Below are 57,671 nucleotides of genomic sequence, written 5' to 3' on the forward strand. Positions count from 1 at the left end.
TTCAGCACGTAAATACAAAGACGGCAGAGACATACCGTCAGCCAATGGGACATCGCGTTTGTCGCCGCATTTACACTTTGGTGAAGTGTCTCCAAATCAAGTTTGGTACGCGATAAAAGACAAGTTTGGAAATAGTGAAGACAAAAGCATTGAAACCTACTTGAGTGAGTTAGGTTGGCGCGAGTTCAGCTATTATTTGCTGTTCCATTTTCCTACTTTGCCTAATAAGAACTTCAACGAAAAGTTCGATAAGTTTCCTTGGCGCACAGATGCGAAAGCGCTCAAAGCGTGGCAAAAGGGAAATACAGGCATTCCTATCGTAGACGCTGGCATGCGCGAACTGTGGCAAACGGGCTACATGCATAATCGAGTTCGCATGATTGTGGGCTCGTTTTTAGTGAAAAATCTATTACTCAGTTGGCATGAAGGCGAGCGATGGTTTTGGGATACATTGTTGGATGCCGACCTTGCGAGTAACAGTGCCAGTTGGCAATGGGTTGCGGGTTCTGGCGCTGATGCTGCGCCTTACTTCAGGATATTTAACCCAATACTACAAGGCGAAAAATTTGATAAAAAGGGCAACTATGTGCGTAAGTATTGCCCTGAATTGAAAAAGCTGTCAGACAAGTATATCCATAAGCCATGGGAAGCCCCTTCGGCGATATTGAAAGATGCAGGTATAGAACTTGGTAAGGAATACCCAAAACCTATTGTTGATTTAAAAGCATCGCGTCAACGCGCGCTAGACGCATTCCAAACATTAAAAGAGTAGGGTATGGCAGCACTCATTTTAGTTTTAGGCGATCAGCTTACCGAGACGTTGCCAGCGATTGCTAACGCAGTAAAAAGCAAAGACACAATTTTGATGGCGGAAGTACGTGAAGAAGCCACCTACGTTAAGCACCATAAGAAGAAGATAGCGTTTTTGTTTAGCGCAATGCGTCATTTTGCCAAAGCGTTGCGAGAAGACAATTTTAACGTTAACTATGTTCATTATAGCGACAAAAACAATCAGGGCGATTTGCTCGCTCAGGTTAAGCATGAACTTAACGGAAATGATTTTGACGAAGTAAAGGTGACTATGCCCGGAGAGTACCGCTTACTCAAAAGCATGGAGCAATGGGAAAACGTGCTTGGCATACCCGTTAGTATATGTGATGACAATCGCTTTTTATCGTCCCCACAAGAATTTACGGACTGGGCTGAAGGCAAGAAACAACTTCGAATGGAGTTTTTTTACCGTGAGATGCGTCGCAAACACAACGTGCTCATGGAAGGAAAAAATCCCATTGGCGGTAAGTGGAATTACGATGCCCAGAATCGCGAAGCAATGCCTGAAACCCAGAGAGTACCGAAGCATTCTACGTTTGAGATTGATGACATTACTTCGAAAGTTATCGAGCTCGTAAAAAGCGAGTTTAACGATCATTTTGGCGATATCAATCACTTCCACTTTGCGGTAACTCGAAAAGACGCACTCAGCGTATTGAATACTTTTATAGAAGAAAGATTACCTAACTTTGGTCAGTATCAAGACGCCATGGTGGAAGGCAAGCCTTGGCTTTACCATTCACATATCGCGTTTTATTTGAACTGCGGTTTATTGACGCCAAAAGAAGCCATTCATGCAGCCGAGCAAGCTTACCATGCAGGGCAAGTTCCACTGAATTCTGCTGAAGGGTTCATTCGCCAGATTCTGGGCTGGCGGGAGTATGTCAGAGGGTTCTACTGGCACTTTATGCCAAATCTAAAAACTGATAACTACTTCAATAACAGCCGCGCATTGCCCTCGTTCTTTTGGGACGCCCAGACGAATATGAACTGCATGCGCCAGTGTATTAAAGAAACGCAGCAGAACGCTTATGCCCACCACATACAAAGATTGATGGTTATTGGTAATTTTAGTCTTTTAACTGAACTTAGCCCTGAGGAAGTGCAGGCATGGTATCTGTTAGTGTATGCCGACGCATATGAATGGGTTGAACTTCCTAATGTTGCGGGCATGATTTTGTACAGCGATGGAGGTAACCTAGCAAGTAAGCCGTACGTCGCAAGCGGAAGCTACATCAACAAGATGAGCAATTACTGCAAAAATTGCGGATACCAAGTTTCTAAAAAGACCGGACCAAAAGCGTGCCCGTTTAACTACTTATACTGGCACTTTATTGACAAACACAAGGAAAAATTGAGCAACAATCACCGCATGGCCATGATCTATAAAACCTACGGGCGAATGAAAGAAGAAAATATCGAAACTATGAAGCAAGATGCCTCAACATTCCTGACTAAGCTAACGAAAAATGAAGAAGTCTGATTTACCCACCAAAATTTGTCCGGTTTGTCAGAGACCATTTACTTGGCGCAAAAAATGGGAAAAGAACTGGGAAAATGTACGTTATTGCTCAAAACGTTGCGCTTCATCAAAAAAGTCAAAACATCAAGAGCCTTGCTAACACAAAGCGAAAGCGCAGGTAATGAATTCATACCGTGAAAAATATTAACCCTTACCAAGACGACAAAGTAACAATGCATTAACAAGTGTGACAAATGTAACCTTAATTGATTGCGCCACATAACAAACTTAGGATTGCGTTATATTGATTTAGAGAAGTAGTAATGTCACTTTCTACAAAAGATGCAATCTTACACAACCCATTGCTCGGCACTTTTTTTAAGCAAGCTTTCTTATCGCTCATAGGGCTTGTTGCTTTAACGACTGCAAGTCTAGTCGATGGCATCTTTATAGGACAATATGTCGGTGCATCTGGGTTAGCCGCAGTTTCATTACTATTACCCTACATCACCTTTCTGGTCGCTCTCTCGTTAATGCTAGCCATTGGGGGAAGCGTATCGATTGGTACTTTTATGGGGAAGGGCGACACAAAATCTGCCAGTGCGCTATTTACACAAATAATCGTTGTTGCTGTAACGCTTAATATTATGTTGGCAGTGGTAAGCTTCGTTGCAGAGCCTTTTCTATTCTGGCTTCTTCACATTCCGTCCGATGTCGTACCGTTGACTAGAGAGTATTTGTCAGTAATCCGATGGGTCTTCATTTTTCAATTTTCTACGATGGTGTTTTACTATCTTGTCCGTGCAGACGGTTACACCAAGCTTGCAACTATTGCATTAGCATTGGGTGCAGTGACAAATATTTTACTCGACGCATTATTAGTGGCGTACTTGGAATACGGTATTAAAGGCGCAGCTTACGCAACGGCTGCTGCTCAAATTGTGCAGCTCTCTGTACTACTTCTTTATTTTGGTGACAAAAATCGTGCAATAACCTTTTCGACGTTTAATAAGCCATGGCGTCGTGTATTCAGAGCCGTGAAAAATGGATTATCTGAGTTTACTAATGAAATTTCTGTGGGTGTTCTTTTTCTTGTAATTAACACTCTGCTCGTTATCAATTCTGGCAGCATTGGCGTTGCGGCATACAGTGTAGTTAACTACTTTATCTTTTTAAGCATTATGCTTAGTTTCGGTATAGCAGATGCGCTTCACCTGCTCGTCAGCTACAACCGCGGAGCGAGCCACACGTCACGTGTCAATGCTTTCCTGCTTATAGCGCTAACTACAGCATTCATAGCAGGGCTAATATTGACGGTTTGTTTACTGTGGTTTAATCATGTTTTTGTGGCGCTTTTTATCGAGCCTTCCCAACAACAAGCTACTAAATACGCGCACACCATCATTTTATATGTTTGGCCACTGTTTCTTGTAAATGGCTGTAACGTACTGCTCAGTGTATTTCTGACTGCAATTGAAAAACCATTACATTCCGCTGTCATAGCGTTAGGTAGAAGCATTTTATTCCCTGTTAGTTTCCTAGTATTGCTATTTCACTTCACGCCATCACCCCTGGCTAATGAAGGTAACGACATCAACATTTCCTTCCTCGTTGCGCTGCCTGCGGCTGAATGGGTGACCTTTTTACTCGCAGTGGTTTTGGTTTATAAACATTACTACCTAAAAAATACCCACATGTAACAAATGTAAAATTTATTGCTAATGAGAACTATTCTCACTAGATTGGCGCGGTAATTTGCTCATCTTAAAAGGGTCTGTACATGACTTCAGTAGCTAAGAAACAAGCTAATATCGCGTCGTTTCAAGCGTTTTTTAATGCTTATATTAAAGAAATCGATTCCGGTGTTTGGCACACAAAAGAAGACTGGGTAATTCGAACAGGAATACAGTTACAACCAAACGACAACTATGCCGTAGAGCTATATTTAACCTCTACTAATACTCGACTTTCAATATCAGCATCCTACCGCTCTACAGTAGGTCGTCATGCATTCACAGCAGTTTTCAAGCAACTCCCCAATAGTTTTCAATGGGAAGAAGTATCATTAATGAACGCTATTTTGTTGCTTATTGACGAAATATACAGTGGTAGCAAAGAGAGCCATGAGCTAAATGATGCAGTCGACGAGCAGAGTTTAGAGCTTTACGCCAGAACAATCGAAAGCCATCAGATTATGGCGCTTTACTTAGAAAACCGTGCTGGCGATCCCGATCTCGCAAGTAATAAGTTTATTGATTCTGAACAAGCTATACTTTTTGGTCATTGGTTACACCCCACGCCAAAGTCAAGACAGGGCATGCACCGATGGCAGCATGAACTTTTTACCCCGGAGCTAAAAGGCCAATTTAGACTGCATTATTTTGCTGCCAAGCAGGATATCACTCTTTCTAATAGTGCTGAGTCAATTTCAGCCTTTGAGATACTAGAAAATATTGTTTTAAGCGATGGCAAAGATTCTACAAAAACACTTATCGAAAAACTTCGAAAAGACAGTTTAAAGCTGCTGGCTCTGCATCCGCTTCAAGCGGATTGGTTGTGCGCTAAGCCTCACATTCAAGATCTGCTCAACAAAGGTGAGTTGATTCAATTGGGCGAATTAGGGCCTCTATTTACACCTACGTCTTCCGTCAGAACGTTGTATAACGCCGAGCTTAATTACATGGTTAAGCTATCGATACCAGTAAAAGTAACGAATTCGTTGCGAAAGAACATGCACCATGAGTTAGAGGCCGGAGTAACACTTTGTCGACTGCTTCAACGATGCGGCTTTTCAAGGCTTTATCCTAAATTCAAGTTCATCGACGACCCGGCTTATATTTCATTGAACGCTGGCGCCTCAAAAGAAAGTGGGTTTGAGTTGATACTCAGAAAAAATCCATTTAACTCAAAAAATGAAATCACAGGGCTTGGCGGAACGCAATCTATAGCCGCCTTGGTACAAGAGCCACTTGCACCAGGAACTTACTCGCGACTTGCCAAAATAATCCAAATGTTAGCCCAGAAAGAAGGCGAGGAATGTGCTGATGTCGCGCTAACTTGGTTTGATAATTACCTAGACTGTGCAATTGAGCCAGCAATCAGACTTATTGACCAGTGTGGTATAGCGTTAGAGGCGCACCAGCAAAATTCGCTTCTGGATTTAAGCGAAGGTTACCCAACTGCTTACTATTATCGTGATAACCAAGGGTTTTATTTATCAAAAGAAAGACAGCAAATTCTTGAGACTATGGAACCGCGACTCGCTCAGTGCGATGACCTGTTCTACGGTGAACAAATGATAATTAATCGCTTCACATACTACTTATTCTTTAATCAATTATTCGCTGTCATCAATCGCCTAGGTGCCGATCAACTTGTTCAAGAAGGTACGCTACTTCAAAAAGTGTACACCAGGCTAAATTCCATTCTTCCCACTTTAGGTTCGTTGGGCACAGCATTCGTCGCATCGGTATTGGGGCGAGAAAAACTGCCTTTCAAGGCCAATCTTCTGACTCGCGTTGAAGACGTGGATGAGTTAGAAGCCGAAGACGAGCTAGCTGTTTATGTCTGGGTAACCAACCCGTTTAAAAGCGTTGCGGTTCGAAGTGACACGCCATCGCTCGTTTGTAAACAAGCGAGTGAATTAGAAGAGGTGATTGCTGATGCTTGCTAGTTGCACTTTAGACACTACCGAAGAGCATCTCAGCGTGCCTACAGGAACAAGGGGAAAAGTATCGTGTAAAAACGAGAAACGCGTTGTCCGACAATTAATTGAAGCGCTTATCTTCGAAGGCTTAATTGATTTCTGTTTTGAAGATGGACTTTTCACATTTCAAGTGGGCGACAATTTTGTAACAGCTAATGGTAAACAGACGCTTTTCAGTCGGGTTCGTCTAGATGCCAATTCTATTAAGATAAACGGTGACCCTCTTACGTTATCTGACGCAGCGAAGATTATCCATACGCTTCCTTGCAGCAAAGAAAGACAAAATAAGCTAGTCGAAGAGTTAAAACATACACTGTTACTTTGCCGCTGGAATCAACAAAACCTGCTACAACTCTCAAGTAGACGAGCACTGAGCTATATTCGCTTAGAATCTGCTCTGATTGAGGGCCACCCGTACCATCCATGCTTTAAATCAAGAAGTGGCTTTAGCATTGAAGACCACGAAAAATATGGGCCTGAAGCCAGCAATACGTTTAAGCTTCATTGGCTTGCAGTAAAGCGTGAATACTTGTCCGTAAATTTCAACGGTGAAGTAGAGCAAAGTTTTTGGAAAAGAGAGCTAGGCCAATCTACTTATAAAAATCTGTCTGACAGCTTACGTAAACACGGCGGGGATAACCTACGTTACTGTTTTTTACCGGTTCATCCGTGGCAATATGACAAGCTAAAGCCTTCTCTTGAAAAACCGTTATCAAACGGTGACGTTTATTCTCTAGGCTTAGCTGGAGACGATTATCAAGCCAGTATTTCATTAAGAACCTTGCTCAATACAAGTAACGTTAACAAAGCGAGCGTCAAACTGCCGCTCAATATCGTCAACACGTCCTCTTTGCGTACTATTGAACCGCATTCAGTTTGTACTGCGCCACATATTTCAAAATGGTTGACTAACCTAATAGCCGAAGATGAGTGGTTACAAAGCCGTGATGCGCTAACTATACAAAGTGAATACGCGGGCATTTCGCTGAAGCAATCAGCGGATAGTGGAGAAAATGTCAGTTGGGCTGATGATTTATCCCCAAGCCTTAGTGTTATCTTTCGCGATGCCAGTGTGCTGAACGAACCGAATTATCAAACTGTACCATTCGCCGTACTTGCAAGTACTGAAGTTGACGGAAAGCCTTTCGTGGCGCACTGGATTGAGAAACATGGAGTAGAAAAATGGCTAGAAGCGCTTTTTAACACGGTTGTTCTTCCCGTCTGGCATTTATTGATTCATCACGGTATAGCCATTGAGGCACATGCTCAGAATACGTCCGTTGTACTGAAAGATGGATTACCTGTGAAAGTCATTCTGCGGGACTTTCACGAAAGTTTAGAGTTCGTGCCTGACTTTCTTGCGAACAAAAGTAACGTACCAGAATTCGATAAGATTAATCCAGAGTATGTTAACGCACCTGCCAATCTTTATTACTGGATGGAAGACGTCGAAGCCTTGCGAGAGCTATTTGTCGATACCGTGTTCGTCTATAACCTAACCGAGCTGTCGTTTCTTTTCTCTGAGCAGAACTATTGTGATGAGAACACTTTTTGGTCAAAGGTATGTAGTGTCTTACGTTCCTACAACGATAGTGGTGTGACGCCACATAGCCGAATTAACCGTCTCAATATATTTGAAACACAGGTTATTACTGAGTCGCTTTTGAAGAAAAAACTCTACGCAAGCAATGCGCATGAAGAGTTCCACCATACCATTACAAACCCTTTAGTAAAATTTGCCAAAGATACCTGCGGAGAATCGTATGCTTAGTATTGACGATAATGTCCTCTCAGCCCAAGACATCAGCTCGAAATTTAAAATATTTTCAAATGCACCCTATCTGAGCTCAAAAAAGGGTAGTGTGGCTGTGTGCATAGAAAGCGTCAGCGACTGGATTTCACTGTGTTTTTACGCGAAGGAAGCGGGCCTTACCGTGATGCCAATTCATGCCAGTACGCCAGAAAAACTAGCGACAAAATACGCAGAAAATGCCGGTTGCTATGCCCTTATTTATCAAACTCTAGACAATGTAATTATATTCCCTAAAAACGAAAAGCCTGATAATACTCCAGGATTAATTCAAATGAGTACTGGAACCACTGGTGCACCAAAGAGCATAAAACGGTCTTGGCGTAGTATCGATCAAGAGGTGTCTGCTTATGTTGCACATTTCAGTGCACCCAATTCAATGACTCCGGTGATTGCTTGTCCTGTTACTCATTCATACGGGCTCATATGCGGTATATTCGTTGGCCTTGCCAGAGGCAAGCATCCCAGAGTCTTTACCAGTATAAATCCTAAACATTTGCTAAAAGCATTGCTCAAACTTGAGCAACCATTGCTGTATTCGTCACCGTTAATGATAGATACCGTATGTATGCTATGGCCCAAGACAAGCAAACTTCACGCGGTAATGACCTCTGGCACACTCATGTCTGGACCTGTCTTTGAGCGAGCCAAATCAAAAGTGGAACATTTTTATCAACAGTATGGATGTTCTGAGGCCGGGTGCGTTGCAATAAGTAAAACCTTTGAAAGCACAAATGTAATAGGCGAAGTCCTTCCTCACCTTAGCGTTAAAGCAGGCAGCAGCCAAAGCGCTCCCAGTGAAATAGTTATCAAAATTAAACAACCGCTTGATGGACAATCGGCCGAAATTTATACCAATGATCTCGGTTATTTTGAAGACAAAGATGGTGTGCACCAACTGTGCTTCGTTGCGCGCCAAGACGATACCATTATTGTATCGGGGCTTAATGTGTACCCCAAAGACGTGGAAGACGTTGTGCTTAGTCACCCTGACATTGACGATGCCGTTTTATTTAAAGTACAGGACAGAAGTACAGGCTATCGAGCTTATCTTCAATTTTGCGCGCCACATCGTTATTCGAATGAAGATAAGGCCGCGTTGCGAAGTTGGTGCCATAAGCAACTAGCCACATATCAGGTGCCGTTCGATTTCATACAGGTTGATGCGATCAAGCGCTTACCCAATGGCAAAGTAAATCGCAACGAAATTGCAAAGAATTTCCAGTTAGAAGCAGAAACAACAGCAGCTACAGCCTAGAGTGCGTTATGAATTCAGAGTCCTTAATAAACACAATTGAACACGTGCTGGCACATGACATGGAATGCAAGCACATGCAAAAATTTTCTCCACGAGCTCGTTTAAACGAAGATCTCTATATTGATTCAGTGTTGCTTATGCAGTTGCTTATCCATTTAGAGTTGAATCACGATATTGAAATACCAGAAAGTGCAATATCTCAGGAGGATGTTAATACTGTCGAGAACCTTGCTCACTTCATTTTATCTTATCAGCAAACCAACAACATTGAGGTAAGTGATAGTGTAGATGAAGTGCCTTTCGAAGACATTAAAGTCCACTGTTTTGTAAGCTGTTTGTGTGAATGTATAAAAGCATCGCCCAAAGTCGATCATCGTCCTTTTTATTTTGGTGTGTGGGACGCGGAGGTAGTCGTCAATAAAGACCACATGCTTGCCTATCACGACGAATCTATTAGCCACGACTTTTTTATTCAATGGTATAAGGAAATTTATGGCGTAGAGGTTACCTCTTGGTATAACAATGAACAGACGAAAGCTCAGAACATTGCCAATTTGGAAAGGTTGCTCAATGACGCAACGCCTTCCCAGAACATCATGGTAATGCTAGATATGTACTTATTACCTGAGCGAGAAAATAAGTTTAACCAGAATCCTTTCCCTCACTATGTAATGCTAAAGAAGACGGAAGATACGGAACGGTGGCTTATGATGGACCCAGACTTCAGGTGGGAAGGAGAGGTTAAGCGTAAGGATGTTCTCAACGCTATTTCATCACCACATGTTGCGGGGGGCTACGTATTTGATAGTAATCATATAACGCATTCTTCTCTGCAAGCTATTTCCAGTTATTTCGATGCTACATTTTTCCCTGAACACAACGTGTTAACGGATGCAATCCGGAAAGTCATTGTAGCTCATCAACAAAAACCTGCTGATAGAGCATTGCTGGGTAATGCCCTTAAGCAAATCCCCGTTCTTGCAATTAGGAAATACGCCTATGAACATGGCTTTGCTTATTTCTGGAGAGATATTGGATTTCCAGAAGTAACATTCGAGCTTTGGTGTGATGAAATAGAAAAGCTGGTTTCTACATACAAAGCAATACAATACCGAGCGATCAAGCTCTCTGAATTAGCTAAAGAGAATCAAGACACATTACCGTTGTTTGATGAACTTTTCACATTACTCAATGAGCAAGATACCACGGAAAGAAAAATTAAATGTAAGCTTCAAACTGTGTACCAAGACTGGCTAGTTTTTCACAACCTTCAAGATAAAAAAGCTAACAATACCGTGGGCGTAGAAAACTTGGAGGCCGCCGTATGAATCTTTCAGTATGCACTATCACTTTTAGGCACCAACTTATCTCAATCGCTGAAATTGCAAAATGGTCCGTGGCAAATGGTTTTCAGGGGATCGAATTATGGGGTGCACATGCTACGAATTTAGAAGACCAACCCGAATATGGGAAAGAGTGGCTCTCAAGCTACGCGTTGAAAACATCCATGCTAAGCGATTATCTGCCACTTTTTGAAGGGAACGACGCTTTGTATTTTAAGGTTCATCGCCTTTGTCGTTTGGCTAAACACTGGGGGGCAACCAAGATTCGCACATTTGCTGGCAACGAAGGCAGCGCAGCCATACCTGAAGACCGAAAAAACCTGCTTTTCGAGCGGTTACAACTTGTCTGTGATTGGCTTAGCGACTATGGGCTTAACTTAGTTATCGAAACACACCCTAACACTTACGCTGACTCGGTGGGTTCTACCATTGAATTGTTTGAAAAAGTTAACAAAGACAATTTGCAACTAAATTACGATGTGTTGCATGTATGGGAATCTGGCGCTGACATTATTTCCTCTTGTGAACAACTCGCTCCATATATAAATCATTTTCACTTTAAAAACATAAGTAGCAGTAAACACTTAAGTGTGTTTGCTCCAGACAATGTGTATGCCGCAGCAGGCTCGCGAGAAGGCATGGTTCCCATTTTCGACGGTGCGGTAGATTATCAAGGGTTTATTGAATATCTGTACTCGAAACCATCTCTGCGAAATATTGACTCTTCACTCGAGTGGTTTGGGAACAATTGCAAGAATATCCTCAGTCAGGACAGATATAAATTACAGAAAATGAGCCAGGCCGCGACTACCGCTCAAGCCATTTAAGTATAACTGCAGAAATATATACAAAAGGACTTGTCGATATGTTTTCGATTTCAAATGTTCTCGCTTTACAAGCCATTTTCTGGGGATGTACAGCGCTTTATTTTTCGTCGGATCACCAAAGAACGTTCGCTCAATCAATGCCAAAGGGCTTAGGCAGCACGCTTTTTGTTGCCACTATCGTGCTGGCGGCCTTTCTTCTAGGAATGCAATACAACGCTTGGGCAATGATCTTTTCCACGATTACCATGATTATTTTTAATTTAGCACTAGTGACGTTTACGGGTGCACACGAAAATCGTCCCTCAAGGCTACTTGCATATGGAACAGGCGTTAACGTTGTTTTAGCGCTCATAGGAGGGGTTTATGTGGCGTAAAACCTATCTGTCCTTTCTAATTGGATTACTACTTAGCACAAGCATCATTTTGAATCTTAACCACTTTTTACCATTCGATGTAGATGTCAAATTGCTGGTGGGTTACATACTTGGATTTTTGATTTGGGCGGGGTTAATGAGTTACTTTTTCTGTTTCGAAAAGACTAAAAAGCCAGCGCTTCAATGCCTTTCCGTTTTGATTTTTTCACTTGTGCTTAATGTACTAATTAAATTAGGAGTAGTTGCATGAAAGCCAGCGTGATTCGTTCAGCCTTGGAAGGTCACGGATGGATAGGGCTATTTATTTCCATTCCTCTATTCATCGTTTTTTGGGCAGGCTCTCTTACTTTGTTTTACCCGGAAATCAAAGCATGGTCTGTTCTACCTCATACAGAATATCGTTCAGTCTCGGACCAGCTGCCACTTAACAACATATTGGACACAGTGTTTTCAGAATATGATGTGAATACGCAACAAAGAATGTTTGTAGTCCTTCCAACTGAAACAATGCCTCTATACGAGCTTCATCTTCCAGTAAATGAAACCCCGTCGGCTAAAAATGCACTGACTTCAATTTATGTTGATCCGGTTAATGGAGAAACGGTAGCGTCTATAGACAGTTTTCACTTAGCTGATTTTCTCTATGGCCTCCATATTGACCTGAATTTGCCACTGGGTGACCACATTGTCGGTATTGTGACCCTGTTTTTTACCGTTGTCATTTTCACTGGGCTAGTCGTTCAGTTCAAAAAGCTGATCACGCACTTTTTCTACTATCGAGGTGGCAGCACTACTCTTCGATATCAACTTACAGACATGCATAACGTAGTAGGGGTCATGAGCTTACCCTATACATTCATGTACGCGCTTACCGGTCTAATGTTTAATTTAGGTTTGATTTCTCAGATTGTGACACTCTTGTTTATCTACGATGGAGACAGGACTGCGCTACTAAACGATACAGGGTTTCCAAGAGTAACCGAATCTTACACTGGCATTGAAAGAGAAATGCCAGACCTGAATACCCTTATAACTTCGTGGGAAGAGAAAGAGAATGCAAAAGCTTCCTCCCTCAGGCTTACAAACTATGGTGATGAAAACGCGCTAATTCGTATTATTGGGCAACATAGATCGAACTTTTCGCAACGGATAGATATGACCTACCGTGTGCGTGAAAATGAATTTTCAGCAGATTTAAATCCCGCTGAAAGAAATGCCTTCGCCGATGGGACACGTTTTCTGTACGCACTGCATTTTGGGCACTTCGCAGGCGTCGATATAAGAATTGTTTTTTTCATACTCGGGCTGGGTGTATGCGGCTTAATTGTTGTTGGCAATATGTTGTGGCTTACTAAGTTTCAAAATAATCGCAGTATTTCTAGTCGCTTTAAACACAGCATATTTGCACTTACATTAGGTGGATGTGCTGGCATCGTGCCGGCGACAGCGTTTGCGTTTTTACTCGAGAGAGTGCTTGGTACAGATTTAAACAACAGGTCGTTTATTGTTGAAACTGCTTTCTTTGCGGTCTATGCCATATCGATCATAGGTGCGTTTTTCACTAAGCATGTACATTTAGCGATAAGCCGAACAGCACTGGCAAGCGGTCTCATTCTTGCACTTTTATCCCTTATTGAGGCACTTGGCCATAACCAAGCAATAATCCAATTTCTAAATAATGGCTACACCGGGCCTTTTTCAATTTCCTTCGTCTCTTTTGCTTTTGCCTGCCTGTTATTTTGGTTGGGTATAAAGTTTTCTGAGAAAGATGAAAAGAGCAAAGAATAGCAACATCAAACATTTAAAAGACAAAATAAAAACAAGTGAAAACTATGAAACTATTTTATGTACCTAGTCACTTTGGCACGCCAAGTATTAACAGGCAGAAAACTTTTGACGTAGCAAAAGGTGTTGCTGTTTTACTCATGGTTATGATCCATGTATTAGACTTTTATGGCTTACCTGAAGTGCGGTTTAGTGCATTTGGAGCCACGGTAAAATTCGCATTGGGTTGGCCAGCAGCATCAATGTTCGTCTTTATCATGGGGATTTTTGTTGGCCTATCTCCATCATCGACACTGAAAGCGGATATCAAACGAGCAATATCGCTGTTTGTGTTAGGTTACGCACTGAATTTTGTTCGCGGAACCATTCCCATGTGGCTTTCGATTAAAATTGGGCTCGTCACGTACCAAGATGTTGCTCCACACACTCCGCTGAGTGAATTTTTAATTGGTGATGTCTTTCAATTCGCAGGTATAGCGCTACTCCTTTGTACAGGATTGAAACATGCAACCAATAAAATCTCTATTTGGATCGGCGCGGCTATTGCCATTGCGTTTTTATCACACAGCGTCTGGGATAGGTACACGTCGTTACCTATACTCAATGAGTTTTTGAAGCTTTTTGTAGGAAACGAAGAAGCGGGAGTTATGTTTCCTATTTTTCCATGGGCGGCATACCCAATTGCTGGTATGGCATTTGGTCGCTTCTTAAAGCAACAAAATAAAGGCACGTTAAACTTTGTTTGGTGCCTTATATTAGGCGTAGTTTGTGTAATCCTCGGTACAGGGCTCACGCTCACTAACCCTGAATATCACATTGTAACAAACCTAAGAAGCGGTCCTGGTATTGTTCTTTTAATGACAGGTATCGTGATGCTTTTTATTTACACCACTCACATACTCATTGAACGCTTTGAGCAAAACTATGTGGTTACGCTATTCGCTTTCTGGGGTAAAAACGTCACTGCACTATATGTTTTACAATGGATATTAATTGGATGGGGGCTAATGCTCGTTGGGCTGCAACAGCTTACAATGACATTTACTTTGGTAGCCATGATAGTTGTTTTAACGGCCTGTCACTATCTAGTATTACCTTGGCATGAATATAAGTCTAAGAGTAGTAAAGCGTCAAAGCCTCATGTTTCTGCCGTTCCTTTGAAGCCTTGAATATAACGTTTGTATAACGCTACCTTTTCGGTAGCGTTATATCAATTTGTAAACCTCCAATGCCTGCTGAGTCAGCTATCAAGTGGTTAAACGCTTTAATTTTTCCTCCAACAGCAGTAATTTGCCGCTGCGCTAGCGCCAGTCCTAAACCAAACCCTCCCCGTTTTTGTCCAACAACATGAAGGCCATGGGACTTATCTACTCTAAAAAAAGGCTTAAAAATATCGCTAAGCATGCTTTCTGGAACACCATTTCCAAAGTCCAGGACGGAAAGCATATAGACATCTTCATTTTGCTTTAGCGTTACAACAACACCGCTATTCTCTGGCGTATATTTAAGGGCATTCCGGATAATGTTCTCTATCGCTTGGCCGAGGGCTTGTTGACTACTCTTATCTATTACCGCGTTGTTAGGTAATTCTACATTTAGTCTTGTTTCGGAATACTCAAAAGCTGCATCGTCGCAAATAACCTGAATCAATTCAGCAAGATCAAAAGTCTCGGTGTTAAGTACAGGCGATTCATTGTTAAGCCAAGCAAGTGTCAACGTATCTTCGACTAATGCCCGCATATTGTTGGATTCATAGCGAAGCCGAGTTAACGTATCACTGTCATTGATACCATTTTCAATAGTATCGATGGCCATATCCATACGCGTTAGCGGAGTTCTTAATTCATGAGACAGATCGGATAAAAGTTCTCTCTGGTTGTAAATTAATTTTCCAATTCGTGTGGCCATACCGTCAAATGTTACGGATAAGTTGAAGAGCTCATCGCTTCTATTGCTAAATGATTTACTAACGCGCACATCAAACTGCCCTTGACTGAAAGCTTTCGTGGCATGCTCTAACTTTCTTAATGGCACCATTACGTGCCTGTAAAGCACTAAACTCACTACACACAGAACGACAAAAGGCAGTGCGACCTTGAGCAAAATATCCACAAAGGTGAGATAAACACCCGGTCTCATTCGCTGGGGTAATTGGATTAATAGATGTGATTTCTCATCTAAGAAAGGAACCTCCATGATAGGGTTATATTCAAAGTAGAGGTGAATTTTCCATTCCACGCTGCGGCCTATCCTAAATTCATCAATGTACTTTTGAGGAATGACGCTTCCCGCAATAGGTTGAATGTTTGACTTTACTACTGCTGCCCATGTTTTTTCTTTATCTTGAAATTCATGAAGCCAGTTCGATAAACCCAATTCACCTTCTTTTCGGTAAATTAAATCAGCCTCTTTGCCATATTCGACGAGTTCACGCTGATGCTCTACTGATAGGTGACTCATTGTTGTTTCTGTATGTGCTGACAACCAATCAATAACCCAAATAAGAATAACCGTCCCTAAAGCTATAGTGACCAAAAGCTTTCTCAATAACACTTTTTTCATGAGAATAAGTAGCCTTTGCCGTGCTGGGTTGCTAGACGAGTAGGGGACATTCCAGCTTCGATAAGTTTCTTTCGCACTCGGGACATGTGCATATCTAAGCTTCGGTCGTACCGGCTGAAACTTCTTTCCAGAACAGTTTGATAAAGTAATGGTTTGCTTAAAACCTCATTCTGATTTTCAAGCAGAACCCACAGAAGCTTAAACTGAGTCGACGTTAAATCTAGTGCTTTGCCAGCAAAATTGGCCTTCAGGTTTCTTCGGTCAAGTGTTATTTCGTCAACGACGATCGAGTTTCTCGTTACTTCATTTGATTTTACATTTAGAGAGCGACGCAATAATGCTTCAATACGAAGCATCATTTCCACAAAACTAAACGGCTTTGGCATGTAGTCATCTGCACCGTTACTATAGCCTTTTATACGCTCTTGTTCGGCACCACATGCAGTAACCATGATGACAGGAGTTTGTTTCCGTTTGCGAAGTTGGCTTAACAGCGAGAAACCATTTAGGTTAGGAAGCAATACATCTAAAAGAATAAGGTCGAACCTTTCACGAAGTGCAGTCACCAGACCTTGATTGCCGTCGTGGCATTGATGTACGTCGAAGCCTCGGTCTTTTAACAAGGCAGCGATTTGTTTATTAAGAGTAATATCATCTTCAATGATAAGAATTTTTGTAGCGTCCATATTGATAACCTTAAAACTGTTTTAACCAATTTTAATGATATTGATTATCATTATCAATGAGGTTTTATGCTAAGGCGGATCCTGCTAATTGAGTTGGGACAAATCAGAAAACACCTAACTGCCGTATTAAGTGAAATAAAGTTAATAAAAAGAGAACAATGTGGAAGCACCGATTACCGTAGATAGACTGCGTTTCCTTTTATACAGTGTAAAAGAAAAGCTTTGGGTAAAACCTCTTGGCTTTTGTTTGCTCTCAATCTTTGCTGTATTCGTCGCGAAAGTAGCAGACGGGACTTCATTGGCTGAGCATATTCCTGAAATAAAACCCGAATCAGTTGAAACACTGCTTTCAATTATGGCATCTAGCATGATGGTGATCGCCACGTTTTCTGCAGGTACCATGGTTAATGCTTATGCTTCGGCCAGTCAGTCGTCAACGCCGCGTTCTCTAAGCCTTATAATATCCGATGATGTATCACAAAATGCTCTGTCAGTTTTCATAGGCGCATTTATCTATAGTGCTGTAGCGCTTACTGCAATGACTCAAGCTTTTTTCGATGAAGCCGGGCTTTTCATTTTATTTTGTCTAACCTGTCTGGCTTTTTCGATAGTTATTTTAACTTTTATCCGGTGGGTAGACAGCGTTGCACGATTAGGGCGCGTGGGGTCAACGTTATTAAAAGTGGAGCACGCCACGACACGCGCAATTAAAAATAGAATAGATATGCCGTGCTTAGGCGCAGTACCGCAAGAGCAAAAAAAAGAGCAGGGGACGCATGCCATTTATACTAAACAAGTGGGCTATATTCAGCTTATAGACATTGCCAAGCTGCAACACTGGGCTGATAAAAACGACGGTTTTATCAATGTTGCCATGTTACCCGGTGAGTTTGTTTCACCAGAGCGTGCCATAGCATATTCAAATAAAAAGGTAGTATCAGATGAAATTGTTGACGCATTTACTATAGGTGAAGCCAGATCCTTTGAGGCTGATCCTCGCTTTGGCTTTATCGTACTAGCCGAAATTGCATCTCGTGCATTATCCCCATCGGTTAATGACCATGGTACTGCAATAAATACCATTAGCAGCATTACACGCCTTATGTTGTTGTGGCACAAGCCCAAATCCGAAACTGAAACCGAAAACTCACAAAACGATAGCGCTCAGCATGAGGAGTTTAAATATGACCGCATTTCATTGCCTGCGTTAAATGTGAATGATCTATTTGACGATGCTTACACCAGCATTGCCCGTGATGGTGCTGCTAATATTGAAGTTGCTATCCGAATACAAAAGTCACTAAAAACAATTAAAGCGTGCTTTAAAGATGGAGGTACAAGCATAGAAAGAGATTTTGTTGAGGCGGCGTCTAAGTTAGCAAAGCAAAGTTACGAACGTGCAAAGTTGGCATTGGATTACGAAGACGATATTAAGCGAATTGAGCGCGTTCATAATGATAACTAAACGTGTAAGTTATTACTGCCAAAATCACTGCTAAAAATGCTTAAAGTAAACAGCTAGCCAGTCTATATAATCTCTACATACCACAAACCATGTAATCTACGTAAATGATCGATCGAGTGTCTTTTTGTAGTTAATCAGATTTAATCAGATTTAATCTGATTAACTACAACTCAGATAAGCACAGCAACATTCTAAATAGCTAAAAATCCACATTTAATAAATTAAAGCCTAGTATAAAAATACAAAGACTGCGTCTTTCTGCTTGTTAGTTGTACCCATAATTAATTAAAAAACTAACGTGACGCTACGTGAATTAAAATCCATTTTGCGAGGTGTAGTGCTACAGATTTCACGTAGCGCACGATTTATAAATCCCATGTCTAAATCCAAAGTTCATAGCAACTTTCAATAAAAACCACTGACACAAGTGAAGCAAGTGCGGTAAGGACGAAGCACAAAAGCAGCTGCCGCGCATAAAAGTCTGTAAGTAATCACAGCCAACAAAACATCCGAATAGAGTGACATCAACGCTCTAATCTTCCACACACTAAATTACGCATAATGTATATTATGTTAAATAGAATATCAAAATTGATGGTGAATGAGCCAGATGGAGCTTTGCAAGGTGCTTTACGCTATCCTTCTCGTAATATTTAGGTATTCGTAAGGTTTAATGACAACTAGCACAGATAAATAATAGACTTAATCATGTTCCTAAAAACATTTATCAAGCTTTAGTCTTCTTTACTTTAAATAATGAATGCACAGCTTGTGATATTAATTACTAGCTCAAATAACCAAAGGCTTAACGCTGATGAATTAAATAAAGGATCCTAATTATTTCTAAGATAAGACGACTAGCTGTAAGGTTAAGATTTTTCTAACATTTAGCGTTACATGTAATAATTACGGCCCGTAAAACTCATTTATTGATTGCTCTTTATTTTAAATACCATCAATTATCTATACTTCTTATTAAATTAAACATCGTGCATGGAGACCGTTCGTTGTTTTAAAGTTGGGTGGCGTGGATAGCAAGTAGAATTAATAATTATCGACGCGATGTTTATTGAATTCATATCTGCGTAGACGTCGTTTGTTCGGCTACGTACCGTATCGACGTCTTATTATCGTCGTACTGTAGTCGATATTAGATAGGCGCTCTATGAAAAGCGTATAAAAAGCAAAGGTAATAACTTCTAGGTTATCGCCTATTCCGCTTTTGTAACGTTTATTTTTAACTCGTTTGGTTTTGAAAAATGTGCGATTAGCCAGCAAACATGTTGGAAGTAAATCATGTGAAGTACTTCTTTAATAAATAAGCTCTTAAGGTGTTTTTTCATCACTTTTCAGATTATTTTTTTAGGCGTCGCTACGTGAAATCTGAGCGCGCATTCGGGGTGTTACCTTGCAGATTTCACGTAGCGCACGATTTGAATTGCACAAAAAACGTACTCTTTCAGCAGGCCACAAGCCTTACCTAGCGATATGGTTTGGAATAATTACGAGATAGGCCAACAATTGACGGCATTGAAACACCCAAACTGTTTATATATACAGTGATGTGATAGAGTAGCACTGTACTTGAGATTATAATAGTAAAGCGGTTTGTGGAGTGATGAATGGATTAGTGCGTAACTTCACGCATGATAATTACAGTTATCATGCGTGAATATTGTTATATATCAATAGCTTATCAATTTCTGTTAAAACTAGCATAATAGTTACAATAATGTCTTCACCAGGTTGCTCAATGCCCTCAAAAACTAATAGCTCATACTTGCTCACAACTCAATTAGTTAGCAGCAACAGTGATAGCAGCTCACAGCCACAAGACTCAAGTAGCGCGACGGTTCCAGCTTTTGGTGTCGAGTACTCTCGTGGTAAGCAGCACACGTCAGGTTCTGACGACCTAACAACAAGTCAATGTTCATCTTCTGATAAAAACGTTGAAAGCTATTATCAAGATATTTTTACCAAGCTTCCATACAACACACAACGGGCGTACATTAGTGACTACAATGAGTTCGCAATTTTTTGTAAGCAAGCTGGATTAAGTGGCTTTAAGAACAACTTCGAACACAATGAGGTCTGCATTAAACAATATGTCGAAGCGTTGTGCCGTTCTCCCCTAGCCTATAGAACCATCAAGCGTCGGTTATCTGCCCTTAGTAAATTTTTAGGCGTGGCTAAATTGCCAAACCCTATTATTAGATCAGCGTATCTAAGAGACTTCATCCGTTTATCGCTTATAGAGAATAGAAAGTTTCGCTTGTCTCACAAACAAGCGGTACCGCTTACCATAGATATGCTTGAACAAATAAACAATGCAATTATTCCTGATTCTCTATTAGAGCTCCGCGACCTTGCAATCATTAACCTGATGTTTGATGCATTGCTTCGCGCTGATGAATTAGTTCGAGTTTGCATCGAGGATATATCTGCGCGTAATAACACCCTGTTGGTTGTTTCTTCGAAAAGCGACCAGTCTGGCCAAGGTCAATATCGCTATATTTCTTCCAGCACTATATCAATGGTTCAAGAGTATATTAACGAAGCTAATCTTGATCCAAAGACTAAAGCAACCCGCCTTTCTTCAGATTTACGCGGCCTGCACAAAGGCGTTTTGTTTAGACGACTAACAAATCATAAAACAGCACTTTTGCCATTTGATGAGAACATTCCCAGCCATAAGGCAAATGTACTTAACTATTCGAGCGTCTATCGGATTTGGCAACGTATTGCTCAACGCGCAGGTATTAGCGAAAACATTACCCCTCATAGCGGTCGTGTTGGTGGTGCAGTTTCTCTAGCCGAAGATGGCGCATCTTTACCCGAGCTTCAACTGGCTGGAGGTTGGCAATCACCGGAAATGCCTGGGCATTATACAAAACAGGCTAACGTAAAGCGTGGTGGAATGGCAAAATTGTCGGCAAAACGAAAAAGATAAAGCTCATTAAATACAGTAACTTAATTAATGCATGGTTACGCATAACCAGCGACATCAGTAACAATGTCTAACTCACCTACTCTCTACATCCTTTTACCAATCTGAAACTGTATTACTCGCGTATCAAAAGGTAAATTTGCCCTAAACCTATATTAATGAATAGGTTTTCTAAGTTGGCAAACATTCAAGTAAAAGGAGTGATATATGAGTAGCGGTATTGATACAAAGCATGGAAAATTACTCGCGGAAATGGTGGTTCCCTCGTCGTCATGGAATGTCCAACCCGAGAAGCAAGACCCATTCAAGTCACAAGAAGCAGCACTAGATTATTTAAACTCAAACAATGAGCCGTTATATCTCCACGTGCCATTAGCTCAATCTGATGATTACGTGAGAATCTGCGTAACTTCACGAGGCGATGATGTTGTTTTTACGATAAAAGATATCAATAACGGTGGTGAAACTTCATTGCATTATTCGCACATTAAAAACTTAGATAGCACAATTAGAACCTTAGTTTCAGAATGTTGTGACCAGAAAATCAAAGCCCTATAAGTTAGGGCTTTCTTTCCGCCTATAAATCGCAAATTGCACTACCAAAGAATGCTAATCCACGTAAAGCCGGCCATCATTAGGCTGATGAACACTGCTGCCGAGCCGATATCTTTAGCACGCCCTATTAATAAATGGATGTCTGTACTGACATGGTCACAGAGTTTCTCAATAGCCGTGTTGAGTAGCTCAGTGATAAGCACTATCAGTAAAGATATCACCAGCAATATACGTTCTACATGCGTAACGTCGATGAAAAACGCTACAGGTGTCATTATCAATATTGCGAAAATTTCTTGTCTGACCGCAGCTTCACTTAAAAAGGCTGCTCGAAGCCCCTTAAGTGAATAGTAAGTGGCATAGAGTACGCGTAATATACCTGTCCGTTTCGTTATCATGATAAGTAATTTTAAGATTAGTTACAGCCTTTCAAAACGTAACTGACCTTCATTACATCTACATGACGGCGAAGGTATTTATCATGGATATTTAAAGCATTTTCGACGCTAATCGCCGCATTAATTTATACTTTCACAGCTAGCACGTCTGTTTTAACACCATGTAGTACTGCATTGGCCGTTGACCCAAGTAACAAACGAAGACCGCTCTGGCCATGGGTGCCGACAACAATGAGATCTGCATTAATCTTTTCGGCCATATGGTGAATCTCATCAGCAGGAGAACCTATCTCTACATTGATGTGGCTGTAAGGTATATCATGTTTTGCGGCAACGTCTTTTAATTGCCTTAATGCCTGCTCTCTTACTTCCTCTGAAAAATCCCGTTCTAAAAATAGTCCGTAAGGCTCTACATTGGTTTGTGGATAAGCAACATACAGGAGGTGAATTTTGTGACTATTGCCCGCTATTGCAATGGCTTTCTCCACCACTAATTCGTAGTCAGAATAAATATCTATAGGTACTAAAATTGTCTCGTAACCTTGCATTGTGGCTGTCCTCAATTTTTGTTAGGTAGCAGTGCTTTTCTACCATACCGTTAACTAATTCCATTAAATAGTAGTGCTATACAAATAATTATTCTTTGAGCTAGGTCAATGATTAGTCTGCAGCCTCATTCATAATCAGTGTATACACATTAGTTCTAGCGAACGTTACGCATCTTTACCGTAAAAGAAAGAGGGAAATGAGTATGAAAACGGCAATAGTTGTTATAGCAACGCTTCTCCTTTTCGCCTGTGACCAGGGCGCGCAGTCACCTCGCGGCTTTAGCTTGCCCGAAGGCAATATGGAAAAAGGCTATTTGGTATTTAAAAAGTATCAGTGCCAAGACTGTCACAGAATTGCAGGAGAAAAAGAGTCCGACAATGCGCAATACCTAGTCGCGAAGCCTATTCCGTTGGGAGGCAGCAGTGGAAGAATTAAAACTTATGCAGAGTTGGTGACAAGTATTATTAACCCATCACACAAACTAACTCCTCGACAGCCTGCCAGTTTCACCAGCGAAGACGGTGTGTCATTAATGCGAGTTGTAAACGACGAGCTAACGGTTTCTGAACTAATAGATTTAGTGGCGTATCTTCAGCCTAAATATAAAGTAACACCCTACAGGACTAGTGATTACCGCCTCTATCAACTGCGTATTCCAAGCGAGCAATCTAAAGATTAACTCGCAGTTTTAGGCATTAAAAATCGTTAAGCGTGACTCCACAATTGGTATTTGATTAGGAGTCATGGCTTAGTTTTTTTAAGATACCGCTTTCGTTTCTTTCTCTATTTCTGCCAATAAACTACAAGGCATAAAGCTTTCAGAATTTGCTTCCTTTAAGTGTAATTTAAATCTATCGGGAACGTCGTCAGTTAAGAAACTTCCTGTTTTAACTAACGGGAAAATTTCGTCGTAACGCGCAATATTACACTGATCTACTCGCCTAAATATATGGGTACGATTTAGTTCGCTAGTTCTCACATGTCCAGTAGAAGACAAGATATCCATCAGCGCATGAATAGTTTTTTTGTGAAAGCGGTACACGCGCTCGTACTTGTCTTCAACGTTTAAGCCCTTGGCAAGCTTAGGGTCTTGCGTTGCTACACCGGTCGGACATTTATTCGTATTGCACGACAGCGACTGAACACATCCAAGTGCCAACATCATTCCTCGCGCACTGTTACATAGATCGGCGCCCAAACTTAGATTTTTCGCTAACTGAAAAGCGGTAATGATTTTTCCAGAAGCAATAATTTTAATTTTGTCGCGAATACCAAAACCAGTGAGACAATCGTCAACAAACGCCAACGCTTCACGCAGAGGAAATCCTATAGAGTTCGTGTACTCAAGCGGTGCGGCGCCGGTACCTCCTTCGCCCCCGTCTACCGTTATAAAATCTGGCGTTACGTCCTTCTCAACCATGGCTTTGCACATGGCAATGAACTCACTTTTTCTACCCAGCGCCAGCTTAATACCCACTGGTTTATAGCCACTTAACTTGCGTAACTGACTAATAAAATCAACCATTCCTAAAGGCGTTGCAAACGCTTTATGTCTAGGGGGAGAATCAACTTGAGTTCCAGGCTCAACACCTCTTATTTTAGCTATTTCAGGGGTATTTTTATACGCTGGTAAAATACCACCATGTCCAGGCTTAGCGCCCTGGCTTAGCTTTATTTCTATCATTTTCACATTGTCGAGTTTGGCTTTTTCTTCAAAAAGAACAGGATCGAAACCGCCATCTTTACTTCTACAACCAAAGTATCCCGTACCAATTTGCCAAACGATATCGCCACCGTTTTCGAGGTGATATGGGGTTAAACCACCCTCACCTGTGTTATGGTAAAACCCGCCTTTTGCAGCACCTTTATTTAGCGCCAAAATGGCATTTTTTGACAAGCTTCCAAAGCTCATTGCGCTTATGTTAAGTATGCTTGCACGATACGGCTTTTTGCAATGAGGGCCACCTACCGTCACTCGGGGATCTTCATCCATGTCTTCCACTTCGCGAGCAGATAAAGAATGGCCAATCCACTCATAGCCATCTTTATACGTATCTAGCTGAGTACCGAAGGGAACAGTTTCTCTACTGTTTTTCGCACGTTGATAAACAATCGAACGAAACATGCGAGAAATAGGTGCTCCGCCAGTATCGGTTTCTATGATGTATTGCTGGATGTAGGGCCTTAGTCCCTCGACAGTCCATCGTACCCTGCCAATTAATGGAAAGTTCTTTAAAATGGCATGTTTTGTTTGGAAGGCATCATATAGACCAAAAATGAGTAGCGTGACTGATAAAAGTAAAAACCACCACACGGGCGCCCACAATACGCCAATCACCACATTGAAAGCGACCAGCAGGGTTAGCACAGTTAGAATTGTTAAACGCATTCAAAGTCCTTCTTTATTTTTGGTCATATCAAAACAAAATAATATGCCTACAACCCTGTTCAATACACCTGAAATCGGGAACTAGATTTACTTTAGCGGTAAATGACTGATTTAGGAGTTAAATATACTGAGCCGGCTTTTAGCTCAATTGGGTTACGCGTTACCAAAATATGCAATTACAATGCTTTTTTAGCTGCGAAAACAAGCCATTGCATGCTAGTCTAAAACCTTTCAATTAGCGAGTTGAGAGAGCGATTTGTAGCTATCACTGGTTAATAGATGATGTGACCTATACAAAGGTAACGGATTTTACGTTCAACATTTTCTGAAAGGTAATTCATGGAGTATGCATTTCTTCTTTTCGCATTTGTTTGCGGCTTAACGGTTAAACTTATTGGCATTCCTCCTTTAGTTGGCTACTTGGTAGCTGGCTTTTTATTAAATTTTGCAGGCTACACGCTCACTGAAGATTTAACCCAAATAGCCAACTTGGGCATCACCATTATGCTCTTTACCATCGGTCTGAAACTTAACATCCGCGATTTGAGTCGTCGAGAAGTTTGGGCGGGAAGCGTTTCACATACCTTAGTATGGGTGGGCGTTATTACCTGTTGCGTCTATGCGATAGGTGCGGTTGCTGCAAATTTCGTTGATGGGCTTACATGGAAAAGCGCTGCGCTTATCGCTTTTGCCCTTAGTTTCAGTAGCACAGTGTGCGTGGTTAAAGTATTAGAAGAAAGTGGCGAAAGTAAAACCCGTCACGGCCGCCTTGCCATTGGCATTTTGGTCATGCAAGACGTTTTTGCTGTTATCTTCCTTGTTGCAGCAACTGGAAAGCTCCCCTCTGTGTGGGCGCTTGCGTTGTTGGCCTTATTCCCAGCAATGCCAATCATAAACAAAATGATTAATAAGTCGGGCCACGGTGAACTGCTTCCACTTACTGGCTTTATCCTCGCCTTAGGTGGCTATCACTTGTTTGAGCTGGTTAACATTAAAGGCGATCTTGGGGCACTAATCTTTGGAATCATGTTAGCCCAACATGAAAAGGCTTCGGAGCTAGCGAAGTCGCTGCTTAGTTTTAAGGATCTCTTCTTAATCGGCTTCTTCCTTACTATCGGTCTTACCGCCCTTCCCGATCTTAGTATGATTGTCCTAGCTATCGTGTTCTGCTTATTTATACCGTTAAAAGCAGCACTCTTTTTCGGCTTATTTACGTCACTTCGCCTTCGCGGTCGCACGGCTTACTTGAGCAGCTTGGTGCTTTCAAATTACAGTGAATTTGGCCTTATTGTTGGCGCACTAGCCGTTTCATTAGGTTTATTGGCAAACTCTTGGTTAGTGGTGATTGCTTTAGCCGTATCTATTTCATTCGTTATCACCAGCGTGCTCTATCGCAATTCTCATTCTCAATATCACAATCATAAACACACCATTAAACGTTTTGAGAAAAACGAGCGCTTAAAAGAAGACATTTATCCTACTCTCCACAACGCGGAGTTTTTAGTGTTGGGGATGGGACGAGTTGGTCGCGGTGCCTTCAATGCGTTATCTAAATTAAGTGATGTGAGCGTATGGGGAATGGACGCCGACCGAGTAAAAGTAAAAGAGTTATCAGACGAAGGCTTAAACGTAATATGCGGCGACGGTGAAGACGTCGATTTGTGGGATAATTTAGATATCAAACAGATTCAGCTTGTTTTGCTTGCTCTGCCTTCTATCCAGGACTCAATAAACATCACACGTCAGCTTAAAAACGCGGGCTATGTTGGAAAAGTTGCAGCCATTGCACGATATGAGGATGAAGTATCACATCTATTAGAAAACGGTGTAGATAAAGTCTTCAACTTCTTTACCGAAGCAGGGCTTGGTTTTGCTGAAGAAAGTCTTGCTTATGCGCATGCACAACAGTAATGCTGTTCTAAATGCGAACAATGGATGAATTGAGAAACGTTATCGTTTGTAAACAACTGTTTTACAAAGACTTTTTTTGACATGCAGTCAAATTTAGACTAAACTTCACGCAAATACGTTAATAGGGTTTACACAATGCAAGGTGATAAACAAGTTGTTGCAAAATTGAACGAAGTACTGACAAGTGAACTTACTTCGATAAATCAATACTTTCTGCACGCTCGTATGTTCAAAAACTGGGGTTTTTCTGAACTTAACGAAAAGAATTATAAAAAGTCTATCAAGGACATGAAGCAAGCGGACGATCTTATCGAGCGCATTTTATTCCTTGAGGGCCTTCCTAATCTTCAAGCGTTAGGCAAGCTTTATATCGGTGAAGATACCGTTGAAATGCTGTCATGTGATGCGCGTTTTCAAAAAGAACAGCTTCCACTACTTCGTGAAGCTATCGCGCTGTGTGAAGAAAAGCAGGATTATGTTTCTCGTGATTTGCTTGAAGACCTTCTTGAATACGAAGAAGAGCACCTAGACTGGATTGAAACGCAAGAATACCAAATTGATGCTATGGGTATAGAGAACTACCTACAAGCGCAAGTAATGGGAGATGACTAATGAAAGGTAACCAAGCAATCATCAATGGCTTAAACGAACTACTCTCTTATGAGTTAGCCGCCATGGATCAGTATTTCATTCACTCTCAGATGTATCTTGATTGGGGTTTGAATAAGCTTTACGAACGCATCGATCATGAATTTGATGACGAGCGTGGACATGCAACTAAGCTAATAGAACGCATGCTGTTTTTAGAAGGTACGCCTGACATGACGAAGCGCACAGGCTTCAAAGTGGGTAAAGATGTACCTGAGATGCTAGAAAGCGATTTACGTGTTGAATATGAAGTTGATGCAAAGTTACGTGAAGTTATTGCGCTTTGTGAAACCGAGAAAGACTATGTTACTCGTGACATGCTAATTGTACTACTAGACGATACAGAGATGGATCACGCACACTGGCTAGAGCAGCAGCTTGGCCTTATTAAGCGACTAGGTATTCAAAACTACCTTCAGTCTCAAATGTAAGAAATAGCGTTCACGCTACAATTTACAGGTAATTAATAAAAGGCCGCTCTTAAATAAAGAGCGGCCTTTTTTGCTTGTTTACTCCCCTTTCTTTAGGGAGAGTCTTATTGCTTTTAATACAGTTACTGCTGTGTAACAAAATACAAATAGCTGGGGCTTTCTTTATCTTTAATATTTAGACGTAGCTGCCATTTCATAACTGGCTCACTACAGCTACCTAACATAAACCAACCTGACCACTTTCCTTGACCATCGTTATCTAACAGCACGGGAATTTTGCCCATATACATGTTTACCCCTTCAATCCATGCGCTCTCTATTTCCTCTCCTTCAGGAACTAAGAGCTTAACCGTTACTGACTCTTCGGCTTCAGGCATGGCTGAAAAAGTGGCAATTGCTAACCTGTCATCAATTAAGAATTCGCAAGTTTCATTGACAAAGTTGCAGCTGTTTCCTATTCCATTAACTACGCTAGTGTCTTTTAACACCGATGACTGGAATTTATGTGCAAGGTATACACACACGGCTACAACAATAATAGCCACTAATGGAAGCTGGGAATGTAAAATTTTTGATCGTTTATTGTTATCGTTATTTAGCATTTCTTAAATTTTGTGTATTTCTTCATTGACGGAGATCAAGCTTAGGTAGTTTATGGTATCTTTTTGTAATTAAAAACCTTATCATCCGCGTACCAACTGGCTTGGAGACAATAATTATTACTCTTTCCGAGCTCGGTGTGAAGCGTTATTCCTTAGCTGATACACGTCTCGACCGTACTATTCCGGCAGTTGGAGACCATAGTTCATTTGAAGTGGAAGATTCATTAAAATGAGTGAAATAAGCCAAGCACAACCTGACTACAATTATAAAGTAGTTAGGCAATTTACCATCATGACCATAGTCTGGGGTATCATTGGTATGGGCCTAGGGGTATTTATTGCCGCGCAGTTATTTGCACCTATGCTTAACTTTGACACACCATGGCTAACATTCTCACGTTTGCGTCCGTTGCACACTAACGCCGTTATTTTTGCCTTCGGCGGCTGTGCGCTATTTGCAACGTCGTACTACATCGTTCAGCGTACCTGCCAGGTAAGACTGTTCAGTGACAAACTTGCCGCATTTACCTTTTGGGGTTGGCAAGCCGTTATCGTTTTAGCTGTTATCACCCTGCCTATGGGTTTAACCAGCTCAAAAGAATACGCTGAACTAGAATGGCCAATTGATATCCTTTTGGCACTGGTTTGGGTCGCTTATATCATTAACTTCTTCGGAACCCTAGTAATCCGTAAAGTTTCGCACATTTATGTTGCAAACTGGTTCTTAGGCGCGTTCATGTTAACTGTTGCAATTCTTCATATTGGTAACAGCATGGCTATTCCGGTATCTTTCACTAAATCGTATTCACTGTATGCAGGCGCAGTAGACGCTATGATGCAGTGGTGGTACGGCCATAACGCGGTAGGCTTTTTCCTGACTGCGGGCTTCCTTGGTATGATGTACTACTTCGTACCTAAGCAAGCTGGTCGCCCGGTTTATTCATACAGACTTTCAATTGTTCACTTCTGGGCACTTATCTCGCTGTATATCTGGGCTGGTCCTCACCACCTTCACTACACTGCCCTACCAGACTGGACTCAGTCACTAGGTATGGTGATGTCTATTATCCTATTCGTTCCATCTTGGGGTGGTATGATTAACGGTATTATGACGCTATCTGGCGCGTGGCATAAACTTCGCACCGACCCAGTATTGCGTTTCCTTATTGTTTCATTGTCTTTCTACGGTATGTCTACCTTCGAAGGCCCAATGATGGCAATCAAGACCGTTAATGCACTGTCTCACTACACTGACTGGACAATTGGTCACGTACACTCTGGTGCTCTAGGTTGGGTTGCAATGGTTTCAATTGGTTCAATTTACCACTTAATTCCAGTGCTATTCGGTCAGCGCGCTATGTATAGCACCAAGCTAGTTAACGTACACTTCTGGTTCGCAACTATCGGTGTTGTTCTATACATCGTAGCAATGTGGATGTCTGGTGTACTACAGGGTCTAATGTGGCGTGCAGTAAATGCTGACGGTACGTTAACCTATAGCTTTGTTGAGTCATTAGAAGCGTCTAAGCCTTTCTATGTGGTTCGTTTCATTGGTGGTTGTTTCGTGGTAGCAGGTATGCTTGTTATGGCATACAACACATGGAAAACCGTTCGTGCACCTAAAGGCAGTATCGCTGCAGACCCAGCGACTCAGCCGGCGTAGTAAAGGAGACGAATAATGAAAAACGCACATGAGTTAATTGAAAAGAACGTCGGTCTGTTAACGGTATTAATCCTTATCGCTATCAGCTTCGGTGCCATGGTTCAAATAACGCCGTTGATGTTTCAACAGCAAACCATGGAACCGGTAACAGGCTTACGTCCATATACCGCGCTTGAGCTTGAAGGCCGTGATATCTACATCCGTGAAGGTTGTGTAGGTTGTCACAGCCAGATGATCCGTCCATTCCGCGCTGAAACAGAGCGTTATGGTCACTACAGCGTTGCTGGCGAATCAGTATGGGAGCACCCTTTCCTTTGGGGTTCTAAGCGTACTGGTCCTGACCTAGCACGTGTTGGTGGTCGTTACAGCGACGAATGGCACCGAGTTCACCTGCTTAATCCTCGTAACGTGGTACCAGAGTCGAATATGCCAGGTTTCCCTTGGCTTGCGGAAAACACGCTTAATGGCGAGTTAACAGCTGAAAAAATGGAAGTATTCCGTGGATTTGGCGTTCCGTATACCGACGAAGATATCGCGGGTGCGAAAGCGGCAGTACAGGGCAAAACGGAAATGCAGGCCCTTATTGCTTATCTACAATCTCTTGGCACACATTTGAAATAATATGGACCAAGGAATTGTAGGCAGCATTTTTACTGTCATCGTCTTTGTAAGCTTCATCGGTGTTGTATGGTGGGCGTTCAGCAGCCGCAACAAGAAAAAATTCGATGAAGCTGCAAACCTAGTGTTTGCAGACGAAGAAAAAGAAAAATCAAAAGAAGATTAGCAGGAGTCTCGAACTCATGAGTATGTTTTGGACAATTTGGATTTCAGTGATAACCCTAGGGTTAATCATTGGTTGCTACTTCCTTCTTCGCTGGTGCCTTTCTAACAAGACTGGCGTAGCTGAAGGTGAGTCAATGGGTCACGAATTTGATGGTATTGAGGAGTTGAACAACCAACTTCCTCGCTGGTGGACAATTATGTTCTACATGACCATCGTTTGGGGCTTTTTATACCTAGCGCTTTATCCTGGCCTAGGTGCGTATGAAGGTATTTTGGGTTGGAAGAGTTCTAACCAAAATATTCAATCGCTAGAAGAGTCAGCTCAGGCGCGTATTGAGGCTAAAGAGCAAGGCTACCTAGTAGAATATGATCGTGAACTAGATTTTGCTGCCGAGAAGTTCGATCCGATCTTCGAAGCGTATGCACAAGTTCCTGTTGAAGAACTGGCTAAAGACCCAGAAGCAAATAAAGTAGGTCAGCGTTTGTTCCTACAAAATTGCTCTCAGTGTCACGGTTCTGATGCACGTGGTCAAAATGGCGGCTTCCCTAACCTAACGGACAACGACTGGTTGTACGGTGGTTCAGGTGCGAAAATCGTTGAAACTCTTACGCTTGGTCGTAAAGCAGCTATGCCAGCATGGCTAGATGCTATGGGTGAAGACGGTATCGAAGAAGTGGTTAACTACGTACTTAGTTTAAGCGGTCGCGATGTGGACCCTCAGCTTGCAGAAGCAGGTAAAGCTCGTTTCGCAGCGTGTGCGGCTTGTCACGGTATGGACGGTAAAGGTAACCAAGCACTTGGTGCACCAAACCTTACTGACAATATCTGGCTATACGGCGGCAGCCACAGAGCGGTAACAGAAACGCTTACTTACGGTCGTAACGGTGTAATGCCTTCATTCAAGAAAACCTTGGGTGATGACAAAATTCACGTTGTTGCAGCGTATGTATACAGCCTTTCAAATGATTAATGATTTAAATCATTAAATATCTTAAAAAGCCTCGTTACTACGGGGCTTTTTTTATGAGAAAATACAGCGGTATAGAGAGTGCCATGCGAACATTTTTTGTACACTTTTAATATGTCTCGCCAACACTATATTTATCATTATTTACCGGCTTTACGTGTAGTTGGGGAAGTAAAAATAAATATGTTGTTAGTGAAGTAAATACGAGAAAAGATTTCGATGAATAGACCCTGGTATAAAGAGTTCTGGCCCTGGTTTTTAATTGCCGTTCCTATCATTACCCTCATCATGGGTGGCGTGTTATTAAACCTTGCTATTTCTACCGAAGATAGCTTGGTGGTAGACGACTACTACAAAGAAGGAAAAGCAATTAATGCCCGTCTGGACAAGGAAGCCATAGCCCGCCGCATGAATATCACCACTGATTTAACCATTGAAGATGGAAGCATAGCGCTGCAATTTCATTCGGGGATTCCTCAAGAAGGTAACGCGGTTAAATTAAGTTTCTATCACGTAACGCTAGAAGAGCGCGATGTTAGCGTTTTATTGAGTCGCGACGCTAACGGTATTTATCGCGGCTTTATTGAAGAAAACCTTGACGGTAAATGGCGCATATCGCTGACGCCGATTGATGATAGCTGGAAAATTCAAAACACGGTCTATCTGCCCCACACTGGCAAAATGAAATTCAATCCATAATGACAAAGCACGACTGTTACCATTGCGGCTTGCCTATAGCGAGTCCAGACAATGGGAAATTTACTACTGTCATTTTAGGGCAACAACGAGACATGTGTTGCCCTGGCTGCTTAGCGGTAGCTGAAGCGATCGTTAACAACGGCCTTGAAGACTATTACCAGTTTAGAACCGAACCGGCGCAAAAATCTGACGACAGTATTTTAGAAACGTTAGATAAGCTAAAAGTCTATGACGACCCTTCCCTTCAAGAAGAGTTCGTGTTTGAAGAAGGTCAGGACAAACAGATTCAGTTGACCCTTGAAGGTATTACATGCGCTGCGTGTGGCTGGCTTATCGAAAAGCAGTTGTCAAAAGTTGAAGGAATAAAGCAAGTCGCGGTGAATGTACAAGAGCGCCGCGCTTTAGTCACTTGGTCACCATTTCAAATTAAGCTTAGCCAAATTCTATCTACGCTAAAACGCATTGGTTATGTTGGGTCACCATTTCACCCCGACGAACACGAAGCCAGTTATAAACGCGAGCAAAAGACCTTTCTAAAAAAGCTTGGCCTAGCAGGCATTATGACCATGCAGGTTATGATGCTAATGACTGGGCTTTATTTTGATTGGTTCGGCGCCATTGAGTTAGAGACCCGCCAATATTTTTATTGGGTTGCCCTTACGCTTACTACACCTGTGGTGCTGTATTCAGGCAGCACCTTTTATGTGGGCGCCGCTAAAGCGCTAAGCGCCAAAACGGTTAATATGGACGTACCCGTTACGCTTGCCATATTCGGTACTTACATTGCAGGAATACGTTCGACTGTATTAGAACAGGGCGAAGTGTATTTTGAATCTATTTGTATGTTCATTTTCCTGCTGTTACTCAGCCGCTTTTTAGAACATCGCAGTCGCCATCGCGCCGCACAGATCTCTGCCAATATGATGCAGTATGTGCCCGTATCAGCGACCAAACTAAATCCGGATGGCAGCCTAACCGAGTGTCTGGCTAAGCAGCTAAAAATTGACGACGTAGTGCTAGTGAAGCCTGGTGAAACAGTCCCCATTGATGGGGTGGTAACCGACGGCAACGCAGCGGTTGACGAATCTATGCTTACCGGCGAGTTTAACCCCGTGCGTAAGTCGAACAGTAGCCCGGTTTACGGCGGCACGGTTTGTCAAGATGGTACGCTAACCATTACGGTTACGCAGACCCTTAAAAATGCGCTGGTAAATCAAATTGTACGACTGCAAGCAAGTGCGATGGCGAGTAAGCCTAAAGCAGCGCAGATAGCCGATAATTTTTCTCGCTATTTCGTTACCGCGGTATTGCTGATTTCGGCGTTAACCTATGGCTTTTGGGCGTATCAGGGTAGCGACGAGGCATTTTGGATCACCATATCGGTGCTGGTTGCAACCTGCCCTTGCGCACTAGGGTTGGCTACGCCATCAGCGTTAACCTGCGCTATGGCAAAGTTAAACCGACAAGGTATTTTACTAAAACGGGCCGATGCGCTAGAACAAATTACTGACATTGACACCATCGCTTTAGACAAAACCGGCACGCTCACAAAAGGCAAATTTACTATTTCAAATGCCTGGTACGTTGACGGCGTGGATAGTAATAGTGCGCTATCAATTGCGCGCGCTTTGGAGTCACGCTCTGAACATCCGATTGCCAAAGCCTTTAGCGACGGTATAGCCTTTAGCGACGGTGTAGCCCTAAGCGAGACTTCTGCCTCTAGCAGTAGTGCTGACGCCATCGATAACACGGTACACAAAGTGACTAATTTTACCGTTACGCCAGGAGGTGGTATCAGCGGTGAGATCAATGACACGTTGTTTTCTATGGGATCTGCAGCATTCAGCGTTCACGAATCACAGCTAAAACTCATTGAAGCGTTCCCTTCAGCTAACGTGTTTCTCACGGTTAAGGGGCGTATTATGGCGGCGTATGAAGTAAAGGATTCACTAAGAGAAGATACGCAAGAAACTCTCGATATATTAGCTGTAAGCCATACCCTCGCCGTTTTAAGTGGTGATACACAGCAAAACGTTAATGCGCTTACCGCACCATTGCCAATTTCGACCGTTAAAGGTGGCCTAACACCTGAGCAAAAGTACGAAGCCGTTCAAGCTATGCAGCAATCTGGCGCGAAAGTGATGATGATGGGTGACGGTATTAACGACGCTCCAGTTCTTGCCAGCGCTGATGTGGCAATTGCAGTGGGTAATGCCACAGACGTGGCTAAAACTGCCGCCGACGTGATACTGCTTGGCGATCAGCTGCTTTCTGTACCAGAGCTTATTCGAACTGCGCATCAAGTGAAGCAAAAAATAAGGCAAAATATCGGCTGGTCGGTAGGTTACAACGTTTTGATCTTACCTTTCGCCGTATCAGGCCTACTTTCACCGTGGATGGCTGTTGTTGGTATGTCGTTAAGCAGTATCATTGTGGTCACAAACTCAACGCGACTTTTGAGCAAATAGCATGAGTATTATTTACGTATTAATTCCAATCGCCATCATCATTGTTGCCGTCGCTATTGTGATATTCTTTTGGGCGGTGAAAACCAATCAATTTGAAGATTTGGATCGCCAAGGGTATAGCATACTGTTTGACGATGATCTTCCGCCAGAAGAAAAAAAGCTAGCTGAGCAACGCAAGCAACTTCAAGACAGTAAAGTAGACAAAAGCCAAGCGCCACATGGAAGGGATTAACTACTTCTCTGCCTTTCTTATCGGCTTAGCCGGTGGAGTTCACTGTGTGGGAATGTGCGGTGGAATTGTCGCTGCGCTAAGGATGGTTTCGCCTAAAGGCGCTTCAGCACTACCCTATACCCTTGCCTATAACATGGGACGTATAGTGAGCTACACCATCGCCGGAGCAATAACCGGGGCACTTGGAAAAATTGCAGCAGATTATATACCTCTTGCCAACTATGCCCTTTCCCTACTTAGCGGAATCATGTTGCTTCTACTGGCGTGTTATTTGGGTAAGTGGTGGACTGGCTTAACAGTGCTGGAAAATGCGGGTAAAGGCCTATTTTCCAAAGTCCAGCCGCTTTCAAAACGCTTTTTGCCATTTAAGACCCCTTTAAGTGCGTTGCCTTATGGTTTTATTTGGGGTTGGCTTCCTTGCGGTTTGGTGTATTCCACACTTACCTGGTCTCTCGCGGCGGGTAACGCGCTAGAAGGCGCTGCTATTATGTTCTTCTTCGGTTTGGGTACATTACCCACCTTGCTCGCTGCAAGCGCTGGTAGCCAATATATTGTTCGAAGTTTTCAACATAACCATTTTAGACAAATTATTGCAGTAATAATGGCAATATATGCAGCTTATCTTATTCATGGCGCAATCGTTTAAAAATGGGTGTATTATTGTCGGGTATTCTTTTAGAGAGCGTGCATTATGAGCAAAGGAAGCCAATTTTCTATTCACTGTCAAAACTGTAGTTTCAGTCACCTGTGTTTACCGGTGGCGTTAAACAAAACAGAAATCGAGTCTCTTGACGATATTATTGAACGCAAGAAGCCGCTTCATAAAGGTGACACGCTGATTCAAACTGGTGATAAATTCCGTTCTCTATTTGCAGTGAGAACCGGTTCATTCAAATCATTTGTGACTAATACCGAAGGTGAAGAACAGATTACCGGCTTCCACTTTCCTGGTGATATTATCGGTTTCGATGCATTAAGAGAGAACAAACACCAAAGCTATACTTCTGCGTTAGAAACTGCCATGGTGTGTGAGCTTCCCTACGAGACCCTCGACGAAATGTCAGTGCAATTTCCAAAGCTACGCCACCAGATCATGAGCTTCATGAGCGCTGAAATAAAACAAGATCACGACATGATCATGCTTTTAAACAAGCGAACCGCAGAAGAGCGCTTACTGTATTTCATCTCACACCTGTCGCAACGCTTTGAAGAGCGTGGCTTTTCCCATAGAGAATTCCACTTAACCATGACGCGCAACGAAATTGGAAACTATTTAGGATTAACGATTGAAACGATTAGTCGTCTGTTAAGCCGTTTTCAAAAAGACAACATCATAAAAGTAGACGGCAAGCTTATTACTATTTTGGATTTCGATAGGCTAAACACCAAACTAGCGGCGCTTAACGGCCCTAGCGTTGTCTGCGGTTAGTCCTTTTTAAGTGTTAAATAAGGCGCGCACTAAGCGCGCTTTTTTGTAACCTGTGTTAGCCACCTACCTGCCCTTTCAGCGCCACGCCGGTTGCTCCATATTCAATTAGGTAGGTTCACTCATGGTCGCCTCGTAAAATTCTTGATCTAAAACAACTTACGTTTTTCCCAATGTCGTTTATAGTTAGTATTAGAAAGCTTCGATTTCGACAGCCGCTACTAAGTTTCGTAGTTAGGGGGACGTTATGATTGAGTGTAAACGAATTCTGGCCGTGGTAGATGCCGAGCGCGATAACCAACCTGCACTAAGCCGAGCTTATGAACTCGCTTCAAAAACAGGCGCTTCAGTTACCGCCATGATGGTGGTATACGACTTATCTTATGATATGACGACCATGCTTAGCCCGGATGAGCGCGAGTCAATGCGCGATGCAGTTACAAAGGAGCATGCAAAATGGCTTGCCACCCACTTAAGAGAACAAGGATTCACTGAAACTGATATCGTTGTAGAATGGAATAATCGTGCGTATGAGTCGATTATTTACTACACCCTAAACAATCAGATAGATTTAGTGGTAAAGGCAACCAAAAAGCACGACGATCTTGCTTCTGTTATTTTCACCCCCACCGACTGGCATTTAATGCGTAAATGCCCTCGCCCAGTATTGCTCGTTAAAGAGCACGACTGGCCAGAAGGAGGAGAGATTATTGCTGCAGTAAACGTAGGCAGTGAAGACGATGAGCATGCCGCACTTAACGATAAGCTCACCCTCATTGCTAACGACTACGCCTCTTTATTGAAAGGTAGCGTAAATTTGGTCAACAGTTACCCTTCTACACCACTTAATATCGCCATAGAAGTACCTGAGTTCGACCCCGATACCTACCACGACGCGGTAAAAAATCATCATTTAAAAGAAATGCGTAGTCACGCGTTAAAGTACGGTATTCCTGAAAACAAATGCGTAGTAAGAGAAGGCCTTCCGGAAAAAGTTATCCCGCAAGTGGCAAAAACACTGGATGCAGAGCTGGTTGTTATTGGTACCGTTGGCCGTGTGGGCATTTCAGCGGCCCTAATTGGTAATACTGCAGAACACGTGATCGACGAACTCAATTGCGATGTGCTTGCTATTAAGCCAGATGGATTTGTGTCGCCGTTGTCGCTGTAATCTTTTCATCAGTACCGCATAGCCCGTGTTTGCCGTTACTTAGCGGCCAACACGGTATGTCACCAACAAATTTAACCTCACAAGCATGGTCTCGAAAAGCCGCTTTAATGTATAATGGTGGCTTTATCACAAACCAAGCTAGTTAATTATGAGTTTAGGCACAAACAGTGCTGACGCGTCGCCATTAAATGCTGCGCAAAGTAAGCAAAAGTACAACTTCAACAAACTTCAGAAACGACTTCGCCGCAATGTGGGTAAAGCCATTGGCGATTTCGGTATGATTGAAAACAACGACAAAGTAATGGTGTGTTTATCTGGCGGTAAAGACAGCTACACCATGCTAGATATTTTATTGTTTTTAAAGAAGATTGCGCCTATTCACTTTGATATCGTTGCGGTTAATCTTGACCAAAAGCAGCCTGGTTTCCCAGAACATATCTTGCCTGAATATCTAGAAAGCATTGGCGTTGACTACAAAATTGTAGAAGAAGACACCTACTCTATTGTTAAAGACAAAATTCCAGAGGGAAAGACAACATGCTCTCTCTGTTCTCGCTTGCGCCGTGGTATTTTGTACCGCACGGCAAAAGAGTTAGGTGCGACTAAAATTGCATTAGGTCATCACCGCGACGACATGCTAGAAACGTTTTTCCTCAATATGTTTCATGGTGGCAAGCTTAAGTCTATGCCGCCAAAGCTAGTCAGCGATAACGGTGAACACATCGTTATTCGTCCATTGGCGTACTGCACAGAAAAAGACATCGAGAAATATTCTCAGGCCGCTGAATTTCCGATTATTCCTTGTAACCTTTGTGGCTCACAAGAAAACCTACAGCGCCAAAACATAAAGGCTATGCTTCAAGACTGGAACCGTCGCTTCCCAGGTCGTATAGAGTCGATGTTCCGCGCGCTTCAAAACGTAGCGCCTTCACACTTAATCGACAGCAACCTTTATGATTTTAAAGCTATAGCTACACAAGAAGGCCCGGTTGAAGACGGTGATATCGGGTTCGATGAACCTTCTTTCACTACAGAAAATAGTTCGGACTTCAGTGATGAAGATAATACTATTGAAGTAATAAACATTATGGAACCTAAGTAAATGAAAATTGGACTTGCGCTAGGTGCCGGTGCCGCAAGGGGCTGGACTCACATTGGCATAATTGAAGCATTAGAAAAACTCGGCGTAAAAATTGACGTTGTAGCGGGATGCTCTATTGGTGCCTATGTTGGTGCTGCCTACGCAAGTGGCAAGCTGGAAGGGTTGAAAGAGTGGGCATGTTCCCTCAGCGACTGGCAGGTACTTGCTCTTATGGGCGTAGGACTTAGACGCGGCGGCATTGCCAGCGGACAGAAGGTTTTCGACAAGCTAGCAAGCGAGTTTTGTGAATCGACTTATGAAGACATGCTTAAGCCGTTTGCGGCTGTGGCTACCGACCTTTATACCGGCCGTGAAGTAGTGTTTAACTCTGGTCCTATCGGAGACACCATTCAAGCATCCTGCGCTATTCCCGCACTTTTTGCGCCCGTAGCACATGGTGATCGTTGGCTGGTAGACGGTGCCGTTGTAAACCCTGTACCGGTGAACTTATGTCGCCAATTAGGGGCCGATTTTGTAATCGCGGTTAACCTTAACGCCGATTTCCGACCACTTCGTCTTGAAAAGTTGAGACAAGATCATGAAGAAAACCAGCGCAAAACCGAGGACTTTTTTACAAAGAGTCAAAACGTACTACGCCAATGGTTCTCTCCTGACAACAAAGAAGAAAAAGCCCTAGAGAAAAAAGATGAAAAAGACAGCGTCTCGGCTGGCAATGTAAAGACAGAAGAAGGCATTGCTTCTGATGTGATTGAAAAAGTGGAAGAAGAGTTGACCGAAGTCCCCGCTAAAGTGAACAAGCGAAACCCGCCTGGAATTATGAGCGTGATGAGCAGTTCACTTGAGATACTTCAAGCTCGCGTCACACGTTCACGTTTGGCTGGCGACCCGCCTGACATTCTTATTGAGCCTCAGCTTACCGACGTGGGTATTATGGAATTCCACAGAGCCGAAGAGCTATGCGCGAAGGGCGAAGAAACCATCGCGCGTTTAGCAGAGCAAATTAGGTATCAGCTTCTTACCTAATCCCAAATATGCATTTAGCTTGAAGCCATAGCGGTAACACGTAGCGGCGCATGAGGCAGTGTTAAGCCTTTTGCGTCGTTGATCCAATCTTGTTCTAGATGCAATACGCCGTTATTGATTTGCACACCTTGTGGAGTAATGAAATCTAAATTCTTGTCATCAAACTGAATCATCAAGCCCTTTACCGAAGGCATCATGAAAGACAAAAAGCTTCCCATTTCATTAAAGAAAGCTTCGTACTGACCATACAAAAACGTAAGGTCGTCTTTTGTGTAATACTGCTTAAGATATTCCGGCTTGGTTTCAAGTTGTACCGACATATCACACACGTTCGCGCGTTCGTTTAAATCGATGCGAACCAGTGCGTTGGCAAGTTTCAGGGCCTTTTCAGTAGGCACCGTGAATCGCCCTTCATCACTCACTTCTAAGGGCATTGTTTTCTTATCGGTTACGATAGACGCTCCGTTAACTTCACATAAACGCCCTTCGCCAACACGAACAAACCCGAATGCAAACTGAAGTGCTTGGGTATCTTCATTATCCAGCTTTTTAACATGGCTATAGAAACGGCTGTACTCAACATCTATCGTTTCAGCAGCAACGGAAGAACTGCCTACACCAATAAACAGAGATGAAGCAAAAAATAAAGCAGCGCGTATCATTCGGATAAAAACTCCTCGTTAAATAGGATCATAGTTTGAAGCTCTTCAACATAAGCGGCTCCTCGCTCAGAATAGTTCATTAGCCCTTCAGCTAACGCAACACCAGTAATAGGAATTTGGTTTGCACGCAGTCGACTGCGGATCTCTCTTAAATCCGCATACGCGTCGTGGCGGTTTAAATTTCGCATGTAGGTGTACGTTGCACGCGACAAACTGTCGAATTTGGCAACTTCATGAGATGCCCCATCGTTTCGACGGTTAGGAACAAAACCACACCCCTTAGAGAAACACCATAAGCCAAAGAAGTTATAGCCCTTTCTTGCGAACCGGCTGGTGCCCCAAGCTGACTCATTCGCGGCTTGCACGAGCACGAGTTCGGCTGGTAGAACATCAATCTTTTGTAGCAAAGCTAGCAATTTTGATTTTAGCGGCTGCGTTGGCTTAACTCGATATTCCTCTTCTAACCATTCAAGCCTTGCCATATCTTCTTCAGAGAGCGTCTCGTTAGCTAACGCCTTTCTATATAAGGTTTGTACGTAATGTCTTAGCGTGAGTAGATACGCATTCTGCTTCTCTATTTCGGGACGTAAATAGTTAAAAAATGCCTCTTTCTTCTCTTTTACATCTGTATAGGCAGAGAAGTTAGGCACCGGCTTTTTAGCTTCAACCGTTTGCGGTATATCTAAAATATCCGGTTCGTCCTCAGTAAAAATTATGGCGTTAATGACGATTACCGCCAATACGCCTAACGTAATGAGGACAATTTTAAAGGTTTCACGCTTATGCATCGAAGCTAGACTCATTCACATCGTTTTCAGATGCTTCCGTGCTTACTCCCTGCTCGCCAATCAGTTCCTGATAGAGCAAGCCCATCATACTAAAATAAAAAGGTAATACCCAAATAAGTGAAAAGCCCAGCGTTAATGGCACCGACACAAACAGTAAAAAGAACACACCAAATATGCTGGCGATTTGAGCCCAGTATGCATTAAATACGCGACACGACAGGATGATCGCGCTAATTGGCGTTAACTTTCTGTCAGCAACCAACATAAGTGAAAAGGACGAGGCTAAATAAAAATAAACGCCGGGTATAATAAGCAACATCATACCTAGTTGAACAAGAATACTGTTCACTAGCTGAGTTAGCGCCAGCAAAAATATCAAGGGGAAAAACTGGAATACGGTAAATACTGAAGTTTTAGTGCCGCGGGCAACAAAAACGCCCATCATATACAACCCCGTCAACAGCGGGGCAACGATGCAGATTGCAACAATTTCTATGATAGACTGATGCTCGAATACATAGGTCCCATCGTCATTTATTGTGATGTACTGCTGAGCAAATACACCTAACACGACAAACGTCAAAAATAGAACAACACTTCCCTGCAGCAATGATGAAAAGTTTGCCTTTGTTAAACCGGCAGCGCGGCGCAATAGACCTTTGGTATCAAATTGATACTGTTTAGACAACGTATTGTTCAGGCGGTCTTGGTTTACGTCTTTCACACAACTCTCTTATCTTTTTGAAAAATCGGCGCGATTATACCAATTCACAAAAACAAATGCCTGTTTGTAAGGTAAACAAACGTTAACCTAGTACTAATTTCGCAGCTAAACCGACGAGTAGCACCCCCATCGCACGGTCTAACCAATACCCTTTTTTACCAATAAGATCAGCTACTTTACTGGTGCTCAAAAGGTATGAAAGAAAACAGAACCACAGTCCAGTAGCTATAGCTAAATAGATACCGTAGCCAAGTTTCACTGTAAATGGAGTATCAATACTAATAATTGCAGTAAACAATGAGAGGAAAAATAGCGTTGCTTTTGGGTTTAGTCCATTTGTGAGAAAGCCCATCCAAACTGCGCGCTTTGCAGATATGTGGGATGTTTTCTTTTCAGCGTTAACTGCCTGGTCCTGCTTTACAGGCCCGCTTCTAAGCGCACCAAACGCAAGGTACAGTAAATAAGCTGCGGCGGCATAGCTAAATGTGGTGAATAACCATGGAGTAGTTGCAATAACCACACTAAGCCCCACTAACGAGTAAGCCACATGCAGTAATATAGCTAAGCCAATCCCTATACTGGTGTACATGGCGATACGTCTGCCATAGGCCACGCTGTTTCGAACAACCACCGCGAAATCTGGCCCTGGGCTAGCAACAGCCACAAGGTGTACCAACGCAATGGTAAGAAACTCATTCATATACTGCATGTTATGCGCCTCCTACAGCGCGTACTTTGACATTAATTGATCAACCCATTGTGGGACGATGTGAGAAGCAGGGCCTGTTAGCGATTCATCGAACAATGCATTAGTTACGCCCGGCTCCAAATTTGCCTCTATGGTGTGTGCGCCACTTTCTTTAGCGATCTGAACAAAACCCGCGGCAGGATAGACATTACCTGATGTGCCAATGGCAATAAACACATCAGCCTTTGAAAGCGCATCGTAAATCTCTTCCATGTACATGGGCATTTCACCAAACCACACGATATCCGGTCGTAAGGTTACTCTGTTGCAACACGGGCATTTAGTGGTGTGATCAAAACTATCACTCCAGTCAAAAGTCTGCTGGCTTATAGCGCAGCGCGCAGATAGCAGCTTGCCATGCATATGGTAAACAGACTGGCTTCCACCGCGCTCATGCAAGTCATCCACATTTTGAGTAACCAACATCAGGTTGCTACCGAACGCTTTCTCAAGTTTGGCCAGCGCCTCATGCGCTGCATTAGGATTCACGTCGTCTTGCTGTAACTGCGCACGTCGAGCGTTGTAAAAGCGATAAACTAAGCTAGGATTTTGTTCAAAAGCCTCTGGGGTGGCCACCTCTTCTACGCGATGATTTTCCCAAAGGCCGTCATTATCCCGAAATGTCTTTAATCCAGATTCAGCGGAAATACCCGCACCGGTAAGAATAACAATATTGGGTAGAGATTGATCAGATGGCATCAGGTTGTTCTTACTCTGTAGTTATAGCGCTAATTATACGATTAGCATGTTGTATATTTACTTAGTTAAAAGCCGCGACTCTTTACATATCTTTGACCACAGGATATTGAGTATCAGCGCCCCACTCTGACCAAGAGCCATCGTATACTGAAACCTGAGTAGCGCCGCACAATAATGCCGCCACTCCAATTATGCAGGCGGTAACGCCAGAACCACACGTACAAATAATGGGTTTGCGTAAATCGATATTAGCGCGGTCAAAAACAGCCTTAAGCTGCTCAACTGGCAAAAAATGCCCGCTTTTGAGTAAGGTGTCAAAAGGAATATTAAACGCACCAGGCATATGACCTGAACGTACTCCTTCACGAGGCTCTGACACTTCTCCTTTGAATCGCGGCGCGCTGCGCGCATCAACAAGTTGTGCTTCAGTATTTATTGCCTGAAGTACTGCACCGGAATTTGCGAACCAACCAGGCCTAGGCGTAGCTTGATAGGTTAATTTTCCGTATTGTTGTTGTTCTGAAACCGGCAGCGCTGCTTTTTCCCATGCAGGCTGTCCGCCATTTAATATATAAACATCTTGGTGGCCCAACGCTTTTAACATCCACCACACTCTTGGCGCAGAATATATTCCACGGGTATCGTATACCGTAATAGGTGTATTCGCAGTTATGCCCTGATTACCAAGATAAATTGCAAGGTCATTTGCAGAAGGCATACTGTGAGGGAGACCTGTAGTGTGATCGCTACCTTCACTATCTAAGTCAAAGTCGACTGACGCAGGTAAAACCATTGCCGTGCGCGTATCTGGTGTTTTTGAAACGGGGTCGTCCATTAACGCTCGTACAAGCGTTACCGGCTTTTGTTGCATTACATTGGCTAATTCACCAACTGAGAGCAATACCGATGCCATTACATTCTCCTAAAAGGCACCCACATCAGTGAGTGCCCTGTAATACCCCGATAAAACAAATCGGTACGTATTCAAACACATTACATAGTTAGCTAACCAACTAACCTATGTTGCGGATCTACTTAGCTAAGAGCTGCGATAGCCGCGTCGTAGTTCGGCTCTTCTGTTGTTTCTGCAACTTGCTCTGTGTAAACCACTTTGCCTTCGGCATCGATAACCACTACTGAACGAGACAGCAGCCCAGTAAGCGGCGCTGATTCAAAGGTAACACCATAGTCATCACCAAAGTTTGAGCGGAAAGACGAGCCTGTAAGTACATTTTCAATACCTTCAGCACCACAGAAACGACCCGCTGCAAACGGAAGATCTGCCGATACACAGATAACTGTAGTGTTATCCAATTTTGCCGCTTCTTCGTTGAATTTACGGACAGACATTGCACATGTTCCCGTGTCGATTGAAGGGAAAATGTTTAATACCACATTTTTTCCTGCAAGCTCAGACAGTGTTACTTCACCCAAATCTGCTTTCACTAATGTAAAGTCTGGTGCAGATGTGCCTACTTCAGGAAGCTGACCCTTTGTCGTAACTGTATTGCCTTGAAAAGTAACTGATGCCATTCGCTTTCTCCGTGTTTTGTTAATATGAAATAGTGGATGTAAAACAATACTTTCGCAATTAAAAGTGACGCTTTTTAAATATTACTTTTAACCTGCGACTCTGCAAACGCAAGCTTATGCTGCAAATGCGGCTTACCTTTTAAATATTCCCGTCTAAACACACTGAAATAATGCGCTAAGGTTTGCGCCCCTTGCTTCTGCTGCGCAAGGTCTAAAACGCTAATACCAACTTCAGCAGTACAGTGTTGGAAATCATGGGTAGATTCGCGTAGTAAATAATCTGACGCTACGTCCATACTCACGCCCAACACAGGAAAGTCATGCAAGTAAGGGCTCTTCACGAACATTTTTTTTGCTTCACGCCACGTTCCATCCAAGAAAATAAATAGTAACGTTTTCCCAGTATTCAATGGTGGCGTATCAATACAACGTTCAGCTGCAGCATATTCGTGTGGGAATACCACGATAGGAAAATATTTTTCGTTGCGAAGTAACGCCAATAGCGCCTCTTCTGGCTCGGTGCGCTTCCACAAAAATGCGTGGTTATCTTTAACCACGTCCGCAATTAAACGACCGGTATTAGTAGGCTTATAATATTCACCTTTGTACATCAAGAACAAAACCGCCACATCAGTGCCAGCCTCAGGCTTAAATTCACAAATACAGTTTTGCGTTGGAAGCAGACATGCGTCGCAGCGAACTACTTTACTCCCACGAGCGTGGAATGGACGTTCAGCACGAGATAACTCGTCTAAACGAAGTGACATAACAGAATTCAAGATAGTACGTCTTTGCCAAAATTTTTACGGATTTTACCATAGAAACGTGTGATAAAAGAGCGCAATTATCTTATCAATTTTTTGATTAAAGTTTGGAAAATTGGGAGTAGATAAATGGTGCCCGGGGCCGGACTTGAACCGGCACGCTGTTACCAGCGAGGGATTTTAAATCCCTTGTGTCTACCAATTTCACCACCCGGGCATCGGGTTGCTTTTCAGCAAAGGTGTCAGGCGTAGAACCTGATGCTGCGTTGCAGCGTTTGGAGGCGGAACCCGGAGTCGAACCGAGATAGACGGATTTGCAATCCGCTGCATAGCCATTCTGCCATTCCGCCAGATGCGTCTGGCGCGTGATTAAAACTCATCTCTAAGAGATTGGAGCGGGAAACGAGATTCGAACTCGCGACCCCGACCTTGGCAAGGTCGTGCTCTACCAACTGAGCTATTCCCGCATGTCTTAATCGACCATTTCGTTTGGTTGATGTCCTCTCGAAATGTGGGGTGCATTCTACCTACCCATTCAAAACTGTCAACACAAAAAAGCGTTTAAATTGAGATAAATGCGGTTTTTTATGATCGTTTGCTATTTTTTTATTCACTTTGATTAATGTACGATCAATTTCACTTTACTGCGCCACTTCGAAGGTGTGGCCAGGCCGCTTTTGTATAAACAAACATTGACCAAATTGACAGCACTGCTGAGAAATATAAAAGAATATAACCTAAAGAAACCCAATAAATAGTTATGCCCATAAAGGTTTCTAATCCCGACAACAAGCCAATTAAGGCTAACATTTGCGCAGTGGTTTTTGCTTTACCTATAAAAGACACTTTAACCGCATCCCTTACACCACTCGAACCCATCCATTCACGTAACGCCGACACATAAATTTCACGAACCAATAGCGCAATAGATGGCAACGTGATCCACAGGTTTGCATAACTATGAGTAATCATAAGAAGAGCAGCGCCCACAATGAGCTTGTCTGCTACAGGATCTAAGAATGCACCAAAGGGTGTAGACTGCTGTAGTTTTCTTGCTAGATAGCCGTCAAACCAGTCCGTTATTGCCGCAAGCCAAAAAATAAATGCGCCTGCCTCGTGCGCCCAGCGCCAATCAAGAAAATAAACAACTACAAATACAGGAATAAGGATTACTCGGAATAAAGTAATACAGTTTGGAACAGTCCACATAAAAAGTACGTCTCGGTGTTATGCCTCTATGGGCGTTTTAGCGCGGTAGCGTATAAGCTCTGCATCTTTCATTTTTCTAACACATTACCTTAATTTGTAATGCATTGCTTGTTACTCATTCATTTATTGATGAAGGTGGTCGTAAATAGTTTCCGCCAGTTCAGGGCTTATACCAGGTACATTTGAAATTTCATCTTTGCTGGCTTTCTTAAGACCCTGCAAGCCCCCCATGAATTTAAGCAGTGTTTGTCTGCGTTTAGCACCAATACCAGGTATGCTTTCCAAACTCGACGTGGTTTTAACTTTCTGGCGTCGGTTGCGGTGCCCAGTAATGGCAAATCGGTGAGACTCATCGCGAATATGCTGAATAAGGTGAAGCCCTGGCGAATGGCTGTCCATCGGCAGAACCTGATGGCTACCTGCCAGTATTAGTGTTTCTAAGCCAGGCTTACGGGTGGTGCCTTTTGCCACGCCTAACAGCATAGGCTTTTTATCATGGGGCCAATCTTCAAAAAACGCTTCTGCTTGGGCAAGCTGTCCTTTACCACCGTCTATTAATAGAAGGTCAGGTATTTTTTGCACTTCTTTCACTGACTTGTAGCGACGTTTTAACGCCTGTGCCATGGCCGCGTAGTCATCACCTGGGGTAATGCCTTCTATATTATATCGGCGATAGTCACTTTTGTGCGGACCTTCACGATTAAATACCACACACGAAGCCACCGTTTGCTGGCCAGACGTGTGTGATATATCAAAACACTCCATGCGTTGAATAGGCGTATCAACTTCCAGTGCCGCTTCTAAGTCGAGATAGCGTGCAAACACAGACTTTTGCTGACTGTATTGAGCATCTAACGCAGTTTGCGCATTTGACTGCGCCAGCTGCAGGTACTTGCGTTTCTCTTCTCTCGCCCCTTTAAAGAACAGGACCTTGTGTCCCGCTTCACTGGCTAGTACATCTGCTATAGCGTCTTCGTCAGTTAATGTATTGCTAAGTACTATCTGCTTGGGAATAACTTTGTTACCCGCCAGATAGAACTGTAGGAAGAAAGATTCAAAAACTTCTTGTTCATCGGCAGTGTTGGGGACTTTGGGAAAATAGGCCTTGCTGCCTAACAACTGCCCTTCACGAATAAACATTACCTGAATACACGCCATATTGCCTTTGAACGCAAACCCAAACACATCCATTTCGTCTTGAGTACCGGCAACCCACTGTCGTTCTTGAACTTTTCTTAGTGCATTAATCTGATCGCGGTAACGGGCAGCAGCTTCAAAGTTGAGTGCCTCGCTGGCTGCTTCCATCTTTTCCACCAGCCCACCAATGACCTGCTGGTTTTTACCTTTCAAGAACAAGCGTGCAAAATTGACCTGCTCTTTATATTCTTCATCGCTCACATAGCCTTCTACACACGGCGCACTGCAGCGCTGCATCTGATACTGAAGACAAGGTCTGCTGCGTGCTCGGTAATAGCTATCTTCGCACTGACGTACGGGGAAGATTCGCTGCATTGAACGCAAGCTTTCTCGCACCGACCACGCACTGGGGTATGGGCCAAAGTATTCGCCCTTTTTCTTTTGAGGGCCGCGATGGAAAGAAAGCCTTGGATGTTCGTGGTCGGATAAGAAGATAAAGGGATAAGACTTGTCGTCACGCATGACCACGTTGTAACGCGGTTTGTATTTCTTGATGAAGTTGTTCTCAAGCAAGAACGCTTCGGTTTCGCTGTTTACAACCGTGACATCCATGTTCGCAATCTGACTAACTAGCGAACGCGTTTTGGCGTTATCAAGATTACTACGAAAATAGCTTGATACACGCTTTTTAAGGTTTTTGGCTTTTCCTACGTAAATAACCTCTTCCTGACTATTGTACATGCGGTACACGCCAGGTTGAGAGGTTAGATTCTTAAGAAATGCTGCTGAATCAAATGCAGACATAATCACTTTGACGTTGCGCGTCTAGTGACGCTTAAAAGGTGTTAGGATTGATAAGCTTATGACGATAGGCCAAGTGCGTTAGCTCTACATCAGAATTTACGCCTAACTTTTGAAACATTCGGTAACGGTAAGTATTAACCGTTTTTGAGTTAATACTGAGTTCTCGGGCTATATCCGGCACTTTGTGACCTTCGGTTAATCGCATTGCTATTGTAAGTTCTCTACTCGATAGCTCGTCAAACGGATTATCCGAACTAGGCAATAACTTACCGATGGCGATGCTATTGGCCACTTCTTGATCAACATACTTTTGTCCTGCCGCAACTTTATGGATAGCGCGTATTACTTCGTCTGGCTCTGCATCTTTTGTCAGAAAACCGTATGCGCCTGCGTCCATAACTTGCATTGGAATAGGACTTTCCTTGTGCATTGAAACACAAATAACACGCGTATTTTCAGACATACGAACAATTTTCTTTGTCGCCTCCAGTCCACCAATACCGGGCATATTCACGTCCATGAGTACCACATCTGGCGCGTTTTTTCGGCACAAAAGTACCGCGTCTTCACCGTTCTTCGCTTCTGCGAGAATAGTAAAATCGTCTACGTCTTCCAGAATCCGGCGTATCCCTGTTCTGACCAAATCATGGTCATCTGCTAGGATTATTTTTATCACTCTAGTATCTCACTGACTTCAGTTTTACATACAACTGGAATAAAGACTGATAATGCTCATTAATGAGAAGTATTACCAGCCTTTAACCTTATCCAAGTCATCATACCACGAGATAAGAATTCGTGAAGTAGAGATACACAATTTGAAACTAAATTATTGATCTAGATTACTTTTAGGCAGTTATTTAGGTAATTCAAACCACAAGGCCACACTTTCCTCTGAGGCTTTCAGACGAATGATGTCTTGCTCGTAAATACCCAAAGCATCGCCTGCCTCTATTTCAACTGCATTCGTTTCACTGTCTACCACAGCCTGTACATTACCGCTAATCATATGAAGGTAACCCTTTTGGTCTTCAGTGCCATGCTCCCATGTTTCGCCAGCTTTCAAAGTTAAACGGCTGATTGCCGCATTTTGCTTAATGCGTAATGACCCTTCCCTACCGTTATCACTTACTAATAATTCAAACTTTGAATCATGGTTATTTCCACCCGCCTGTGTGCCAAAGGTTTTTTGCGCATAGCTGGGCGTACCGCCTTTTTCATTGGGCACAATCCAAATTTGCAGAAAGTTAACAGGCTCTTCAGTAGAAGGGTTAAACTCAGAATGCATAATACCCTTACCTGCACTCATTACTTGCACGTCACCCGCAGGCACTACGTACTCATTACCGGTATTATCCTTGTGCTTTAAAGCACCGCTCACAACATATGAAATTATCTCCATATCTCTGTGACCGTGGGTTTCAAAACCTCTGCCGGCCTGAACAACATCATCATTGATAACCCGTAGCGCTGAAAACCCCATATGTTTTGCATCATAATAATGTCCAAACGAAAAGCTATGTTGGCTTTTTAGCCAGCCAAAGTTCACTTTTCCTCTTTCATTCGCTTTTCTCAAATACATCATCTTGCATTCCTTATAACCGTAAGCCGCCACTGACTCTTCTGCCCAAAAGGAGTAACGCTGGGCGATAGAACATGTGTTAAGGGCTAATTGTTTAATAAGGCCATTTTAATCCTCTTTAATAGAAATAAAATGTCATATATTTGAGCTTATTATTCTAATATTTAGAATTAAACTAACTGTCGGTCAACAGATGCGAGTTAAGCTACGCTAAGAAATAAAGCACAGTCTTTGCAGCGCGGTTTCTACAACCGCAGGGTGACAGGCTAAATTTAGCCTAATATGGTGTGGAGAACCAAAGCTCGCGCCGTCGTTACCTATCACGCCGCGCTCAATACATCCTTCCACAGTGGTCACGGGTGAATATTTGAGAGGTTGACGAGAAGCGTCACCTAAAGGAGCTTCATCCACAGAAGCGATACTGTTCGGCTGTATTAAATGCGAAGGGAACGTTGAAAGGTCTAGCCACAAGAAATAACCAGCGCTGCCCATTGTATAATTAACAGATAAACCATAGTGCTCAAAGAAGCGCACAACAAGCTTTCGGTTGAAGCTCAACGCACTTTTTACGCTGTCTAACCAAGTACTTCCCTTCTCATAGGCGGCAATCAACGCAACTTTTCCTAAGTTACTTGCGTTAAGGTGCCTGCTATTAATAGCTTGGGCAAACGTCTCTCTGATCGTTTTATCCTTAATGACCGCATACGATGCACCTGGAATACTCGCTAGGTTAAACGCCTTGGACACGCTATTAATGTGGATAATTCGCGGCAGTTGATGAGTATGGATGTTACCACCGTTTAGACTTTCTTGGCGACCCTTGCTCTTATTGCTTACCTCTGCACCAAACATGGGGATTAGCGTTGGTTCATTTGACGAGTTAAATGCAAACTCGCTGTGCACCTCATCAGTGATCATTAAAATATCGTTCTTGGCGCAGAAGCTCATAATAACACGCTGCTCTTCTGCACTTAATACTGTACCTGTAGGGTTATTAGGATGGCAAATCACGAATGCAGCCGCAGCACTATCGAAGGCTGAAGTATCTATAGTTGCGTTAGAACTTTCGACGTCTTCCTGACGACTCTTGTCGCTATCCTTTGTCGCGGTAACTTCAGAAAGCTTAGTCTGAATTTGACGCGTGTTTTGAATGACTGGAATAGATACTGGCGTTAAGCCGTTATTATGAATGGTCTCTGTTAAAGGGGAATAGGTTGGTGTTAAAACCATGACTTTTTGACCAGGTTGGCAAAAAGTGTGAAGTGCAACGTCTATTGCTCCTATTGCGCTCGCAACATCCACAACATCGCCACTTTCCACTTTAAATCGACTACTTTTTTGCGTGGTACGCTCAAAACGTTTTGCTACCGCGTCACCGATATCAAGGGACTGATATCCATAAGTAGAGCGAAGGTTTTGTGTAATCGCGCTGAGAATTTCATCACAAGGCGGGATGTCCATATCCGCTATCCACATTGGAATAGGGTCTTGCTGAGACGCGACAACGTTCGCTTGAGATGAAGACGCGCCCTGAAAGCGGCGAAATATCGCTGAATATTTAAGGCGGGTTTGATCGAGTTTCAGGTGAGAAGGTGCCTGCCATACATCCTTGTAAGGCATAAACTCGCTTTGCATAGCGTTGAACACGGGGAGATGGCTTAGCGCGTTGCTCACCTTCATATTATCCTATTTATATAGCCTTACGCATTTACTATTGGCTAAAGGCCTTCTGAAATCTATTATATTTATAAGCGCGAAACACGTGTACCGCGCTCACTTTAAATTGCACACACACTTTAATAGACACCGTGTTATTCTATCTTTTCAAACACGTTAAATTCAGAAAGCGTATGTTGGTATTTCCGCTTTGTTTCTCGAATGACAAATGGAATGTCTTTAGGTTCAGCAATTCGTTTAAAGCTCTGACCTAATGCATCTTCAAGCGCCTGAGTAGAACTAAGCGTTTCACCATTTTCATCTTTATATCCGCCCAACCATTCACTTCTTTCGGTATACTCTTCCAACCATGTAAAGGGGCTGGCGACAACGAGCAATCCACCTTTATTTAGCCGCGTGGCCATGTCCGTTAATACCTTTCTTGGACGATACACTCTATCAATAAGGTTGCCTAAGAAGATCAAGTCGTAGCCTGTGAATTGCGGCTTCAAATTACACGCATCACCTTGTGCGAAAGCAACCTTGTCTACACTGTCATCTAAACCGAGCGCAGAGAGCTTGCGCGCCTTAAACGACGTAAGTTCACCTTCTTCTATAAGGTTATAGCGTATTTCACCACGCTCTTGCATCTCAAACGCTGTTTTTATAAAACGTGCAGAAAAATCGATGCCATCGACATGATCGAAGTATTTTGCAAGTTCAAAGGTAGAACGACCAACTGCACACCCCAAATCTAACGCTTTAGCGTGTTGACGCCCTTGCATAGCGTCAATACAAAACTGCGCACTGGCTTTAGCAAAATTAGGGACGCCGTAGTACTCGTCGCCGTAATGGAATTCACTGTATTGCGAAACCTGTGTATCACTTTCATAATCAAAATCGTTCACTGCTATAACTCGCTTTCCTTGAACATACCGAAACCCCGCGTGCTGAAAGAAGTGGCGCCTAAAAGCGTAACGACTATCTTTCATTGCTTCGTTACCTGTAGATACCCAACTACCGCCTTTAATGAGGTTATGCTTATTGTCGAATGTTGGTGTTGTAAAGTCGTCATATAGAGGATGAACGATAAAGCCCTCAAACGGATAGATGGGTGTTTCTGTCCATTGCCATACGTTGCCAACAACATCATAAAATTCGCCGGACTTATTAACATTAACAGGTTCACTCGACGCATACTTTTGCAGCGCTATGTTGAATCCTTCGCTGTATACGGTTTGTGTTACACCAGCCTGCTGTCGTAACGCTTGCCATTCATTTTCAGTCGGCAGACGAATAAGATCACCCGTTTTTTCACTCAAGTAGTTACAAAAAGCTCTCGCTTCATGATAATTCACATCCACAGGCCAATCTAAAGGTAGTGGATGCTCTTCAAGCATGCTGCGATATAAATAATCATCACCCTTTTTAATCCAAAATACAGGATACTGAGCTTTAGTGTATTCACGCCACTTATTGCCTTCAGCCTCCCAGTATTTTGCGTTGTTATAGCCGCCGTCTTGCACAAATGATAAAAACTCACCATTACTTACAAGAAATTTAGACGCACTAAACTCGCTAACGGATTCTTGCTGAGAACCATATTCATTGTCCCAGCCGTAATAAGCACTGTCCCACGCTTTGTCATTTATAACTTTCTGTGCCGGAACGGTCATTAAAACATTAGCCTCTAACGCTTCAGCATTAGTTTGCATAGTGCTACATGCAGGCCATTCTGGGCTGGGGCGTACCGATGCAATGGGTAGCTGTCTGATTAGAACAGATGAGGTTTCTAAATGAATACGTTCATGCTCTATTCCCATTACAACGGGCCACATTGGGCTTTCCCAGTCAATCGGCATGCTAAAAGCCATGGTATCGATCAGATCGCAAACCAAGGTACGAACTTGATTTCGGTATTGTCTTACCTCTTCAACCTGGGGCCAGTCATAATTATCGTCGTTTAAATCATCCCAACTCATCTCATCGACACCAATAGCAAAGAGCGATTCAAATTTAGGATTAATGCGCTCGTTTATCGCTTTGGAAAGAACAAGTTTGTTGATGAAAAACGTAGCTGTGTGGCCGAAGTAAAAAATTAGCGAATGGCGCAACTTTTCAGGGCGCTGATAAAAAACCTCATCGTTGGCAAGACAAGAAAAAAGTGATTCATAGGTATTAAAAGAATCGAGAAAATAAGCCTTAATTTCTCGTCTTTTTTTGCTCAACGGTTCCTTCCCTTAAATTGAGTGTGGGCATTGCCTGCATAATGTCCTCTCGAAATCTCGTAACTACTAACCAACTGCGTAGGACGAAGGATGCCTGCAAAAGCGCAAAGCCCTTTTTCATGCCATTATGATTTCAGTTGATTGTCACCTTGTTATCTATACCAAACTTTTGTGAAGAAAGCGTGATACGACAAGTGTTATTTATGAAGTGTTCCTTAATTACAATATACAGACAGGATGAGATCAGAAAATCTTTCACCAACCTCGCTAGATGGCGAACAATTTTGCAAAGCGAAATATCCCAATAATAACGTTTTGGCGTATTCGAATAGGTTTTATAGAGGCATAAAAAAACCCGCAACAATGTGCGGGTTTTCATAATATGGCGGAGAGTGAGGGATTCGAACCCCCGGTGGGTTTGACCCCACGTCTGATTTCAAGTCAGGTGCATTAAACCGGGCTCTGCCAACTCTCCTGAAGTGATGCTTATCTTAATGATTTAAACGGGGCTGTAAAGCACTAATTTCAATTAAATCAACTAACTGGTGAAATATTCATCTTTTCGCAAAGATAGTAAATTCATTTGTATAAAACAGAGGCACTTTTTCGCTAATCAAGTTAAGCCCCTTACTGAATACCAACAAAAAAGTGAATCTACTTCTATTAACAATAGGATTACAAGACTGCTATTACAGGGCTTTCACACGTGCAATACGAATCTCTCATACAAGGTAGCGGATCAGGCACGCTTAATACGTTAAAACTGTTTATTTGGAGGCATAAAAAAACCCGCAACAATGTGCGGGTTTTCATAATATGGCGGAGAGTGAGGGATTCGAACCCCCGGTGGGTTTGACCCCACGTCTGATTTCAAGTCAGGTGCATTAAACCGGGCTCTGCCAACTCTCCTGAAGTGCTGCGTATCTTAATGATTTATGTGGGGGTGTAAAGCACTAATTTTAACATTTGTGTTTAAATGACCAATAGATAAACAAAGTGTTTATATTTTAATTAGGTCGGGATGTTTTTACTGCTGTATTAGCTTAGATGCGCCGGTTTGATTTACTTTGTCGCTCCAAACAAACATGCTGGCGGGTTTAGTTAATAAGGTTAGAGAATAAGCTTTATCCACTGCTCTATCGTTTATACCGTAACAAACATGCAGCGGAAGTAGATGTTCTTCTCTTGGATGTGCATAACGCGCATCGGGTGCATTGTGCCATTCAACAAGCCGTGCTTTACGTTCACTTTCGCCATATGTACTGGTCAGCATAGTGGTTTGAAGCCAATTGTTAAAGCGCGTTGCTTTTTCATTGGCATTATCAGAACTATCGAAAAAACCGTTCATGTTATGAAATGAGGAGCCCGAACCCAAAACCAGCACGTGCTTCAAACTGTCGTCCCCCTTAGCTGAAACCACTATCGCAGCTCTAAGCGCTTGTCCCAATGCTATATGTTCAGCCGCTTTCAAATCAGAAGTTATGGATACCTGGACACAAGGCACATCAGCGTTGGGATACATAATACTAAGCGGAATAAACATACCGTGATCGAAGCCACGCGAGGTGTCGGCTCGCACTGCAATTCCTTGCTCTGCCAAATTCTTTACTATTGAAGACGCTAGGCCTACATTCCCCTTCGCAGCATATTTAAGCGTATATGCCTCTTTAGGAAAACCATAGTAGTCATACAGCAAAGGAGGCGTCGGATGGGTGGTTACGCTCACGTTCCGCTCTTCCCAATGGGCGCTTACCACAATAACTGCATCAGGCTTGGGGAGTTCTGTTGCCAGCGTCTCTAATACTTCAATCATTTCCCTATGATAGCCGGGCGCTTCACCCTCGCCTTTTGAATGCATTTCAAGAAGTGGAAGCGGACCTCCACCATGCGAAATATACGCCGTACTTATTTGCACTGGGATTTCAACATGTGATTCAATTCGCTGCTGCACAGTACTATTCCTTATTAATTACGATGAAATGTAATGTTCGCTGAAACCGGCCAGCATTAGCCGGTTTCAATCATCAACGCTATTTAGTTCCTATTGGTTATTAAGCTTTTTACTAATTAGGGCGTCGATAGCAAATTTACCACCACCTTGAACAGTCAGAGCGGTTGTAGCAGCCAGTAGCGCCAAAGCAAATTCATAACCGTTATTACTCATAAATAACCCATTGGACGCATGCACGCTAAAAATCGCAATTACCATTGTGAACGCACTTACCAATGCAGCCGGGCGTGTTAGTAGACCTATAATAAGTGCTAGACCACCGAAAAACTCAGCGCTACCAGCCAATAGCGCCATTAAAAAGCCAGGTGCCAAACCAATGCTTTCCATCCACTGCCCTGTTCCTTCTAATCCATAACCACCAAACCATGCGAAAAGTTTTTGCGCGCCGTGAGCGGTAAGAATAACACCCACCGGCACGCGTAAAATCAAACTAGAAATGCTGTTGTTAGAAGTAAAAATGTTTTTCAAAAATTGTTTGTTCATTGCCAAATCCTCAAGTCTTTAAATATTGAAAAAGTTAAATCTAAATTGCGACGAGCACCCTGACTTCCTCTAGCAAGCGTCGTGTGCGTTAACTTATGGACAAAGAATAGTTGCCAACAAAAGTTGAATAAAGACCAGATTTATTGAATGATTAACAACATGGCATTGGTAATTGGTTAGGCGTATTTAAATGGATAAATTATTACTGTTGAAAACCTTTGCGGTTGTTGTCAGCGAGGGCAGTTTTACTAAAGCGGCAGACAAACTAGGCTCGTCGAATCAACTGGTAAGTAAATACATTGCTGAACTGGAAAAACAGCTTGATACGCGCTTATTTAATCGCACAACAAGAAAAATTCACCTCACTGAGGCTGGGCAGCAGTGCTTGCAACACGCAAATCATATTCTTGAAAGCGTGAACGATATGGAAAGCCAGCTTGGATTGCTGAACTCAGAAGCTAAGGGAGTGCTACATGTAAGCGCGCCCGTCTCTTTTTCGACCCTGCATTTAGCAGGCGCGCTCAGTGCATTTCAACAAGCACACCCTCGCGTGTCGATAAACTTACAGC

Annotated in this window: 53 protein-coding genes, 5 tRNA genes and 1 pseudogene (2 of these 59 running past the window's edge); 32 read left to right on the top strand and 27 right to left on the bottom strand. The window is 42.8% G+C overall.

From position 1 onward, the window contains the following. The 12 genes from BZA03_RS14230 to BZA03_RS14290 form a co-directional block, all read left to right on the top strand. Positions 1-772, top strand: partial view of a deoxyribodipyrimidine photo-lyase gene (locus tag BZA03_RS14230; RefSeq protein ID WP_110289121.1) — the 3' portion only. 653 nt of this gene lie to the left of the window's left edge; only the last 772 of its 1,425 coding nucleotides appear in the window; its start codon lies beyond the left edge, outside the window; its stop codon occupies positions 770-772. A gap of 3 nt (positions 773-775) precedes the next feature. Then, positions 776-2,314, top strand: coding sequence for a cryptochrome/photolyase family protein (locus tag BZA03_RS14235; protein ID WP_110289122.1), 1,539 nt, complete (start codon positions 776-778; stop codon positions 2,312-2,314). Then, positions 2,301-2,453 (top strand): DUF2256 domain-containing protein, encoded by a 153-nt coding sequence (locus BZA03_RS14240; protein ID WP_014949565.1) that lies wholly within the window; start codon positions 2,301-2,303, stop codon positions 2,451-2,453. The genes BZA03_RS14235 and BZA03_RS14240 overlap by 14 nt, the downstream gene beginning before the upstream one ends. A 163-nt stretch (positions 2,454-2,616) precedes the next feature. Further along, positions 2,617-3,993: an MATE family efflux transporter gene (locus BZA03_RS14245; RefSeq protein ID WP_110289123.1), complete on the top strand. Its 1,377-nt coding sequence runs from the start codon at positions 2,617-2,619 to the stop codon at positions 3,991-3,993. Positions 3,994-4,073: 80 nt separating this feature from the next. Then, complete coding sequence (locus tag BZA03_RS14250; protein WP_110289124.1) at positions 4,074-5,966, top strand: IucA/IucC family siderophore biosynthesis protein; 1,893 nt, start codon at positions 4,074-4,076, stop codon at positions 5,964-5,966. Beyond that, positions 5,956-7,770, top strand: coding sequence for an IucA/IucC family siderophore biosynthesis protein (locus BZA03_RS14255; RefSeq protein WP_110289125.1), 1,815 nt, complete (start codon positions 5,956-5,958; stop codon positions 7,768-7,770). Before BZA03_RS14250 ends, BZA03_RS14255 begins: the two co-directional genes overlap by 11 nt. After that, positions 7,763-9,067, top strand: a complete 1,305-nt coding sequence (locus BZA03_RS14260; protein WP_110289126.1) for an AMP-binding protein — start codon at positions 7,763-7,765, stop codon at positions 9,065-9,067. The genes BZA03_RS14255 and BZA03_RS14260 overlap by 8 nt, the downstream gene beginning before the upstream one ends. 74 nt (positions 9,068-9,141) lie before the next feature. Beyond that, the gene (locus BZA03_RS14265; protein WP_258364649.1) at positions 9,142-10,395 is read left to right on the top strand and encodes a DUF6005 family protein; all 1,254 of its coding nucleotides are present in this window, start codon (positions 9,142-9,144) and stop codon (positions 10,393-10,395) included. Beyond that, positions 10,392-11,237, top strand: a complete 846-nt coding sequence (locus BZA03_RS14270) for a sugar phosphate isomerase/epimerase (RefSeq protein WP_039227687.1) — start codon at positions 10,392-10,394, stop codon at positions 11,235-11,237. Before BZA03_RS14265 ends, BZA03_RS14270 begins: the two co-directional genes overlap by 4 nt. Before the next feature lie 38 nt (positions 11,238-11,275). Continuing rightward, positions 11,276-11,611 carry a hypothetical protein gene (locus tag BZA03_RS14275; RefSeq protein ID WP_110289128.1) on the top strand — a complete coding sequence of 112 codons (336 nt, stop codon included), beginning with the start codon at positions 11,276-11,278 and terminating at the stop codon, positions 11,609-11,611. A 246-nt stretch (positions 11,612-11,857) separates the two neighbouring features. Then, on the top strand, positions 11,858-13,399 hold the full coding sequence (locus BZA03_RS14285; RefSeq protein ID WP_039227684.1) for a PepSY domain-containing protein: 1,542 nt from the start codon (positions 11,858-11,860) through the stop codon (positions 13,397-13,399). A 44-nt stretch (positions 13,400-13,443) separates the two neighbouring features. Next, positions 13,444-14,565: a heparan-alpha-glucosaminide N-acetyltransferase domain-containing protein gene (locus BZA03_RS14290; protein ID WP_110289130.1), complete on the top strand. Its 1,122-nt coding sequence runs from the start codon at positions 13,444-13,446 to the stop codon at positions 14,563-14,565. A gap of 19 nt (positions 14,566-14,584) precedes the next feature. Here the strand turns inward: BZA03_RS14290 and BZA03_RS14295 are convergent, their stop codons facing one another. Together BZA03_RS14295 and BZA03_RS14300 are read right to left on the bottom strand one after the other, a co-directional pair. Next, entirely contained in the window at positions 14,585-15,958 is a 1,374-nt protein-coding gene (locus tag BZA03_RS14295) for a sensor histidine kinase (protein ID WP_110289131.1), read from the bottom strand. Next, complete coding sequence (locus tag BZA03_RS14300; RefSeq protein WP_014949577.1) at positions 15,955-16,644, bottom strand: response regulator transcription factor; 690 nt, start codon at positions 16,642-16,644, stop codon at positions 15,955-15,957. The genes BZA03_RS14295 and BZA03_RS14300 overlap by 4 nt, the downstream gene beginning before the upstream one ends. Before the next feature lie 160 nt (positions 16,645-16,804). Here BZA03_RS14300 and BZA03_RS14305 point away from each other — a divergent pair, with 160 nt between their 5' ends. The 3 genes from BZA03_RS14305 to BZA03_RS14315 all read left to right on the top strand — a co-directional run bounded on the left by BZA03_RS14305 (position 16,805) and on the right by BZA03_RS14315 (position 21,614). Next, the gene (locus BZA03_RS14305) at positions 16,805-18,109 is read left to right on the top strand and encodes a DUF2254 domain-containing protein (RefSeq protein WP_110289132.1); all 1,305 of its coding nucleotides are present in this window, start codon (positions 16,805-16,807) and stop codon (positions 18,107-18,109) included. A 1,753-nt stretch (positions 18,110-19,862) separates the two neighbouring features. Next, a complete protein-coding gene (locus tag BZA03_RS14310) occupies positions 19,863-21,059 on the top strand; it encodes a tyrosine-type recombinase/integrase (protein ID WP_110289133.1) in 1,197 nt (398 codons plus the stop codon). Positions 21,060-21,263: 204 nt separating this feature from the next. Continuing rightward, positions 21,264-21,614 carry a hypothetical protein gene (locus BZA03_RS14315; protein WP_014949580.1) on the top strand — a complete coding sequence of 117 codons (351 nt, stop codon included), beginning with the start codon at positions 21,264-21,266 and terminating at the stop codon, positions 21,612-21,614. A 38-nt stretch (positions 21,615-21,652) separates the two neighbouring features. Here the strand turns inward: BZA03_RS14315 and BZA03_RS14320 are convergent, their stop codons facing one another. Beyond that, the gene (locus tag BZA03_RS14320) at positions 21,653-22,009 is read right to left on the bottom strand and encodes a diacylglycerol kinase (RefSeq protein ID WP_014976618.1); all 357 of its coding nucleotides are present in this window, start codon (positions 22,007-22,009) and stop codon (positions 21,653-21,655) included. A 125-nt stretch (positions 22,010-22,134) separates the two neighbouring features. Then, positions 22,135-22,557, bottom strand: coding sequence for a universal stress protein (locus BZA03_RS14325; RefSeq protein WP_014949582.1), 423 nt, complete (start codon positions 22,555-22,557; stop codon positions 22,135-22,137). A gap of 203 nt (positions 22,558-22,760) precedes the next feature. Here BZA03_RS14325 and BZA03_RS14330 point away from each other — a divergent pair, with 203 nt between their 5' ends. Next, positions 22,761-23,237 carry a c-type cytochrome gene (locus tag BZA03_RS14330; RefSeq protein WP_014949583.1) on the top strand — a complete coding sequence of 159 codons (477 nt, stop codon included), beginning with the start codon at positions 22,761-22,763 and terminating at the stop codon, positions 23,235-23,237. Between the two features lie 78 nt (positions 23,238-23,315). Here BZA03_RS14330 and BZA03_RS14335 read toward each other — a convergent pair whose 3' ends face one another. After that, positions 23,316-24,947, bottom strand: a complete 1,632-nt coding sequence (locus BZA03_RS14335) for an FMN-binding glutamate synthase family protein (protein ID WP_110289134.1) — start codon at positions 24,945-24,947, stop codon at positions 23,316-23,318. 339 nt (positions 24,948-25,286) lie between these two features. On the opposite strand from BZA03_RS14335, the gene BZA03_RS14340 reads away from it, so the two are divergent. The 3 genes from BZA03_RS14340 to bfr (BZA03_RS14350) all read left to right on the top strand — a co-directional run bounded on the left by BZA03_RS14340 (position 25,287) and on the right by bfr (BZA03_RS14350) (position 27,937). After that, positions 25,287-26,858: a cation:proton antiporter family protein gene (locus tag BZA03_RS14340; RefSeq protein WP_014949585.1), complete on the top strand. Its 1,572-nt coding sequence runs from the start codon at positions 25,287-25,289 to the stop codon at positions 26,856-26,858. Between the two features lie 135 nt (positions 26,859-26,993). Continuing rightward, on the top strand, positions 26,994-27,470 hold the full coding sequence (bfr, locus tag BZA03_RS14345) for a bacterioferritin (protein WP_014949586.1): 477 nt from the start codon (positions 26,994-26,996) through the stop codon (positions 27,468-27,470). Beyond that, positions 27,470-27,937, top strand: a complete 468-nt coding sequence (gene bfr / locus BZA03_RS14350; protein ID WP_014949587.1) for a bacterioferritin — start codon at positions 27,470-27,472, stop codon at positions 27,935-27,937. Before bfr (BZA03_RS14345) ends, bfr (BZA03_RS14350) begins: the two co-directional genes overlap by 1 nt. Before the next feature lie 122 nt (positions 27,938-28,059). On the opposite strand, the gene BZA03_RS14355 is transcribed toward bfr (BZA03_RS14350), so the two are convergent. Further along, complete coding sequence (locus BZA03_RS14355; protein ID WP_039227669.1) at positions 28,060-28,539, bottom strand: hypothetical protein; 480 nt, start codon at positions 28,537-28,539, stop codon at positions 28,060-28,062. A 229-nt stretch (positions 28,540-28,768) separates the two neighbouring features. On the opposite strand from BZA03_RS14355, the gene ccoN reads away from it, so the two are divergent. The 12 genes from ccoN to BZA03_RS14415 all read left to right on the top strand — a co-directional run bounded on the left by ccoN (position 28,769) and on the right by BZA03_RS14415 (position 40,074). Further along, entirely contained in the window at positions 28,769-30,202 is a 1,434-nt protein-coding gene (gene ccoN, locus BZA03_RS14360; RefSeq protein WP_014949589.1) for a cytochrome-c oxidase, cbb3-type subunit I, read from the top strand. Between the two features lie 15 nt (positions 30,203-30,217). After that, entirely contained in the window at positions 30,218-30,823 is a 606-nt protein-coding gene (gene ccoO, locus BZA03_RS14365; protein WP_014949590.1) for a cytochrome-c oxidase, cbb3-type subunit II, read from the top strand. A gap of 1 nt (position 30,824) precedes the next feature. Then, the gene (locus BZA03_RS14370; RefSeq protein WP_014949591.1) at positions 30,825-30,986 is read left to right on the top strand and encodes a cbb3-type cytochrome c oxidase subunit 3; all 162 of its coding nucleotides are present in this window, start codon (positions 30,825-30,827) and stop codon (positions 30,984-30,986) included. Positions 30,987-31,002: 16 nt separating this feature from the next. Then, a complete protein-coding gene (gene ccoP / locus BZA03_RS14375; RefSeq protein WP_110289135.1) occupies positions 31,003-31,956 on the top strand; it encodes a cytochrome-c oxidase, cbb3-type subunit III in 954 nt (317 codons plus the stop codon). A 216-nt stretch (positions 31,957-32,172) separates the two neighbouring features. Continuing rightward, a complete protein-coding gene (locus BZA03_RS14380; protein WP_039227668.1) occupies positions 32,173-32,652 on the top strand; it encodes a FixH family protein in 480 nt (159 codons plus the stop codon). After that, positions 32,652-35,120, top strand: coding sequence for a heavy metal translocating P-type ATPase (locus BZA03_RS14385; protein WP_110289136.1), 2,469 nt, complete (start codon positions 32,652-32,654; stop codon positions 35,118-35,120). Before BZA03_RS14380 ends, BZA03_RS14385 begins: the two co-directional genes overlap by 1 nt. A gap of 1 nt (position 35,121) precedes the next feature. Next, on the top strand, positions 35,122-35,352 hold the full coding sequence (ccoS, locus tag BZA03_RS14390) for a cbb3-type cytochrome oxidase assembly protein CcoS (RefSeq protein WP_014949594.1): 231 nt from the start codon (positions 35,122-35,124) through the stop codon (positions 35,350-35,352). Further along, on the top strand, positions 35,339-35,998 hold the full coding sequence (locus BZA03_RS14395; protein WP_014976623.1) for a sulfite exporter TauE/SafE family protein: 660 nt from the start codon (positions 35,339-35,341) through the stop codon (positions 35,996-35,998). Before ccoS ends, BZA03_RS14395 begins: the two co-directional genes overlap by 14 nt. A gap of 45 nt (positions 35,999-36,043) precedes the next feature. Then, on the top strand, positions 36,044-36,781 hold the full coding sequence (gene fnr / locus BZA03_RS14400) for a fumarate/nitrate reduction transcriptional regulator Fnr (RefSeq protein ID WP_014949596.1): 738 nt from the start codon (positions 36,044-36,046) through the stop codon (positions 36,779-36,781). Between the two features lie 244 nt (positions 36,782-37,025). Next, positions 37,026-37,949 (top strand): universal stress protein UspE, encoded by a 924-nt coding sequence (gene uspE, locus BZA03_RS14405; protein ID WP_110289137.1) that lies wholly within the window; start codon positions 37,026-37,028, stop codon positions 37,947-37,949. A gap of 148 nt (positions 37,950-38,097) precedes the next feature. Continuing rightward, positions 38,098-39,051 carry a tRNA 2-thiocytidine(32) synthetase TtcA gene (gene ttcA, locus BZA03_RS14410; protein WP_110289138.1) on the top strand — a complete coding sequence of 318 codons (954 nt, stop codon included), beginning with the start codon at positions 38,098-38,100 and terminating at the stop codon, positions 39,049-39,051. Next, entirely contained in the window at positions 39,052-40,074 is a 1,023-nt protein-coding gene (locus tag BZA03_RS14415; protein WP_014979378.1) for a patatin-like phospholipase family protein, read from the top strand. 14 nt (positions 40,075-40,088) lie between these two features. On the opposite strand, the gene BZA03_RS14420 is transcribed toward BZA03_RS14415, so the two are convergent. From BZA03_RS14420 to BZA03_RS14520, 21 genes and pseudogenes are all read right to left on the bottom strand, one after another. Continuing rightward, positions 40,089-40,736: a DUF2987 domain-containing protein gene (locus BZA03_RS14420; RefSeq protein WP_075177958.1), complete on the bottom strand. Its 648-nt coding sequence runs from the start codon at positions 40,734-40,736 to the stop codon at positions 40,089-40,091. After that, positions 40,733-41,524 carry a glucosaminidase domain-containing protein gene (locus tag BZA03_RS14425; RefSeq protein ID WP_014949601.1) on the bottom strand — a complete coding sequence of 264 codons (792 nt, stop codon included), beginning with the start codon at positions 41,522-41,524 and terminating at the stop codon, positions 40,733-40,735. Before BZA03_RS14425 ends, BZA03_RS14420 begins: the two co-directional genes overlap by 4 nt. Then, complete coding sequence (locus tag BZA03_RS14430) at positions 41,517-42,248, bottom strand: stress protein (protein WP_014949602.1); 732 nt, start codon at positions 42,246-42,248, stop codon at positions 41,517-41,519. Before BZA03_RS14430 ends, BZA03_RS14425 begins: the two co-directional genes overlap by 8 nt. An 82-nt stretch (positions 42,249-42,330) precedes the next feature. Further along, positions 42,331-42,957, bottom strand: a complete 627-nt coding sequence (locus tag BZA03_RS14435) for a LysE family translocator (RefSeq protein WP_110289139.1) — start codon at positions 42,955-42,957, stop codon at positions 42,331-42,333. Between the two features lie 12 nt (positions 42,958-42,969). Beyond that, positions 42,970-43,695, bottom strand: coding sequence for a Sir2 family NAD+-dependent deacetylase (gene cobB, locus BZA03_RS14440; RefSeq protein ID WP_014976629.1), 726 nt, complete (start codon positions 43,693-43,695; stop codon positions 42,970-42,972). Positions 43,696-43,777: 82 nt separating this feature from the next. Further along, positions 43,778-44,608: a sulfurtransferase gene (locus BZA03_RS14445; protein WP_014976630.1), complete on the bottom strand. Its 831-nt coding sequence runs from the start codon at positions 44,606-44,608 to the stop codon at positions 43,778-43,780. Positions 44,609-44,730: 122 nt separating this feature from the next. Then, positions 44,731-45,228: a thiol peroxidase gene (gene tpx / locus BZA03_RS14450; protein WP_110289140.1), complete on the bottom strand. Its 498-nt coding sequence runs from the start codon at positions 45,226-45,228 to the stop codon at positions 44,731-44,733. Positions 45,229-45,302: 74 nt separating this feature from the next. After that, positions 45,303-45,995 (bottom strand): tRNA-uridine aminocarboxypropyltransferase, encoded by a 693-nt coding sequence (locus BZA03_RS14455; RefSeq protein WP_014949607.1) that lies wholly within the window; start codon positions 45,993-45,995, stop codon positions 45,303-45,305. 127 nt (positions 45,996-46,122) lie between these two features. Further along, positions 46,123-46,209: transfer RNA gene (locus tag BZA03_RS14460), tRNA-Leu, on the bottom strand. A 59-nt stretch (positions 46,210-46,268) separates the two neighbouring features. Further along, positions 46,269-46,342, bottom strand: a tRNA-Cys gene (locus BZA03_RS14465). A 41-nt stretch (positions 46,343-46,383) separates the two neighbouring features. Then, positions 46,384-46,459, bottom strand: a tRNA-Gly gene (locus tag BZA03_RS14470). A 169-nt stretch (positions 46,460-46,628) separates the two neighbouring features. Next, positions 46,629-47,201 carry a CDP-diacylglycerol--glycerol-3-phosphate 3-phosphatidyltransferase gene (pgsA, locus tag BZA03_RS14475; RefSeq protein ID WP_110289141.1) on the bottom strand — a complete coding sequence of 191 codons (573 nt, stop codon included), beginning with the start codon at positions 47,199-47,201 and terminating at the stop codon, positions 46,629-46,631. Between the two features lie 123 nt (positions 47,202-47,324). Beyond that, the gene (gene uvrC, locus BZA03_RS14480; protein WP_110289142.1) at positions 47,325-49,142 is read right to left on the bottom strand and encodes an excinuclease ABC subunit UvrC; all 1,818 of its coding nucleotides are present in this window, start codon (positions 49,140-49,142) and stop codon (positions 47,325-47,327) included. Positions 49,143-49,173: 31 nt separating this feature from the next. Beyond that, positions 49,174-49,818, bottom strand: a complete 645-nt coding sequence (gene uvrY, locus BZA03_RS14485; RefSeq protein ID WP_014949610.1) for a UvrY/SirA/GacA family response regulator transcription factor — start codon at positions 49,816-49,818, stop codon at positions 49,174-49,176. A 180-nt stretch (positions 49,819-49,998) separates the two neighbouring features. Continuing rightward, the gene (locus BZA03_RS14490; RefSeq protein ID WP_110289143.1) at positions 49,999-50,727 is read right to left on the bottom strand and encodes a pirin family protein; all 729 of its coding nucleotides are present in this window, start codon (positions 50,725-50,727) and stop codon (positions 49,999-50,001) included. A 207-nt stretch (positions 50,728-50,934) separates the two neighbouring features. Next, on the bottom strand, positions 50,935-52,398 hold the full coding sequence (locus BZA03_RS14495; protein WP_110289186.1) for an aminotransferase class I/II-fold pyridoxal phosphate-dependent enzyme: 1,464 nt from the start codon (positions 52,396-52,398) through the stop codon (positions 50,935-50,937). A 137-nt stretch (positions 52,399-52,535) separates the two neighbouring features. Then, a pseudogene (gene ovoA, locus BZA03_RS14500) lies at positions 52,536-54,648 on the bottom strand (5-histidylcysteine sulfoxide synthase). 343 nt (positions 54,649-54,991) lie between these two features. Beyond that, positions 54,992-55,083: transfer RNA gene (locus BZA03_RS14505), tRNA-Ser, on the bottom strand. A gap of 342 nt (positions 55,084-55,425) precedes the next feature. Beyond that, positions 55,426-55,517: transfer RNA gene (locus tag BZA03_RS14510), tRNA-Ser, on the bottom strand. A 118-nt stretch (positions 55,518-55,635) separates the two neighbouring features. Further along, positions 55,636-56,559: a class III extradiol ring-cleavage dioxygenase gene (locus BZA03_RS14515; RefSeq protein ID WP_110289144.1), complete on the bottom strand. Its 924-nt coding sequence runs from the start codon at positions 56,557-56,559 to the stop codon at positions 55,636-55,638. Positions 56,560-56,649: 90 nt separating this feature from the next. Beyond that, positions 56,650-57,102 (bottom strand): DoxX family protein, encoded by a 453-nt coding sequence (locus BZA03_RS14520; RefSeq protein ID WP_110289145.1) that lies wholly within the window; start codon positions 57,100-57,102, stop codon positions 56,650-56,652. Positions 57,103-57,292: 190 nt separating this feature from the next. On the opposite strand from BZA03_RS14520, the gene BZA03_RS14525 reads away from it, so the two are divergent. Beyond that, positions 57,293-57,671 carry the 5' end (the start) of a LysR family transcriptional regulator gene (locus BZA03_RS14525; RefSeq protein WP_110289146.1) on the top strand. 527 nt of this gene lie beyond the right edge of the window, so the window shows 379 of its 906 coding nt (coding positions 1-379); its start codon is at positions 57,293-57,295; the stop codon falls past the right edge of the window.

The organism is Alteromonas sp. I10 (assembly GCF_003201515.1).
Lineage (GTDB): Bacteria > Pseudomonadota > Gammaproteobacteria > Enterobacterales > Alteromonadaceae > Alteromonas > Alteromonas macleodii.

What these genes read in the sequence shown, in the direction of transcription:
- BZA03_RS14235 (WP_110289122.1), top strand. Translation starts at nt 776, where the DNA reads ATGGCAGCACTCATTTTAGTTTTAGGCGATCAGCTTACCGAGACGTTG.
- BZA03_RS14240 (WP_014949565.1), top strand. Translation starts at nt 2,301, where the DNA reads ATGAAGAAGTCTGATTTACCCACCAAAATTTGTCCGGTTTGTCAGAGA.
- BZA03_RS14245 (WP_110289123.1), top strand. Translation starts at nt 2,617, where the DNA reads ATGTCACTTTCTACAAAAGATGCAATCTTACACAACCCATTGCTCGGC.
- BZA03_RS14250 (WP_110289124.1), top strand. Translation starts at nt 4,074, where the DNA reads ATGACTTCAGTAGCTAAGAAACAAGCTAATATCGCGTCGTTTCAAGCG.
- BZA03_RS14255 (WP_110289125.1), top strand. Translation starts at nt 5,956, where the DNA reads ATGCTTGCTAGTTGCACTTTAGACACTACCGAAGAGCATCTCAGCGTG.
- BZA03_RS14260 (WP_110289126.1), top strand. Translation starts at nt 7,763, where the DNA reads ATGCTTAGTATTGACGATAATGTCCTCTCAGCCCAAGACATCAGCTCG.
- BZA03_RS14265 (WP_258364649.1), top strand. Translation starts at nt 9,142, where the DNA reads ATGCAAAAATTTTCTCCACGAGCTCGTTTAAACGAAGATCTCTATATT.
- BZA03_RS14270 (WP_039227687.1), top strand. Translation starts at nt 10,392, where the DNA reads ATGAATCTTTCAGTATGCACTATCACTTTTAGGCACCAACTTATCTCA.
- BZA03_RS14275 (WP_110289128.1), top strand. Translation starts at nt 11,276, where the DNA reads ATGTTTTCGATTTCAAATGTTCTCGCTTTACAAGCCATTTTCTGGGGA.
- BZA03_RS14285 (WP_039227684.1), top strand. Translation starts at nt 11,858, where the DNA reads ATGAAAGCCAGCGTGATTCGTTCAGCCTTGGAAGGTCACGGATGGATA.
- BZA03_RS14290 (WP_110289130.1), top strand. Translation starts at nt 13,444, where the DNA reads ATGAAACTATTTTATGTACCTAGTCACTTTGGCACGCCAAGTATTAAC.
- BZA03_RS14295 (WP_110289131.1), bottom strand. Translation starts at nt 15,958, where the DNA reads ATGAAAAAAGTGTTATTGAGAAAGCTTTTGGTCACTATAGCTTTAGGG.
- BZA03_RS14300 (WP_014949577.1), bottom strand. Translation starts at nt 16,644, where the DNA reads ATGGACGCTACAAAAATTCTTATCATTGAAGATGATATTACTCTTAAT.
- BZA03_RS14310 (WP_110289133.1), top strand. Translation starts at nt 19,863, where the DNA reads ATGCCCTCAAAAACTAATAGCTCATACTTGCTCACAACTCAATTAGTT.
- BZA03_RS14315 (WP_014949580.1), top strand. Translation starts at nt 21,264, where the DNA reads ATGAGTAGCGGTATTGATACAAAGCATGGAAAATTACTCGCGGAAATG.
- BZA03_RS14320 (WP_014976618.1), bottom strand. Translation starts at nt 22,009, where the DNA reads ATGATAACGAAACGGACAGGTATATTACGCGTACTCTATGCCACTTAC.
- BZA03_RS14325 (WP_014949582.1), bottom strand. Translation starts at nt 22,557, where the DNA reads ATGCAAGGTTACGAGACAATTTTAGTACCTATAGATATTTATTCTGAC.
- BZA03_RS14330 (WP_014949583.1), top strand. Translation starts at nt 22,761, where the DNA reads ATGAAAACGGCAATAGTTGTTATAGCAACGCTTCTCCTTTTCGCCTGT.
- BZA03_RS14335 (WP_110289134.1), bottom strand. Translation starts at nt 24,947, where the DNA reads ATGCGTTTAACAATTCTAACTGTGCTAACCCTGCTGGTCGCTTTCAAT.
- BZA03_RS14340 (WP_014949585.1), top strand. Translation starts at nt 25,287, where the DNA reads ATGGAGTATGCATTTCTTCTTTTCGCATTTGTTTGCGGCTTAACGGTT.
- bfr (WP_014949586.1), top strand. Translation starts at nt 26,994, where the DNA reads ATGCAAGGTGATAAACAAGTTGTTGCAAAATTGAACGAAGTACTGACA.
- bfr (WP_014949587.1), top strand. Translation starts at nt 27,470, where the DNA reads ATGAAAGGTAACCAAGCAATCATCAATGGCTTAAACGAACTACTCTCT.
- BZA03_RS14355 (WP_039227669.1), bottom strand. Translation starts at nt 28,539, where the DNA reads ATGCTAAATAACGATAACAATAAACGATCAAAAATTTTACATTCCCAG.
- ccoN (WP_014949589.1), top strand. Translation starts at nt 28,769, where the DNA reads ATGAGTGAAATAAGCCAAGCACAACCTGACTACAATTATAAAGTAGTT.
- ccoO (WP_014949590.1), top strand. Translation starts at nt 30,218, where the DNA reads ATGAAAAACGCACATGAGTTAATTGAAAAGAACGTCGGTCTGTTAACG.
- BZA03_RS14370 (WP_014949591.1), top strand. Translation starts at nt 30,825, where the DNA reads ATGGACCAAGGAATTGTAGGCAGCATTTTTACTGTCATCGTCTTTGTA.
- ccoP (WP_110289135.1), top strand. Translation starts at nt 31,003, where the DNA reads ATGAGTATGTTTTGGACAATTTGGATTTCAGTGATAACCCTAGGGTTA.
- BZA03_RS14380 (WP_039227668.1), top strand. Translation starts at nt 32,173, where the DNA reads ATGAATAGACCCTGGTATAAAGAGTTCTGGCCCTGGTTTTTAATTGCC.
- BZA03_RS14385 (WP_110289136.1), top strand. Translation starts at nt 32,652, where the DNA reads ATGACAAAGCACGACTGTTACCATTGCGGCTTGCCTATAGCGAGTCCA.
- ccoS (WP_014949594.1), top strand. Translation starts at nt 35,122, where the DNA reads ATGAGTATTATTTACGTATTAATTCCAATCGCCATCATCATTGTTGCC.
- BZA03_RS14395 (WP_014976623.1), top strand. Translation starts at nt 35,339, where the DNA reads ATGGAAGGGATTAACTACTTCTCTGCCTTTCTTATCGGCTTAGCCGGT.
- fnr (WP_014949596.1), top strand. Translation starts at nt 36,044, where the DNA reads ATGAGCAAAGGAAGCCAATTTTCTATTCACTGTCAAAACTGTAGTTTC.
- uspE (WP_110289137.1), top strand. Translation starts at nt 37,026, where the DNA reads ATGATTGAGTGTAAACGAATTCTGGCCGTGGTAGATGCCGAGCGCGAT.
- ttcA (WP_110289138.1), top strand. Translation starts at nt 38,098, where the DNA reads ATGAGTTTAGGCACAAACAGTGCTGACGCGTCGCCATTAAATGCTGCG.
- BZA03_RS14415 (WP_014979378.1), top strand. Translation starts at nt 39,052, where the DNA reads ATGAAAATTGGACTTGCGCTAGGTGCCGGTGCCGCAAGGGGCTGGACT.
- BZA03_RS14420 (WP_075177958.1), bottom strand. Translation starts at nt 40,736, where the DNA reads ATGATACGCGCTGCTTTATTTTTTGCTTCATCTCTGTTTATTGGTGTA.
- BZA03_RS14425 (WP_014949601.1), bottom strand. Translation starts at nt 41,524, where the DNA reads ATGCATAAGCGTGAAACCTTTAAAATTGTCCTCATTACGTTAGGCGTA.
- BZA03_RS14435 (WP_110289139.1), bottom strand. Translation starts at nt 42,957, where the DNA reads ATGCAGTATATGAATGAGTTTCTTACCATTGCGTTGGTACACCTTGTG.
- cobB (WP_014976629.1), bottom strand. Translation starts at nt 43,695, where the DNA reads ATGCCATCTGATCAATCTCTACCCAATATTGTTATTCTTACCGGTGCG.
- BZA03_RS14445 (WP_014976630.1), bottom strand. Translation starts at nt 44,608, where the DNA reads ATGGCATCGGTATTGCTCTCAGTTGGTGAATTAGCCAATGTAATGCAA.
- tpx (WP_110289140.1), bottom strand. Translation starts at nt 45,228, where the DNA reads ATGGCATCAGTTACTTTTCAAGGCAATACAGTTACGACAAAGGGTCAG.
- BZA03_RS14455 (WP_014949607.1), bottom strand. Translation starts at nt 45,995, where the DNA reads ATGTCACTTCGTTTAGACGAGTTATCTCGTGCTGAACGTCCATTCCAC.
- pgsA (WP_110289141.1), bottom strand. Translation starts at nt 47,201, where the DNA reads ATGTGGACTGTTCCAAACTGTATTACTTTATTCCGAGTAATCCTTATT.
- uvrC (WP_110289142.1), bottom strand. Translation starts at nt 49,142, where the DNA reads ATGTCTGCATTTGATTCAGCAGCATTTCTTAAGAATCTAACCTCTCAA.
- BZA03_RS14490 (WP_110289143.1), bottom strand. Translation starts at nt 50,727, where the DNA reads ATGATGTATTTGAGAAAAGCGAATGAAAGAGGAAAAGTGAACTTTGGC.
- BZA03_RS14520 (WP_110289145.1), bottom strand. Translation starts at nt 57,102, where the DNA reads ATGAACAAACAATTTTTGAAAAACATTTTTACTTCTAACAACAGCATT.